This window comes from Ramlibacter agri (assembly GCF_012927085.1).
Taxonomy (GTDB): Bacteria; Pseudomonadota; Gammaproteobacteria; order Burkholderiales; family Burkholderiaceae_C; genus Ramlibacter; species Ramlibacter agri.
In genome coordinates this window covers 1,555,359-1,610,041 of record NZ_JABBFX010000001.1, presented here as the reverse complement: position 1 = coordinate 1,610,041, position 54,683 = coordinate 1,555,359, and the positions used below count along the sequence as shown (strand labels likewise).

The window sequence follows — 54,683 nt, the reverse complement described above, 5'->3', positions numbered from 1 at the left end:
CAAGGTCAGCAGGGCCGAGCCGCCGCCCGAGATGAGGCACAGCACCAGGTCATCGGGCGTCAGGCCTTGCGTCAAGGCGAGGATGCGCTGCGCGGCCTGCAGGCCCGCGGCGTCCGGCACCGGATGCGAGGCTTCGACCACCTCGATGCGCTGCGGCAGGCCTTGCGGGCGCGGCGGCGTGTGGTGGTAGCGCGTGACAACCAGGCCTGACAGCGGCGCGTCGGCGGGCCACAGCGCTTCGACCGCATGCGCCATCGCGCCGCCCGCCTTGCCGGCGCCGAGCACGAGGGTCCGGCCCTTGGGCGGCGGCGGCAGGAAGGCCGCCGTGTTGTGCAGGGGCAGCGCCCGATGCACTGCGGTGCGGTAGAGGTGTTCGAGGAAGGCGCGGGGCGCGGTGCGGGGATCGGGCGCGGTCATGGGGCAGGTCTCCTGCGCCGGATTGTGACGCGGTAACCACCCCGTAACCGTGCTCCCAGGTCAAGAGAGCTTTAAGCGCAGCTCAGTGCTGCAGGCCCGCCAGGTAGCGCACCGGCGCGGCCTGGTTGTGCGGCGCGAAGCTTTGCGGGAAAGCCTGGCGCTCGGTCAACCCCAGTTCGCCGGCCAGCAGCACGTCGCCATTGCGGACGGCTTGCAGCGTTTCGGCGCGGACCTGTTCGCGGCTCTTGCTGGCCACGACGGTGCGGGCCGGGTAGGCGAACGGGTTCACCTGGGCTTCGGTCAGGCCGCTGTCGCCGGCGGCCAGCATGTCGCCGGAGCGCTGGGCTTGCTGCAGCTGGGCCTGGACCTGGGCACGCGAGATGCCGGAGTTGACGTGGGCGGCGAACTGGCCGGACGGGTCCGGCGATTCGGCGTGGGCAGCGATGGCGCCCAGGGACAGCAGGCCGGCGAAGAAGAGGGAGGAGGTGCGGTTCATGGTGTTTGTCCTTTCGGTGTTGGTGCATCCAATGTAGGCACTGCACCCCGAAAGAAAAACGGCTCATCGGCCAACGCACCATTTCCGATTCCGTAATAAACCTGGGCTAAGAATCCGCGCCCCTAGTTCACCTTCGCACCGGACTCGAACCACTGCCCGATCAGGGCCCGCTCGGAGTCCGTGATCTGCGTGGCGTTGTTCAAGGGCATGGTCTTGGCCACCACAGCCTGCTGGTAGACGGCCTGCGCGTGCTGCTTGATGCCGTCGGCCGAATCCAGGCGCACGTTCTTCATCGCGGCCGGGCCCGAATGGCACATGTAGCAGCGCTGCTCCACCACCTTCTGCACGTGCGAGAAGTCCGCCTGCGCCAGCTCCGGCTTGGCGCCCAGCGCGGCGCTGTCCGGCGCCAGCCAGGCGATGGTGCCCGCGATCACGGCCACGCCCACCAGCGCGTAGCCGGCCGGGTGCGCGTTGCGACCCAGCTTGTAGCCATGGCGCATGACGAAGAACTGGCGGATGGCGGCGCCGGCGAACATCATCACGATCAGCACCAGCCAGTTCTGCTTGCTCGCATAGAGGAAGCCGTAGTGGTTGGACAGCATCGCGAACAGCACCGGCAGCGTGAAGTAGGTGTTGTGCACGCTGCGCTGCTTGCCGCGCCAGCCGTGGATGGGGTCCGGCTTCTGGCCGGCCTCGATGCTCTTGATCACCTTGCGCTGGCCCGGGATGATCCAGAAGAACACGTTGGCGCTCATGGAGGTGGCGATCATCGCGCCCACCAGCAGGAAGGCCGCGCGGCCCGCGAACCAGTGGCAGGCCAGCCAGGACGCGATACATACCAGCACCAGCACCAGCGCGCCGACGATGGCGTCGCCGTTCCTGCGCTGGCCGAAGACCTGGCAGATGCCGTCGTACAGCATCCAGAACACCACCAGGAAGGACAGCGCCACGGCGATGGCCGCGCCCGGCGCCCAGGGCATCAGCGACTTGTCGACCAGGAAGGTGCTCGCGTTCCACAGGTAGACCACCGTGAACAGCGCGAAGCCCGAAAGCCAGGTGCTGTAGGCCTCCCAGAAGAACCAGTGCAGGTGCGGCGGCAGCTTGGGCGGCGACACCGCGTACTTCACCGGGTGGTAGAAGCCGCCGCCGTGCACGGCCCAAAGTTCACCGGTGACGCCCTCTGATTTGAGCTTGTCGTCGGCCGGCGGCACGAGGCTGGAATCGAGGAAGACGAAATAGAAGGAGGAGCCGATCCAGGCGATGGCGGTGATGACGTGCAGCCACCGCAGCAGCAGGTTGGCCCAGTCGAGGAAGTAGCTTTCCATGGCGTTCTACCGACGAAGCCTGCTCACCACCGCGGGCGCTCTGAGCAGAGGAAGTCGCGCTTATCAGCGCCGCTGCGACTTGTGGACGGGAGTGTATACAGTTTCCCCGCCCTACGGAAGCGGGGTTTGCAAGAGCTGTGCCGCCACCGCCACCGCGATCACTTCCGGCTGCTTGCCGGTGACGCCTGGCACGCCGATCGGGCAGGTGACCTGCGCCAGCTCCTGCCGGTGGAAGCCGCGCTCCTCCAGCCGGTGCCGGAAGGTGGCCCACTTGGTCTTGCTGCCGATCAGGCCGATGTACGGCAGGTCGCCCTGCTCACGCAGCCGCTTCAGGCAGGCGGCGACGATGTCCAGGTCCTCGGCGTGGCTGAAGCTCATGATCAGGACCCGAGAGTGCGGCACGAGGCTCGCCACAGCCGCCTGCACCGGGTCGGAGTGTTCGCATTCGACGTTGGCCGGCACGTCGGGCGGGAAGATCTCGTCGCGGCTGTCGATCCAGGTGACGGCGAAGGGCAGCGGCGCCAGCACGTTCACCAGCGCCTTGCCCACGTGGCCGCCGCCGAACAACGCCAGCGGCGCCAGTTCCGCGCGCAGGCGCTGCGTAAGCGCGGGCGCGTCGGCGGAGCCGAGGCGGTCGAAGCGCAGGTGCACCACGCCGCCGCAGCACTGCCCCAGGCTGGGGCCCAGCGCGTAACGCAACACCGGCAACACCGGCTCGCCGCCCGTCCCCGACAGGCGACGGCGCGCTTCCGCGATCGCATCGAACTCCAGGTGGCCACCGCCGATCGTGCCGTGCACCGCGTGGGGAAAAACCAGCATCCAGGCGCCGGCCTCGCGCGGCACCGAGCCCTGGGCCTGGTCCACAGAGACGAGAATCGCGTCCTGCGACGCCAACCCCGCCGTGATTTGTTCGATGCGTGCCATTCTTTACAGTGCAAGCATTTGCAAGTACATCTGATCTTGCGCCGGCAAGGTCATCATTGCGCGGCGAAGAGGCGTTAACAAGCTGCGCTGGCAAGCTGTCGCCCGCGTTGCAGTTCGCGAGGACCCCAGATGAAGTATCGACCCACCCTGCGCTCCCTGGCTCCGGCCGCCCTGGGAGCCTCCGCCCTGCTGGCCGCCTGCCAGTCCAATGTTCCGCTGTCGCAGGAAGCGCCTGCGCCGGCCCAGGCCAGCGCCGCCGAAGCGCGAGCGCCCCAGGTCATCCTGGAGCCGCGGGGCGTCGTCAAGGCCTCCTACGCGGCCAACCCGCGCGCCTACCGCGCCGACGCCGCCCAGCACATCTACTCCCTCAACGAAACGCGCATCTGGAAGGGCCACATGCCGCCCCTGCTGTATGCCATCGGCACGCTGCAGGTGGAGTTGGACGGCCAGGGCCAGGTGCGCAACCTGCACTGGCTGCGCGCGCCGAAGCACGCGCCGGAAGTCATCCGCGAGATCGAACGCACCGTGCGCGCCGCCGCGCCCTTCCCCGCGCCCGCCCGCATGGGCAAGGTGGTCTACACGGACACCTGGCTGTGGGACAAGAGCGGAAGGTTCCAACTGGACACCCTGACGGAAGGCCAGGACTGAGTCACGAGCCGCGGTACGTGGAATAGCTCCACGGGCTCGCCAGCAGCGGCACGTGATAGTGCTGGCTGGTTTCCGCGATGCCGAAATCCAGGCTGACCCGGTCCAGGAAGGGCGGATCGGGCAGCTGCACCCCCCTCGCACGGAAGTAACCCGCCACGTCGAACGTCAGGCGGTACTTGCCCTTCTTCAGGCTCGCGTTGTCGTACAGCGGGCCGTCCGGGTTGCGCCCGTCGTCGTTCAGCACGAAGCGCTTCACCAGCTTCGCCTCGCCTCCCTCCACTGAATAGAGCTCGACCGCCATGCCGGCGGCCGGCGTGCCATGCATGGTGTCGAGGACGTGCGTGCTGAGGCCCATGGCGAGATTCTCCGGAAATTGTGGACCACAGTGTATACACTTTTCCGGCTTGCAGCTATCATGCGCCGCATGGAGCCTTCCACCACCCACGTCATCGTCGAGACGCTCACGCGGGCCATCGTCGAGCACCGGCTGCAGCCGGGCACGAAGCTGGCGGAACAGAAGCTGGCCGACCACTTCGGCGTCTCGCGCACCCTGGTGCGCCAAGCCCTGTTCCAGCTGGCGCAGAACCGGCTGGTCAAGATGGAGAAGGCGCGCGGCGCCTTCGTCGCCGCCCCCAGCGTGGAGGAAGCGCGCCAGGTGTTCCAGGTGCGCCGCATGCTGGAAGCGCAGATGGTGCGCGAGTTCGTGCGCAACGTGACGCCGGCGCGCGTGCGGGCGCTGCGCGAGCACATCGCCCAGGAGAAGGCGGCCGTCGAAGGCCCCGACGCCGAGAAGCGCAGCGAGCTGCTCGGCGACTTCCACGTGCGCATGGCGGAGCTGCTGGGCAACGAGGTGCTGGTCCGCATATTGCGTGACCTGGTCTCGCACAGCTCGCTGATCACCCTGATGTACCAGCGCGACGCCGCCGCCGCGCATTCGCAGGAAGAACACGTGGAGCTGGTGAAGGCCATCGCGGCGAAGGACGAGAAGCTCGCCGTCCGCCTGATGGAGGAACACCTGCTGCACACCGAGCAGAGCCTGGCTTTCCACAAGCCGGCCCCCAGCAACGACATCGCCCTGGCCCTCGCATGAACACTGCCGTCTACGACACCACCGCGGACTACCCGCGTGACCTCAAAGGCTACGGCCGCAAGCCGCCGCATGCGCGCTGGCCGGGCAACGCCCGCATCGCCGTGCAGTTCGTCCTGAACTACGAGGAAGGCGGCGAAAACTGCGTGCTGCATGGCGACGCCGGCTCCGAGCAGTTCCTGTCCGAGATGTTCAACCCGGCGGCCTTCCCGGACCGGCACATCTCGATGGAAGGCATCTACGAGTACGGCTCGCGCGCGGGCGTGTGGCGCATCCTCAGGGAATTCGAGAAGCACCAGCTGCCGCTCACCGTGTTCGGCGTCGGCATGGCGCTGCAGCGCTACCCCGAAGTCACGCAGGCCTTTGTCGAAGCCGGCCACGAGATCGCCTGCCACGGCTGGCGCTGGATCCACTACCAGAACCTGGACGAGGCGACCGAGCGCGAGCACATGCGCGTCGGCATGGAGATCATCGAGAAGCTTACCGGCCAGCGGCCCCTGGGCTGGTACACCGGCCGCGACAGCCCCAACACGCGCCGCCTCGTGGCCGACTACGGCGGCTTCGAATACGACAGCGACTACTACGGCGACGACCTGCCCTTCTGGATGAAGGTGAAGAAGAGCGACGGCCTCACCGTGCCGCAGCTGATCGTGCCCTACACGCTGGACTGCAACGACATGCGCTTCTCGCTACCCCAAGGCTACTCGCATGCGGATCCCTTCTTCCAGTACATGAAGGACAGCTTCGACGCGCTCTACGCCGAAGGCGACGAAGCGCCGAAGATGATGTCGATCGGCATGCACTGCCGCCTGCTCGGAAGGCCGGGCCGCATCGTCGCACTCCAGCGCTTCCTGGACCACATCGCGAAGCACGATCGCGTCTGGGTCTGCCGCCGCCTCGATATCGCCCGCCACTGGAAGCAGGCGCACCCTTACCAGGACAAGTGACATGGCCCTCACCCTCAACCAACTGAATGCGGCGAGCGAAGCCGAAGCGGCGCAGATGCTGGACGGCCTGTACGAGCACTCGCCGTGGATCGCGCAGGCAGCGCTGGCGCAACGGCCCTTCAAGTCGCTCGGCCACCTGAAGCAGGTGATGGCGACCATCGTCCGCGAAGCCGGCCTGGACCGGCAGCTCGCGCTGATCCGCGCCCACCCGGAACTGGCCGGCAAGGCCATGGTGAGCAAGACGCTCACCGCCGAATCGACCAACGAGCAAGGCAAGGCTGGACTCACCGACTGCACGCCGGAGGAATTCGCGCGCATCCAGAAGCTGAACGCCGACTACAACGCGAAGTTCGGCTTTCCCTTCATCCTGGCGGTGCGCGGGCCGCGCGGCGTGGGCTTGAACCGCCACCAGATCATCGAGACCTTCGCGCGCCGCCTCGGCAACCATCCGGACTTCGAGCGGGCCGAAGCGCTGCGCAACATCCACCGCATCGTGGAGATCCGGCTGAACGACAAGTTCGGCTTCGAGCCGGTGCTGGGCAACCGCGCCTGGGACTGGCAGGAGCAACTGGCGCGGCACAGCGACCCGGGCTATGCCGAAAAGGGCCAGCTGACCGTCACCTACCTCACCGACGCGCACCGCGCGGCGGCGAAGCAGATCGTGGCCGACATGCAGGAATGCGGCTTCGACGAGGTGAGCGTCGATGCGGTCGGCAACGTGGTCGGCGTCTATCGCGGCACCGCCGACAAGACGCTGTTGACCGGCTCCCACTTCGACACCGTGCGCAATGGCGGCAAGTACGACGGCCGCCTGGGCATCTTCACGCCCATGGCCTGCGTGCGCGAGCTCTCGCGAGCCGGCAAACGCCTGCCTTTCGGCATCGAGGTGGTGGGCTTTGCCGAGGAGGAAGGCCAGCGCTACAAGGCGACCTTCCTCGGTTCCGGCGCGCTCACCGGCCATTTCGATCCGGCCTGGCTGGACCAGAAGGATGCCGACGGCGTGACCATGCGCGAGGCGATGCGCAACGCCGGCCTGCCGGCCACGCTGGAAGCGATCAACGCGTTGAAGCGCGACGCTTCGAAGTACCTCGGCTTCATCGAAGTGCACATCGAGCAGGGCCCGGTGCTGAACGAGCTGGACCTGCCGCTGGGCATCGTCACCTCCATCAACGGCGGCCGCCGCTTCCAGTGCGAGGTGGTCGGCATGGCCAGCCATGCGGGCACGACGCCCATGGATCGCCGGCGCGATGCCGCGGTGGCCGTGGCGGAGCTCGCGCTGTATGTGGAGCAGCGCGCCAGCAAGGACGGCGATTCGGTCGGCACCATCGGCATGCTGCAGGTGCCCAACGGTTCCATCAACGTGGTGCCCGGCCGCTGCCTGTTCTCGCTGGACCTGCGCGCGCCCACCGACCCGCAGCGTGACCGGATGACCGACGACGTGCTGGCAAAGCTGAAGGAAATCTGCGAACGCCGCGGCCTGCACCACACGGTGGAAGAGACCATGCGCGCGGCCGCCGCGCCGAGCGCGCCGCAATGGCAGCAGCGCTGGGAACGCGCCGTGGACGCGCTGGGCGTGCCGCTGTATCGCATGCCCAGCGGCGCTGGCCATGACGCGATGAAGCTGCACGAAGTGATGCCGCAAGCCATGCTCTTCGTGCGCGGCGAGAACGCCGGCATCAGCCACAACCCGCTGGAGTCCAGCACCAGCGACGACATCGACCTGGGCGTGCGCGCCTTCCAGCAACTGCTGGACCACCTGGCCAAGGAACAACAATGACCGCTTACGAGAAGCTCGACGCCTGGGTCGACGCCCATTTCGACGAGGAAGTGCGCTTCCTGCAGGAACTGGTGCGCGTGCCCACCGACACGCCGCCTGGCAACAACGCGCCGCACGCCGAGCGCACCGCCGAACTGCTGCAGGGCTTCGGCTTCGAAGCCGAGAAGCACCCGGTGCCGGAAGCGGACGTGAAGGCCTATGGCCTGGAGTCCATCACCAACCTGATCGTGCGCCGGAAGTATGGCGACGGCCGCACCATCGCCTTGAACGCCCACGGCGACGTGGTGCCGCCCGGCGAAGGCTGGACCCACGATCCCTATGGCGGTGAGATCGAGGACGGCAAGATCTACGGCCGCGCCACGGCGGTGAGCAAGGGCGACTTCGCCAGCTTCACCTTCGCCGTGCGCGCGCTGGAGTCGCTGCAGGCGAAGCTGAAGGGCAATGTCGAACTGCACTTCACCTACGACGAGGAGTTCGGCGGCGAGATGGGCCCCGGCTGGCTGCTGAAGAACAAGCTGACGAAGCCCGACCTGATGATCGCGGCCGGCTTCAGCTACGAGGTGGTCACGGCCCACAACGGCTGCCTGCAGATGGAAGTGACGGTGCACGGCAAGATGGCGCACGCCGCCATCCCGGACACCGGCATCGATGCGCTGCAGGGCGCGGTGAAGATCCTGAGCGCCTTGTTCGCGCAGAACGCCGAGTACAAGAAGGTGACGTCCAAGGTAGCGGGCATCAAGCACCCGTACCTGAACATCGGCCGCATCGAAGGCGGGACCAACACCAACGTCGTGCCCGGCAAGGTGGTGTTCAAGCTGGACCGCCGGATGATCCCGGAAGAGAACCCGGCCGAGGTGGAAGCGAGCATCCGCAAGGTGATCGCCGATGCGGCCGAGGGCTTCGCGGGGACGGTGGAGATCCGCCGCATGCTGCTGGCGAATTCGCTGAAGCCGCTGGCAGGCAACCAGCCGCTGGTCAGCGCGATCCAGCAGCACGGCAAGCAGGTGTTCGGGCAGGAGATTCCGGCCATGGGCACGCCGCTCTACACCGACGTGCGGCTGTATGGCGAAGCGGGCATCCCGGGCGTGATCTATGGCTCCGGCCCGCGCACGGTGCTGGAGTCGCATGCGAAGCGCAATGACGAGCGGCTGGAGCTCGAAGACCTCCGCAAGGCGACGAAGGTGGTTGCGCGGACCTTGTACGACTTGCTGGCATAAGGGACGCGGTACCGCGTCGCGAGGTGCGCAGCAGAGCTGCGCGCCCTACAAGCTCACCAGAAGCGGCTCCCCACCAGGGAGCCGTTTTCCTTTCCGCCGGCCGGATTACCCACCCGCCAGTCAAAGCAGAAACAAGCACCACACCCCTCGCCGCGAGGGAAAGCCTGTATACGCATCATCCACTAGCGTGTATACAGTTTTGTGCACGACGGGCGGCGTCTCTGCCCGAAGACAGGAGCTCGCACATGGACCACACCGACTGGGCCGCCAAGGGCTACAGCCCCGGCCTCACCAACGAGGACCTCGCCCCCACCACGCCCGCCCAGCGCACCTGGGGCGCCTTCAGCATCTTCAACGTGTGGACTTCGGACGTCCACAGCCTCTGGGGCTACTACCTCGCGGCCAGCCTGTTCCTGCTGTGCGGCAGCTTCGTCAACTTCCTGCTCGCCATCGGCATCGGCTCGCTGGTCATCTTCTTCCTGATGCAGCTGGTGGGCCTGGCCGGCGTGCGCACCGGCGTGCCCTACCCCGTGCTGGCGCGCGCCTCCTTCGGCGTGTGGGGCGCCAACTTCCCGGCCATCATCCGCGCCATCGTCGCCTGCTTCTGGTACGGCGCGCAGACGGCCGCGGCCTCCGGCGCCATCGTGGCGCTGCTGACGCGCTCGCCGGACGTGATGGCCTTCCACAAGAACGTGCACTTCCTCGGCCACTCCGGGCTCGAGGTCATCTGCTACGTGGTGGTGTGGGCGCTGCAGCTGCTGATCATCCAGCGCGGCATGGAGACGGTGCGCCGCTTCCAGGACGCCGCCGGCCCCGGCGTCTGGTTCGCGATGCTGATCCTGGCCATCGGCCTGCTGGTCAAGGCCGGCGGTTTCGACATCGGCGGCATCCCGCAGGACGTGCTGCTCGCCAGCACCAAGGACGCGGGCGTCCCCGGCGTGCCCGGCTCCTTCGCTTCGCTGACGGCGGTGGCCGCGGTCTGGATCACCTACTTCGCCGCGCTGTACCTCAACTTCTGCGACTTCACCCGCTTCGCGAAGAGCGAGAAGGCAGTGCGCGTCGGCAACCTCTGGGGCCTGCCCGTCAACCTGCTGCTGTTCTCGCTGGTGGCCGGCGTCACGACCATCGCGGCCTACAAGGTCTACGGTGAAGTGCTGATCCACCCCGACCAGATCTCCGCCAAGTTCGACAGCTGGGCGCTGGCCGCCCTCGCCGCCCTCACCTTCTGCGTCGCCACGCTGGGCATCAACGTGGTGGCCAACTTCGTGTCCGCGGCCTTCGACATCTCCAACACCTTCCCCAAGCAGATCAGCTTCAAGCGCGGCGGCTGCATCGCGGCCCTGATCGCCCTGGTGCTGTACCCCTTCGCCCCCTGGGAAGGCAGCGCCGCCAGCTTCGTCGGCGCCATCGGCTCCACCATGGGCCCGCTGTTCGGGATCATCATGGTCGACTACTACCTGGTCGCCCGCGGCGCCATCCGCGTCGACGACCTCTATCGCGAGCACGGCCCTTACCGCTACCAGGGCGGCTGGCACGCCAAGGCGCTCGTCGCGGCCAGCATCGGCATCCTGTTCTCCACCTTGCTGCCCAACTTCACGCACCTGCTGCCCGAATGGTGGGGCGTGTACGGCTGGTTCTTCGGCGTGGCCATCGGCGGTGGCACCTACTACGGCCTGCGCATGCTGCCCGAAGCCGGGACCGAGATGGTGCATCGCGCCTGACATTCGACGATACGAGGAGAAGACATATGACGGTCCATGCCGTTGACGAAAGACTGCCGGCCGGCAAGCTGGCCGCGCTCGGCCTGCAGCACGTGCTGGTGATGTACGCCGGCGCCGTGGCCGTGCCCCTGATCATCGGCCGCGCGCTCAAGCTGCCGCCCGAGCAGGTGGCCATGCTGATCTCGGCGGACCTGTTCTGCTGCGGGCTGGCGACCCTGGTGCAGTCACTCGGTGCGACCCAGTGGTTCGGCGTGCGCCTGCCCGTGATGATGGGCGTCACCTTCGCGGCGGTCGCGCCGATGCTCGCCATCGCCAACGGCAACCCCGGCCTGGCCGGTGCGCAGCTGATCTTCGGCAGCATCATCGGCGCGGGCTTCCTCGCCATGCTGCTCGCGCCGCTGGTGAGCCGCATGCTGCGCTTCTTCCCGCCGGTGGTGACGGGCACGATCATCGCGGTGATCGGCATCAGCCTGATGCGCATCGGCATCAACTGGATCTTCGGCAACCCGGTGGGCCCGACCGCGCCCACTGTCGTCGACCCGGCCTACACGAAGTGGCTGGCCGCAGCCAGCGCGCCAGGCTCCGCGCTGCCGCCCCTGCCCAAGGGCATGGCGCTGGTGCCCACCATGCCCAACCCCAAGTACGCGGACCTCACGGGCGTGGGCATCGCGGCCCTGGTGCTGGTGACGATCCTGCTGGTGGCGAAATACGCCAAGGGCTTCGTCGCCAACATCTCGGTGCTGCTGGGCATCGTCGCCGGCGCGGTGGCCGCCAGTGCGATGGGCCTCATGACCTTCGAGAAGGTCGGCAAGGCCGCCTGGGTCGACGTAGTGCTGCCCTTCCAGTTCGGCATGCCCATCTTCGACCCGGTGCTGATCCTGACGATGACGCTGGTGATGCTGGTCGTGATGATCGAGTCCACCGGCATGTTCCTGGCGCTCGGCGAGATGGTGGACCGGCCCGTGGACCAGGCGGCGCTGACGCGAGGTCTCCGCACCGACGGCCTGGGCACGCTGCTGGGCGGCATCTTCAACACCTTCCCCTACACCAGCTTCTCGCAGAACGTGGGCCTGGTCGCCGTCACCGGCGTGCGCAGCCGCTTCGTCTGCGTGGCAGGCGGCGTGATGCTGCTGCTGCTGGGCCTGCTGCCCAAGATGGCGGCGCTGGTCGAATCGCTGCCTACGGTGGTGCTGGGCGGCGCGGGCCTGGTGATGTTCGGCATGGTGGCCGCCACCGGCATCCGCATCCTGGGCGGCGTGGACTTCAAGACGAACCGGCACAACGCGCTGGTCGTGGCCATCTCGATCGGCGTGGGCATGATCCCGCTGATCGCACCGAGCTTCAAGCAGTGGATGCCGCATGTGATCCACCCGCTGATCGAGTCGGGGATCCTGCTGGCCTCGATCTCCGCAGTCGGCCTGAACCTGTTCTTCAACGGCGCGAAGGAAGACCAGGAAGCGATCGTCCTCGCCGCGCGCCAGGCCGACGCGCACTGACTACGCGAGCGCCATCGCCTCGACTTCCAGCTTCACCCCGTGGTGCAACTCGCCGGTCGGCACGACACACCGTGCCGGCCGCGCCGCACCCGCCCACTCCGCGTAAATCGCGTTGAACCCCGGCCAGTTCGCGATGTCGTCCACATACACGCGCACCTGCACCAGCTTTTCGACATCGCTGCCGGCAGCCTGCAGCACGGCCCGGACGTTGGCCAGTACCTGCCTGGCCTGCTCCTCGAAGGACGACGCATCCCCCATGCGGCTGCCATCCGGCCGCACCGGCAACTGGCCGGCGACGAACACGAAGCCGTTGGCGACGGTGGCGTGGCTGTAGTGGCCGGCCGGCTTGGCCAGGCCCGGGGCGTTCACGTGGCGGGGAGCGTTCATGGGCGCACTGTAGCGCGCCATCGTGAAGCACGGCTAACGACTGCTTGAAGCGGCGGGGTCTTGGCTTTCCGGGGCAGCTGCCTACGATGGCGGCAAACCTCCAGGAGACCTCCCCCCATGCGTTCCCGCCTGCTGTTCCTCTCGCTTTCGCTGGCCGCCGTTTTCGCCCCGCTGCAGGCCGCCCGCGCGGCCTGGCCCGAGAAGCCGATCCGCGTGATCGTGCCCTCCGCGCCCGGCGGCGCCCCCGACGTGCTGATGCGCGCGCTGACGCAACAGATGTCCAAACAGATGGGCGTGCCCTTCGTCATCGACAACAAGCCGGGCGGCTCCTATGTGATCGGCACGATGGACGTGGTGCGCGCGCCCGCCGACGGCTACACGCTGGCCTACGGCAACGTCATCTCGCTGGCGACCAACAAGTCGCTGCTGGCCAACGTGCCCTACGACGCGGAGAAGGACCTCACGCTGATCGGCCAGGCCTGGCGCGTCAACAACTTCCTGGTCGTCAACAACAACTTGCCGGCGAAGACGCTGCCCGAGCTCGTGTCCTATGCGAAGCAGAACCCCGGCAAGCTGACTTTCGCCTCCGACGGCAACGGCACGACGGCGCACCTGGGCATGGAGCTGTTCAAGGCCATGACCGGCACCAACATCCTGCACGTGCCCTACAAGGCGGCCACCGCCGGCATCACCGACGTCATCGGCGGCGGCGTGAACATGATGATGGCCAACATCCCCGCCGTGGTTTCGCACGTGCAGGGCGGCAAGCTGCGGGCGCTGGGTATCAGCTCCCTGAAGCGCTCGCCCGACTACCCGCAGGTGCCGGCCATCGCCGAAACCGTGCCCGGCTTCGAGGTGGTGTCGTGGGGCGGCCTGGTGGGCCCGGCGAAGATGCCGCCCGAGATCGTCGAGCGCATCAACAGCGAACTGCACAAGGCCCTGGCCACACCCGCCGTGCAGCAGCAGTTCCGCACTCTCGGCGCCGACGCCGCGCCGAGCTCGCCGGAGGAGTTCCACCAGCTCGCGCGCACCGAAACCGAAAAGTGGGCGAAGGTGATCAAGCTCTCCGGCGCCAAGGTAGATTGAGAAACGCATGCAAGAACCCTTCGACCTCCTGATCCGCAACGCCGAGATCGTCGACGGCACCGGCGCGCCGCGCTATGCCGGCGACATCGGCATCCGCGGCGACCGCATCGCCCGCATCGGCGACCTCGCCGGCAGCAGCGGCCGCGCCGAAATCGACCTGGGCGGCCGCATAGCCGCCCCCGGCTTCATCGACTGCCACACCCACGACGACCGGCTGATGCTGTCGGCGCCGGACATGGCCCCCAAGGTGAGCCAGGGCATCACCACCGTCATCGGCGGCAACTGCGGCGTCTCGCTGGCGCCGATGCCGCGGCCGGTGCCGCAGCCCGTCACGCCGCCGCTGAACCTGCTGGACGTGGATGGCGGCTGGTTCCGCTTCGGCACTTTCGGCGCCTACCTGGACACGCTGCGCCGGCAGCCCGCGGCCACCAACTGCGCCATGCTGGTCGGCCACACGACCTTGCGCGTGGCCACCGTCGACGACCTGCAGAAACCCGCCACGCCCGCGCAAATCCAGCGCATGCGCGCGCTGGTGCAGGAGGCGATGGAAGCCGGCGCCATCGGCGTCTCCACCGGCCTCTTCTACGAGCCGGCCATCGCCGCGCCGACCGAGGAGGTCATCGAGACCTGCCGCCCGCTGAAGGACCACGACGGCGTCTACTGCACGCACATGCGCGACGAGGCCGACGGCATCATGGATTCGCTGGAGGAGACCTTCCGCATCGGCCGCGAAGTGGGCGTGCCGGTGGTGATCTCGCACCACAAGCTGGTGGGCCAGAAGAACTACGGCCGCTCCGAGCAGACGCTGGAGTTCATTCGTGAGCAGATGCGCAAGCAGCCGGTCTGCCTGGACTGCTATCCCTACACCGCCGGTTCGACCGTGCTGTCGGCCGACCGCGCCGCCACCTCGGCCCGCGTGCTGGTGAGCTGGTCGCAGGCGATGCCGCAGTTCAACGGCCGCGACCTGGCCGACATCGCGCGCGAGCTGGGTGTGTCGCAGGACGAAGCCATCCAGCGCCTGCTGCCGGCCGGCGCCATCTACTTCCGCATGGACGAAGGCGACGTGCAGCGCATCCTGCGCTTCGACGACACCATGATCGGCTCCGACGGCCTGCCGCACGACGCCTCGCCGCATCCGCGCCTGTGGGGCGCCTTCCCGCGCGTGCTGGGTCACTACAGCCGCGAGCTGCGCCTGTTCCCGCTGGAAACCGCGGTGCACAAGATGACCGGGCTGACCGCGAAGAACTTCGGCCTGGCGGACCGCGGCGTGCTGCAGGAAGGCGCGTATGCCGACCTCGCACTGTTCGACGCCCTCACCGTGGGCGAGGCCGCCAGCTACGCCAACCCGATCGCGCCGGCGCACGGCATCGACACCGTCGTCGTCAACGGCCGCATCGTGTGGCGCGAAGGCCGGACCACCGGCGCCAGGCCCGGGCAGGTGCTGTCGCGCCGCGGCGCAGGAGCCCGCGCATGAACCGCCCGCTCGCATCCCTGGAAACGCCCGCGTTGCTGCTCGACGAACAGCGCATGGACCGCAACATCGCGCGCATGCGCGAGCAGGCGCGGCGCCTGGGCGTGGCTTTCCGCCCGCACGTGAAAACCAACAAGTCCTGGGACGTGTCGCGCCGGCTGGTGGACGATCCCGAGGGCCCGATCACCGTGTCCACGCTGCGCGAGGCCGACTACTTCTTCGAGCACGGCGTGCGCGACATCCTTTACGCCGTGTGCATCGCGCCGAACAAGCTGGACCACGTGCTGGGCCTGCAGGCGCGCGGCGCCCGCATGTCCATCCTGGTGGACAGCGTGGAAGCCGCGCACATCGTGGCCGAGCGCCTGCGCGCGCACCCGCAGGGACGCGAGGTCGGCGTGCTGATCGAAGTGGATTCGGACGGGCACCGCTCGGGCGTGAAGCCCGAGGCGCCCGAGTTGCTGGCGGTCGCTTCCGCGCTGAAGGAAGGCGGCATCGAAGTGCGCGGCGTCATGACGCATGCCGGCAGCTCCTACGACTGCCGCACGCCGGAAGAACTGCGGGCGATGGCCGAACAGGAACGCGCGGCCATCGTGCTGGCGGCCGACCGCCTGCGCGCCGCCGGCCACGCCTGCCCCGTCGTCAGCGTCGGCTCCACGCCCACCGCACTGGCGGCCGAGAACCTGCGCGGCGTCACCGAACTGCGCGCGGGCGTCTTCGTGTTCTTCGACCTCGTGATGGCCGGCGTCGGTGTCTGCCAGGTCGACGACATCGCGCTGTCGGTGCTGGCCACGGTCATCGGGCACCAGCGCGAAAAGGGCTGGACCCTGCTCGACGCCGGCTGGATGGCGATGTCGCGCGACCGCGGCACCTCGGGCCAGCCGGTCGACCAGGGCTACGGCGTGGTCTGCGACACGCAGGGCCGGCCCATGGAGGACTACATCCTCGTGGGCGCCAACCAGGAGCACGGCATCATGGCGCGCCGCCCCGGCAGCGCAGGCAGCGACGACTTCCTGCCGGTCGGCACGCAGGTGCGCATCCTGCCGAACCACGCCTGCTCCACGGCGGCGCAGTACCCCGCCTACGAAGTGGTGGGAACGGACGGGAACGTGCGGGAAACCTGGCCGCGCTTCAGCGGCTGGTGAAGCGGCGGGCGCTACATTAGCGCCCATGCTGAACGATGCGACGGACCTGCGCTTCTTCGTCGCGGTCACCAAGGCCGGCTCGCTGGCCGAAGCGGCACGGCGCATGGACATCACGCCGTCCGCCGTGTCGCAGCACCTGCGCCAGCTGGAAAAGCGGCTGGGCCTGCACCTGGTCCACCGCAGCACGCGCCGCTTCAGCCTGACGGACGAAGGCGAGCTGTTCTACGCCGGCGCCGTCGACCTGCTGGCGCGCATGGACGACCTCACCGACAGCCTGCGCGCGCGCACCGGCGAAGTCGCAGGCAAGCTGGACATCTGCGGACCGCTGGGCTTCGGCCGCCGCTACCTCGCGCCCATCGTCGCCGATTTCCATGCGCGGCATCCGGGCCTGCAGGCCTCGCTGACGCTGACCGACCTGGTGCCGGCCTCCAACACGCAGCGCTTCGACCTGATCGTGCACATCGGCGAGCTCGCCGATTCCAGCCTGGTCGCCTACCCGGTCGCGCCCAACCAGCGCTTCCTGTGCGCCTCGCCAAAGTATCTTGCGCGCCACCCCGCGCCGCAGACGCCCGACGACCTGGCGCAGCACGCCTGCCTGGTGCTGCGCGAGAACCAGGAGGACGTGACGCTCTGGCGCCTGCGCCGCAAGCGCGAGGAAGTGTCGGTGCGGGTGCCCGCCACCTTGTGGAGCAACGACGGCGAGGTGGTGAAGGAATGGGCCCTGATGGGCAAGGGCATCCTGCTGCGCTCGGAATGGGACGTGGCGGAGCACCTGAAGTCGGGCCGCCTGGTGCGCGTGCTGCCTGACTGGGAGCCACCGGAAGCCGGCGTGGTGGCGCTGGTGGACCACCGCGCAAACATGTCGGCACGAGTGAAACTTTTTCTCGAGTTCCTGCAAGGCCGCTTTCGCCCTAAAGTCCCATGGCGCTGAGCGGCGATGCCGCGGAAGAATCGCGCCCACGGAGGATCAGGACACATGCGCGCTTGGAGGCTAGACCTGCCCGCGGACGAGTACGAATGGGAGCTCTACCGTCGCAAGGTGGGAGCCGACCTCGCCGCCCGCGAACTGAACGCGCGCCTGGCTGCGCTGCTGGAGCCAGTGCTGGACACTCTCGCCGACACCAGCCCCACCTGGCGCCGCGCCCAGGCCGCGCGCATCCGTGACGAGATGCACGGGCACATGCAGCGCTTCCAGCACCTGGGCGCCGCGGACGAGGAGCCGCGCAAGGTCCTCAACCGCGTGCTGCGGCGACACCTGCAGGTCAACGACGAGCGTCCTCAGTCCGAATAGACGCAACTGCACTGGTAGACGCGGCCGGGCTCGGCCCAGCGCCCGCCCGTGCCTTCATCCCGCGTGTCGTCCGGCCCTTCGCGCGGCCACGACAGCAGGTGGCAGCCTTCCGAGCTGTCGCAACCATTGTTGATGCAGGTGATCCAGACATCGCCCTTGCGCGGGTCCCACTCGCCCAGCGTCTGGCAATCGGGCGGCGCCGGCTTGGGCGGATGGCCCCAGATCCTGTCGATGACGCTGCGGACGATGCCGGCCGCCAGCGCCTCGGCAGCGGTGGCATAGATCCGGATCTCCGGACGGCGCCCCCGGGCCCGGACGATTTCCATCACACCCGAGCAGCGGATCCGGACCATGGAGGCCGGGCGGGGCCGGTGGGAACTGCGGTGCTTGCGCATGGCGTGCCCTCGAAGCGAACGGCCATGGTAGGCAAGCCTGCGGTTCAGCGAAACCGCAGCCGATGGGCGGCGGCGGGGTGGCTCAGCCCGCCGGGCGGAAAGCCTTCTGCCGCATCCAGCGCGTCGCCACCCACTTCTCGCCGGCCAGCACGGGCAGCGCTGCGTGCAGCGACAGCGGGTCCAGCTGGCCCGCGCTGTTGCAGTACTCGAAGTACAGCGCGCTGCCGAGGCGCGGCGTGATGCTGAGCCCGGATTCGGGGAACACCGTCTCGCCGCCGGCTTCCGGCTCGTTGAGGTACATCACCAGCGTGCTCACGCGCTGGCCGCTGCGCTCCAGCGAGGAGCGGCCGGCCGCGCTGGTGGGCAGCAGGAAGTCGAAGTGCGGCGAACTCTGCGCACCGGCCTGGTAGCGCAGCACCTGCAGGCCTTCGCCGTTTTCCACCGGCAGGCCCATCAGGCGCGCGATGCGGCGGTCGATGCGCGCGAGCAGTTCGTTTTCGAGCGGCCGGAAGAACATGCCTTCGCTGCTGCGCATGCCGTTCGCCACGTCCTGGCCGGAGGCCGTGTCCATGATCGTGGAAGCCCTCAGGCGCGGCTGCGCCAGCTCGCGCAGCACCACGCATTCCTCGGCACCCAGCACGCCATCCAGCACCGCGACCTGCGGCCGCTCCATGCGCAGCGCCACGCGCACGCGGCAGTCGCCGGCGTCGATGACGTTGCCGGCGGCCAGCCGCCAGGGCTCGCGGCGATAGCGCGCGGCCCGCGCCTGCTCCGGCGCGATGGCCTGGTCCGGCAGCGGCAAGCCCTGCGCGCGTGCCGCCCACAGCGTTTCCACCACCGTCACGGCGGACTGCGGGTCGAAGCCTTCCTGCGCCAGGTGGCGCGCCAGCGGGCCGGGCGGCACGCCGCGGTCCACGTTCTCCAGCACCCAGTCGCGCAATTGCGGGGTGAAGCCGATCGCCTGCATGGCTTACAGGTCCTTGGCTTCCCACCCTTGGGCGGTGAGCACCATCGGTTCCTTCAGCTGCAGCACGCCGGCGCCCTGCACCAGGCGGTCGACCACCGGGAACACGCGGCGCGTCTCCGAATCGCTCGCCCAAGGCGCCGGCGCGATGTCGTAGGTGTAGCTCACCACCATTTCCTGGGCGTTGCCTGGCGCCGCCTCCCAGTGCTCCACCTTCTTCAGCGTGAGCTTGGCGACGCACAGGTCGTGGGCGGCGAGCGCGTGCCCGGTGTCGCGCTTGTACGGCGCGCGCGCCAGGTAGTACTGGCGGCCGGTGTCGGTGAGCTCGTAGCGGCGCACCGGCTGGCCCTCGGCCACGGCATCGGCGGAACGCACCACGCCCAGCTTTTCCAGCACCGGCAGCTGCACGGTGTTGCGCGAGCCCTGCCGCGCCTCTTCGCGCGTCACGTCGATCGGCCAGCTGTTCTTGTTCACGCACAGGTCGCCGCGCGTGGCCAGGTACTCCTGCATCGCGTGCGTGAAGTTGGCTTCGTTCGGCGCATCCTTGTTGGCGCAGCCGGCCAGGGCGAGCAGCGCCAGCGCTGCGGTGAGAGAGATCGTCTTCATGCTTGTCAGTCCACGCAGGTGCCGGACTTCGCCGGCGTGGCAGGCGGCTGGTAGCCGTCGTCGAGGGTTTGGAGGAAGCAGACCAGGTCTGCGATGTCGCGTTCGCTCATGGGGTTGGCGCTGCCGGCGGCGCGCCCGTCCAGGGGCATCTGCGGGTCGATGTTGGCGCGGTAGGCCGCCGGCAGGTCGTTGAACTTCTGCACGGTGCCGCCCACGTACTGCGTGGTGACCAGGCCCCAGGTGGGGAAGTCCGCATCCGGCGTCGCCTTCGGCGTGCCGCCCACCGTGGGGTACCAGAGCTGCGGCATGGTGTCGCGCGTGTTGTAGAAGCGGACCACCTGCTCCAGCGAGTGCATCACGCCGTTGTGGAAGAAGCTGGTGCGCTTCGCCACGTTGCGCAGGGTCGGCGCCTTCACCATGCCGCAGAAGGCGTTGGCGGCGCCGGGCGCCGTCGGCAGGTGGTCGGTGCGGATCGGCCCGCAGACCCCCATGTCGAACCAGGCCGGGTCCTGGTTGGCCGGGATCGCCATGTTGCGCGGGACGCTGATCGCCTCGTAGGAGAAGTCGGTGAACAGCGCCGAACTGCCGTTGAGGCCGGCCCCCTGGTAATGGCAGGACGCGCAGTTGCCGCGGCCGGCATCGGTGAACACCTTCATGCCGCGCTGTTCCGCCGCCGTCAGCGTGCCGCCGATCTTGTTGCCCGCGTAGAGGTCGAACTTGCTGCTGTACGGATGGAAGCTGGGGTCTTCCAGCTGGAAGGCCTGCAGCGCCTGCGTGGCGAAAGCGAGCGCGCCGTCGTCATCCGCCAGCGCGTTCGCGCCGAAGGCCTGCTGGAACTGCGCCGCGTACGCCACCTTGCGCAGCTTCACGGCAAAGGCCGCGGCCGTGACGTTGGCCATCTCGTGGGCCGCGAGCAGCGGGAAGCGCGCCTGCTCCGCCAGCGTGGGCGCGCGGCCGTCCCAGTCGAAGCCGCCGCCGGGGCCGGGCACGCTGACGCCGTCCGGGTTGTCCAGCAGGTCGGCGTAAGGCGGCGTCACGTCCTTGTAGCGCAGCGAGGGCACGGCCCGCGTGCCCGGGGTATTCATGTTGGGTCCGCCCAGTTGCACCGACAGGTCGTTCGGCGGCCCGTAAGCGTGGTCGGGGTCGTGGCAGCTGGCGCAGGACATGGCCCCGGACGCCGACAGGCTGCGGTCGAAAAAGATCTTCTGGCCCACCTGGGCCTTCGCACTCAAGTTGACGGCGGCTGCCACCGGAGTGGCGGGCGCCGTCGTCGTGGCTGTGCCGCTGCGGCTGCCGCCGCCACAGGAGGCAAGCAGCAGCAGCGCGAGGGCGGCGATGGAAAGATGGATTCGCATGCGTTCAGGCCAAAGGGGCCGCCGCGGGAACGGCGGCCCCGGTTCTCTTTTCTCTAGAGCCTTACTTCAGCGCCCAGACGTTGACCTGCGAGGCATCGGGGCCCGTCTGCACCGACAGCGCGGCGTCGGCGGACTGCTTCTGCGTGTAGCTGGCAGGCGCCTTCCAGGCGTGGTTGATCGGGCGCACCGCGTCGAAGTGCGTGTCCGCGCTGCCGGCGTACTCGGGCAGGTTCAGGATGTTCGCGGCGATGAACGACTCGGTGTACTTCGAGCGGTTCATGTAGCTGGAATCGACCGCCGGGTCGGCCAGGCCGAACATGTCCTGCAGGGTGCGCACGAAGGCGAAGTGGCTGTAGGCGTCGTTGTCCGAGACGCCCTTGGGCGCGCCGGCCTGGTTGGTCAGGATGCCGAAGATGCTCTCGCCGTGGCCGCGGTTGCCCTTGGTGTAGTTCACCACCGTCGTGTCCTGCGAGAAGCTGCCGTCCGCGTTCTTCTTCAGCGGCAGGGCCACCGTGCTGTTGCCCGGGTTCCAGCCGCAGCAGGAGTTGAAGCCGCTGGTGGCGCTGCCTTCGTCGAACATCAGCACGATGGCCACGCGCTTCTGCGGGTTCTTCCACAGCGGCGAGTCCTCGATCTTCTTCACCAGCGCGCTGACGTAGTTGTCGCCGCGCGTGATGATGGCGCCACCGGTGGCGTTGGCCACGTTGTTGGCCACGCTGGAGCAGTCGCTGGCCACGGTGGTGCCGTCGGTGGCCTTCACGCTGATGCCGTGCATGTCGTCGCACTGGTCCGGGATCACGAAGTTCAGGTTGCCGACCTTGCCGCTGGCCAGGTCGGTGCCGAGCTGGTCATAGTCGTAGTTGGACGGGATCGCGTACTTCGTCGTGTTCTTCAGGTTGGCGTCCCACTGGCCGCCGCCCATCGTGCGGTTGCTGTACTTGAATTCAGGCGCGCTGCGCACGTTCTGGTAGGCCATGCCCGGGTGGTGCTTGGTCTTGTACAGGCCCGCGGGCAGCGCGAAGGTGGCGGTGGTGCTGCCGACCGAAGCCGTGTTGTTGTTCAGGGTGCCGGCCGCATAGACGTGGTCCGAGGCGGTGACGCCGGTGTCCGCCACGCTGTCGGTGCGGATGTCCTGACCGGGGTTCATCGACTCGTTGTAGGTGCGCCAGGTCATGCCCGCCGCGGTGATCGCGTTGAACAGGTTGGGCGAGTTCTTGATGTTGTGGTTGACGGCGGCAGCCTGCGTGCAGCTGGCGGCGAAGGGCGAGCTGGCCAGGCCAGGCTGCGTGTTGTCCGGCAGCGGCAGGTCTTCGGGAGCGTTGGCGCCGGTGGCGTCGCAGTTCCACTGGCTGTCGTCGGTGATGCCGAAGTCATCGGCGGCGCCCAGCGCCGTGTAGTTCGGCTCGCTGGGGTTGCCGGTGGCGTAGTAGCTGGTCAGCTGGTTGCCCGCGCGCAGCAGCGCGTTGATCTTGGGCGCCCAGGGCGAGTTGACGATCGAGGAGCTGGCCTTGTTCTCCAGCATCACGATGAAGATGTGGTCGTAGCGCGGCACGCCTTCGATCGCGAACGCGGCCTGCTGGCTCTGCGCGAAGGTGATCGCCGCGCGGCTGTCCTTGGCGCTCGCGTCCAGGCTGGTCTGCGTGACGCCGCCGGTGCCCACCAGGCGCGGGTCGCCGCCGGCCACGGCCAGCGCGTCGGGGAACTTGTCGCCGCGATCGAGCTTGGTGATGGCGTAGGTGAAGCGCTTGTCCAGCACGCTCGCTTCGGCCAGCAGCGCCGCCTTGTCGCTGCCGGTCACGGTGTTCACGTCGCCCAGCACGCTGGTGGCGCTGACGCCGATGCGGGCGGCGACGTTGGCCTTCTCGTCCGCGTACTTGCTGGCGTTGGCTTCCACCAGGCGCTGCACTTCGGAGGACAGCGGGCTGATGACGATGCCGCCGGCGTTTTCCTTCACCTGGTCCAGCGAGGCGCGCAGCACGTTGCGGCTCGCCACCTTGGCGCCGCTGGCGGTGTTGGTGGCGCTGGTGCCGATGTCGGCGATCAGTGCCGCGGGCGTCGTGGTGTTGGCCAGGATCAGCGAGAACGCGCCTTTCGCGTCCGTCGTCGCGGAGGTTTCGCCGCTGTCGCAGCGGCCGTTGTTGTTGGCGTCGACGCAGACCACGGCGCCCTGGTAGTAGCCAGCCGCGAAGTTCGGGTCGGTGGCGCTGCCGGGGATGAGGGCGGAGGCGGTCACCACGCCCTTGAGGGTGGTGCTTTCGGCGGCCGGCGGGGTGGTGGTGCTGCTGTCGCCGGAACCACCGCCGCAGGCGGCGAGGATGGAAGTGGCGGCGGCAATCGCGCTGAGCGTGAGCACGCGCGAGCGGGCAAGTTTCTGGGGAACCGGCATGGGCATCCTGTTGTTCGGGAGTGTTGGATGGGCAATGCCCGCAGACGAGTGCGAGCGCGCCGAAGTCTCGGCAGCAGCCATGACGGGTCCGTGACAGCATTTGGGAGACGCAGCGCGGCGCTCGGGATATGCCTGAGCGGAGCCTGACCATTCGACATCCGGCTGCGGACGTGCTATGCGCGCGGCCGCGCGTGCCTCGTGCTATGCGCGCGGCCGCGCGTGCCTCGGCCACTGCGCGCGATCGGGAAAGCCTCTGACGGTCCGCGCCAGCGCCCGCCCACAGGCGCATCGGCAAGCCGGTGGGACGCTTGGTTTCGCCATGGACAAACCAAACCCCCGCCGTCTCGCCCACCTGTTCGTGCAGGCGGGGAAATCCTGGTCCGACGATGACGCGCCCAGCATGGGCGCGGCGATCGCCTACTACACGGTGTTCTCGATGGCGCCGTTGCTGGTGATCGCGATCGCGGTCGCGGGGGCGGTGTTCGGCCACGACGCCGTCACCGGGCAGATCGTCACGCAAATGCGCGGGCTCGTCGGCGAGCAGGGCGCGACCTTCGTGCAGAGCATGGTGGCCGCATCGAGCGACACGCACCAGGGCCTGGTGGCGGGAATCATCAGCGTCGTCGTGCTGGCGATCGGCGCCACGTCCGTGTTCACGCAGCTGCAGATTTCGCTGGATCGCATCTGGCAAGTGCCCGAGTCGCAGAAGCCCAGCGGCATCTGGAACATCCTGCGCAGCCGGCTGCTGTCGTTCGGCGTGATCCTGGCATTGGTGTTCCTGCTGATGGTGTCGCTCGCGCTCAGCGCCGCGCTCGCAGCGGTAGGTTCGTGGACCGGCCAGCTGGTGCCCGGCGCCGAGGTGCTGGGGCAGGTCCTCAACGTCTGCGTGTCGCTGGGGGTGACGACCTTGCTGTTCGCCGTCATCTACAAGATGCTGCCCAGCGTGCGCATCGCCTGGCGCGACGTCTGGTTCGGCGCCTTCGCCACCGCCATCCTGTTCGAGATCGGCAAGTTCCTGATCGGCCTGTACCTCGGCAAGAGCAGCATGAGCCAGTCCTTCGCGGCCGCCGGCTCGCTCGTCGTGCTGATCGCGTGGGTGTACTACGCGGCGCAGATCTTCCTGCTGGGTGCGGAGTTCACCAAGCTGTACGCGCAGGAGCACGGGTCGCTGCAATCGGCCGGAGCTGGCGCGGTGAATGCGGCGCCGCCGGCGAAGGGCGCCGAAGATGCGGCGCATCCGGTGGCCACCTCACCCGCCATGGCGCGGCTGGAGGAAACCCGGCACCGCATCGAAGTCGAAGCGCCGCCGAAGATCGCGCACATGAAGCACGTGGCCAAGCTGGGTTCGGCCATCGGCGGGACCGCCGTGGCGCTGGGCGTGTTCGGGCTGCAGCTCTATCGCAGCAAGCGCGGCGGCAAGAAGCGCACGGTCGCCAGGAAGCGGCGTCCGCTCGCCGCGTAAGGCCCGACTACCAGCGCAGCACGCGCGGTCCCAGCCAGGCGCCCGCGGCCACCGGAATCGCCATCCCCAGCACGTACCAGATGGCCAGGAAGGGCGCGGCCAGCTCCGGACAATGCAGCGCGTACACGGCTGCGCCGCTGCCGGCGGCCAGCACGCCTGCCGCTGCCCCGGCCAGTGCCGGCCGGGTGGGGGCGAGGCCGCGCAGCGCCAGCAAGGAAGCGGCGAACACCGGCAGCGCGATCCACGAAATGCTCAGCGCGCAGGTCCGCCAGGTGCGGCCCCACAGCAGCTCCGGGCGCTCCGCGGCCGGTGCACCCAGCCAGGCGGCGAGACCGAGAATCCAAAGCAGCAGCAGCGGCAGCACGACGCCCCAGAATGCGCGCCGCACCGGCACGCCGGGACGCGCCAGTCGCTCGATGGCCACGAAGCCCGCCACTGCCACCAGGGCCGGCAGCAGCAGCTTCAGCAGCGCCATCGGCTGCTGCACCAGGCTCGCGGCCAGGCCCGGGCGCAAGCCATAGCCGGCCAGCATCAGCGCCAAGGACAGCGGCAGGCCAGCCAGCAGCGCCAGCGCCAGCGCGCGGCGCGCGGCGTGGCGCGGCACCGGCTGGGCCTGCGCGGCCAGCAGCGCGATGAGGTCTTCGGTCTTCATGTCGCAGGCCTCCCCAGCTTCGCGGCCAGCGCCTTCAGCCCGCGGTGGATGCCTACCTTCACCGCCGATTCGGACATCCCGGTCAGCTGCGCCGTCTCGGCCACCGAACGGCCTTCCAGCTTGACGTGCACGATGGGCAGGCGGTGCCGCTCCGGCAAGGTGGCCAGCAGGCCGGCGAGGTCGCGGCGCGCATCGCCTGCCTCCTCCACCGATTCGGCGAACACCGGCAGCTCGTCGTCCAGCGGCTCGTGCAGGTCCTCGCGCACGGACTTGGCGCGCAGCAGGTCGATCAGCTTGTAGCGCGCGATCGCATGCACCCATGCGGTCAGCGGCTGCTCCGGCTGGTAGGTGTGGCGCTGGTTGTGCATCGCGAGCAGGCACTCCTGGACGAGGTCTTCCACTTCATCGGGCCAGCCGAACAGGCGGCGGCCGAGGTACGCGCGCAAGTGCGCGCCCAGGCGGCGCAGGAAGGCGTGGTACGCCGCCGCATCGCCGGCCTGGCCGCGCACGAACAGCTCGTGCAATTCCGCCTCGACTTCGCTTGTCGCCATCCTTCTGCTTGGAGTGATTCGGACGGGAGCACCCGCCGGTTACAGCGGGACGAAAAAATTTGGTGGGGCCATTTTGGCGTGGCGCTGTAACCGGCGCCACCGGCATTGCGAATAAGGATGCGGTTGCATCGCAGCCATCCATCCAACCCGACCACAGGAGAGACCCTCATGACCACCCGCCGCATCGCCGCCTCCGCCCTTGCCCTGGGCGCCCTCGCCGCTGGCGTCGCCCTGGCGCAGACCCAGCCCATGGAAGGCGCCAAGCCCATGGCCGACGCGAAGCCCGCCGTCGAGAAGTGCTACGGCGTCTCCATGGCCGGCCAGAACGACTGCAGGGCCGGCGCCGGCACCACCTGCGCCGGCACGGCGAAGATGGACTACCAGGGCAATGCCTGGAAGAACGTGCCAGCCGGCACCTGCACCACCATGCGCACGCCCAAGGGCATGGGCTCGCTGTCGCCGCTGAAGTCCTGAGGCTTCGTCATGGCGCAAGCGCTGGCCGCCGGCCTGGGCCTGAAGCCCGGGCACTTCGCCGAGGCCTTGCAGGCCAACGCAGCCGGGCTCTGGTTCGAGGTCCATCCCGAGAACTACCTCGTGGACGGCGGCCCGCGCCTGGCGCTGCTGGAGGCGGTGCGCGAGCGGCATCCGCTGTCGCTGCACGGCGTGTCGCTGTCGCTGGCCGGCGAATGCGAGCTGGACGCCGCGCACCTGCGGCGGCTGGCCGCGCTGGCGCGGCGCCTCCAGCCGGCGCTGGTGTCGGAGCACCTGGCGTGGTCCCGGTTCGAAGGCGGCTGGCTGCCCGATCTGCTGCCTTTCCCGCGCACGACCGAAGCGCTGCAGCGCATCGCCTCGCGCGTCGCACGCACGCAGGAAGTGCTGGGGCGGACCATCGCCATCGAGAACCCCAGCCACTACCTCCGGCTTCCCGGGCACACGTGGGACGAGATCGATTTCCTGGCCGAACTGGCGCGGCGCACCGGCTGCACGCTGCTGCTGGACGTGAACAACGTGCATGTGTCGGCGCGCAATCTCGGCTTCGATGCCGGCGCATGGATCGACCGCTTTCCCGCGCCGCTCGTGAGCGAGCTGCACGTCGCCGGCCACACGCCCGATCCCGCGCTGGGCGAAGCGCTGCTGGTCGACTCGCACGACGCGCCGGTGGCGCCCGCCGTGTGGTCGCTGTACCGGCGCTTCATCGAGCGCGCCGGCCCGCGCCCCACCCTGCTGGAACGCGACGCCAACTTGCCGCCCTGGAGCGAGTTGCTGGCGGAGCGGAACATCGCCCAGGACATCCTGGAATGCGGAGTACCGGCATGAGCAGCTTCCAGCAGCAGTTCGCGCAGGCCTTGCTCGCCGGCACGGAGCTCGCAACGCAGCCGGGCTTCGCGGTGTATCGCAACACCGTGGCCCAGGGCTGCATCGATGCGCTCGAGGCGAACTTCCCCACCGTCCTGCGGCTGGTGGGCGGCGAGTGGTTCCGCTCGGCCGCCGGCGGCTTCGCGCGCTCGCATCCGCCGCAGGACGGCCGGCTGCTGCTCTATGGCGACGACGCTTTCCCCGCCTTCCTGCAGGCGCTGCCGACGACGGCGGACCTGCCCTGGCTGGCCGGCATCGCCCGGCTCGACGCCCTCTGGCGCGCCAGCCACGCCGCGGCCGATGCGCCCGTGCTCGATGCCGGCGAACTGGCCGGGCTGTCGCCCGAAGCCTTGGGCGCGCAGGTGCTTCAGCCCCACCCGGCCGCGCGCTGGCTCTGGTTCGACGAGCTGCCCGTCGCCGGCATCTGGTCGCGCAACCGCGATGGCAGCGACGCCGACTTCGCGTGGCAGGGCGATGGCGTGCTGCTCACGCGGCCGGAAGGCGACGTGCGCTGGCGCCCCCTTTCCCATGCGGGCTGCGCTTTCCTCGACGCCTGCGCCCATGGCTCCACGCTGGGCGACGCCGCGCAGCACTGCCTGGACCTCGACGCGCGCATCAACCTTGCAGCCCTGCTGCAGCAACTGCTGCAGGCGGGCGCCTTCACCCGGAGTTAGCCATGCAGAACCAGCTCGTTTCCACGCTGCCCGCCACCGCCCCGTCCCTGCTGCGCTCGCGCTGGGAGCGGATCAAGGCGGCGCTGTCACGGCACATCTCGCACGACTTGCTGGCGCTGGTCGCGCGCCTCGCGATCGCGGCCCTCTTCTTCCAGTCCGGCCGCACGAAGGTGGAAGGCTTCCTGCGCGTGACGCCCGGCGCCATCGAGCTGTTCCGCAGCGAGTACCGCCTGCCGCTGGTGCCGCCCGACATCGCGGCGCATGCGGCGGCCTACGCGGAACACCTGTTCCCGCTGCTGCTCGTGCTGGGGCTCGCCACCCGCTTCTCCGCGGCGGCGCTGCTGGGGATGACCGTCGTCATCGAAGTGTTCGTCTATCCCGATGCCTGGCCGACGCACCTGTCGTGGGCCGGCCTGCTGCTGTACCTGCTCGGGCGCGGCGGCGGGCGCCTGGCGCTGGATCGCTGGCTGCGCCTGGACTAAAGCTCAGCCCGCGCCTGCCGCAGCAGCACCCAGCCGCACGCGACCAGCGGAAGGGCGAGCGCCGCATAGCCCACGCGGTAGCTGCCCGCCAGCCCGGAGATCGCGCCGAACACCGGCGGCCCCAGCACCACGCCGAGGAAGGTGATGGCCAGCGTGCCGCCGGTGGCGATGCCCGCCTGCCCCGCCGGTGCCTGGCGCGCCACTTCGGCGAGATACACGCCGTTCCAGCCGATCGCAGAAGCGCCGAACACCACCAGCACTGCGACGACGAGGATGCCCGGCACCTGTGGCTGCAGCAGCGCCGTCGCCAGCGCCGACAACGCCATGATCGCGGCCAGCAATGCCAGCATGCGGCGCGCCCCCAGCCAGCGATCGGCCACCCAGCCCCACAGCACGCGACCGATGACGGCGCCCACCTGCGAAGCGGCCAGCACGAAGCCGGCCGCGACCAGGCCGTAGGCCAGGCTGTCGGTGAGGAAGGTGACGAGATAGGTCGTCAGCGACAGCTGCACGATCGAGAACACGAAGGAGCAGGCCGCCAGCAGCCGCAGCCGCGGATGCCCGAGCACCAGCTTCACCGGCTGCAGGAATTGACCGAGGCCGAGGCGGCGCGCCGGGTCGCGGTCGGCGTCGAACTCCTTGCGCAGGCTCTGCGCCAGCAACGCGCACAGCACGTTGGCGACGGCCACGGCCAGCAGCGCCTGCTGCCAGCCGGCCACCTGCTGCAGGCCCGGCACGATGGCGCCTGCCAGCGCGCCGCCCAGCGGCACGCCGGTCTGCTTGACGGAGAACACCAGCGACATGCGATGCGCGGGCGTCGTGCGAGCCAGCAGGTGCGAGCTGGCCGGCGTCACCGGCCCATAGCCGAGGCCGACCAGCAGCGCGCCGACGGCGATCGCCGGCACGCTGGGCACCGCGCACAGCGCGAGCCCCAGGGCGCACACCAGCAAGCCGACCTGGCTGACGCGGATGCTGCCGTAGCGCGCCACCGCCGGCCCGGAGGCCAGGCTCGCGGCCATGGCGCCGGCGTAGGCGAAAGCGATGTAGAGGCCGACGTAGGCCGCGGAGATGCCGACCGCGTCCGCGACCCGCGGCGCCATCGCTGGCAGCGTGAGCAGGCCCATGGCCACCATGGCCTGGATCGCGAGCGTGATGGCCAGGGGGAGCCAACTGCTTTTCATCGGCTCCAGTGTCGCACGGGGCGCTCACCCACCCAGGCTCACGCCGATCAAGCGCCCCAACCCGAAGGTCACTGCGGCCGCACCGAGACCGATCACCGCCTGCCGCAGCCCCGAGAACAGCCAGCCCCGCCCCGTGAAGATGCTGGTGCCCGCGCCGATGACGAACAGGCCCGCGATCGAGAACGCCAGTGACAGCCACAAGGCCCGCGTGCCGTCGGCGATCACCAGTCCCAGCACCGGGCACAGCGAACCGGCGGTGAACAGCAGGAAGGAACTCGCCGCAGCGGCCCAGGGTGAGCCACCCAGTTCCTGCGGGTCGACGCCCAGCTCCTCGCGCGCCAGCGTGTCGAGCGCCGTGTCGCGGTTCGCCATCAGCTTGTCGGCCAGGGCCTGCGCCTGCGCTTCGGGCAAGCCCTTGGACTGGTAGATCAGCGCGAGCTCCTCCTTTTCCTCCTCGGGCGCCTGGTCCAGTTCCTCCGCCTCGGCCGCGATCTGCGACTGCTGCATCTCGCGCGAGGTCGTCACCGACAGCCATTCGCCCATCGCCATGGAACACGCGCCCGCCAGCATGCCGGCGAGGCCGGTGACGAGGAGGACATGCGTATCCGGGTTCGCGCCCGCGACGCCGGCGACGAGACTGAGGTTGGACACGAGGCCGTCGTTGGCGCCCAGCACCGCGGCGCGCAAGGTGTTGCCGCCGCTGCGATGCCGGCCTTCCAGCCGTTCGAGCACGGAGCCCGGCAAGCCGCCAGGCAGGCGCGCGGTCAGCGCCTGCAGGATGCGCGCATGCGAACGCTCCGCCTGCGGCAGCCGCGCGGCGATCGCTTCCGGCTGCCGGTCGTACTGCGCGCTGTCCACCTGCTCCAGCGAGTTGACCACCGGCAGCACGGCGTCGGGCCCGAAGTGCCGCGCCACGAAGGCGAGCATGCGCGTGCGCCAGCTCGCGCTCGCTGCGCCCGGCTGCTGCCCGGCCTGCTCGATGCGGCGGCGCCAGAGCTCCGCATGGGCGTCTTCCACCGAAGCGAGGCGGCGGTACACCTCCGCGACGTGCGGGTCCTGCTCCACCTGCGCGAGCGTGCGATACAGCGACGCGCCGTCCACCTCACCCTGCAGGTTCCTGCGATAGCGCGCGAGATCGGATCCGTCGGCCATGGCTGCCCCGTCGATGACGATGCCGCCATGCTACGGCTTCAGTCGTTGAAGCGGATGCCGGCCGTCACGGCCTGCGGCGCACCGGGTTCGGCAATCGTCGTGCAGTTGCTCGCCTGCAGTTGGTTCGCGAACACGCCGCGCACGAAGCGCAGTTCGTCGTCGAAGGCGGCGTTGACGCCGCCGTTGTGCGTGATGCCGGCGTAGGTCTTCCACACCAGCGGATTGCCGGCCTTGCAGAGTGCGGCGACGGCGGCGTACTGGCGCCGCGGCGGGATCGTGCGGTCGGCCAGGCCGGTGCCCAGGAACAGCGGCGCCGGCAGGCGCACCAGGCTCATCTGGCTGGTCTTGGTCAGCAAGGCATCGAAGGCCGCCGGATCGCGCGTGAACGCGTTGCCGGCGTTCAGGCCATGCTGCTGCTCGTAGCCGCGCATCTCGTCGACACAGGTCTCGCGTGCCATCTGCAGCATGGGCAGCGCCTGCGGCGTCACCAGCGACTCCGCGCTCGGGCCGCCATCCGGAATGGACCCGCCCACCAGCCGCAGCATCGGGAAGCGCACCGGCCCGTTGGGGCTGGGCGCCGCTTCCGGCGCCTGGTACGGGCCATCGGGGAAAGAAGGCAGCACGCCGGTGGCGATGGTCGCGCGCAGGCGCAGTTCGGGCGCATAGCTCGCCGCGATGCGGCTGGCGCCGATCGACGAACCGGAGCCTTGCGACTGGCCGGTGATGACCAGCTCGTTGGCGATGCGGCCCGGATAGGCTGCGAGCGCTGCGCGGGCACCATCCAGGAGCGAGCGCCCTTCCGCTTCCCAGAAACCATAGGGATGCGGACCTGGGCCGCCGAGCCCCTGGTAGTCGGTGGCAACGACGGCGAAGCCCTGTTCCAGCCAGCGATTGAGATAGCTCGCGTCGCGCGGCCGGTGCCCCGTCCACGAGGGCGCGCAGGCATCGGCCACGCCCAGCGTGCCGTGCGCCCAGGCCACCAGCGGCCAGCCGCCGCGCGGCGGCTCGCCCCGGGGCAGGTACAGCGTGCCGCTCACCGGCAGCACGCCGGACTGCCAGCGCGCGTCGGTGGAGGTGTAGAGGATGCGCTGCTGCACGCTGGCCGCGGTGAACTCCGGTTGCGGCGGCTGCGGCTCGCTGCGCAGCATCACACCCGGCTGCGCCGGCAGCGCGCCGCTCCAGGCGTAGAAGGGCGAGAGCACATGGTCGCCCGCGGCCAAGCCGGTGGGCAGCACGCCATGCGTCGGTGCGCTGGCGCAGGCGGCCAGCAAGGCGGCCATGGCCGTGGCGACGAGAAGTTTCTTCATGCTCATGCTCCGTACTGCGCGCGGCGCGCAATGAAATCCAGCACCAGCCGGTTCACTTCTTCCGGCTTCTCGAAGTAGGCCGAGTGGCCCGCGTCCTGGACGACGGCCAGCTCGCTGCCGCCCACCAGCTCCTGCACCTCGCGCATCACGCTCACCGGCACGATGGGGTCTTCGCTGCCAACGAGCAGCAGCGTGGGGCAGGCCACCTCCTGCAGCGCGCTCATCGGGATCAGCTTGCCGGGCGCGAGCAGCGCAGCGAGCGCACCGCCCCACTCCGCGGACGGAATGGAGTGCGCGCTGGGATTGAAGTGGTTGATCTGCGCGTAGAGCGCCGCCTTCTCCGGCTGGTGTTCCAGGAACCAGCGGCCCAGCGAACGCTGTTCGACGCTGACGGCCTTCTGCGCGATCTGCCGCTTGGCGATCGTGTCCAGCAGCACCGGATGGTCGATGGCCAGCGAGGTATCGCAGGCCGCGAAGGCCGCCACGCGCTGCGGGTGGTCCAGCGACAGCTTCAGCCCGATGAAGCCACCCAGCGACTGGCCGACGATGGACGTGCGCTGGATCTCCTCGCGATCGAGCACGGCGATCGCATCCGCGACGAACAGGTCCAGGTCGAACTCCTGCACCGGCGCCACCGAGCGGCCGAAGCAGCGGATGTCCATCGTGATGCAGGTGTGCCGCGCGCTGAAGGCAGGCAGCTGCTGCCACCAGGTGGCGGCGTTGGAGCCGGCGCCATGCAGGAACAGGACGGCCGGGCCCTGGCCCTGGCGCTCGTAATAGACGCGGCGGCCGCGCGATTCGATGAAGGGCATGCTCAATTCGCCTTGATGTTCAGGCTGCGGACCAACTGGCCCCAGCGCTCGGTGTCGCCGCGCACCAGCTGCGTGTATTGCTCGGGGCTGGAGGTCTGCACGTCCATGCCCTGGAACTCCAGCTGCTTCACCAGCGCCGGATCCTTCACCGCCGCCTGCAGCGCCGCGTTCAGCTTGTGCACGATGGGCGCCGGCGTGCCCTTGGGCGCCGACAGGCCGACCCAGGAAGCGATGGTGAGCTGCTTGTAGCCCAGCTCGGCGAAGGTGGGCGCGCCGGGCATCGCGGGGCTGCGCTGCGGGCTGGACACGGCCAGCACCTTCAGCTTGCCGCTCTGGATGCTCGCGAAAGCCGCATTGGGCGGGATTACGATCACCGACACCACGCCGGCCAGCACATCCTGCAGCGCCGGCCCGCCGCCCTTGTACGGCACGTGCGTCAGCTGGATGCCGGCGGCGCGCTGCAGCTGCTCCATCACCAGGTGGCCGGTGCTGCCGGCGCCGGAGCTGGCGTAGTTGATCCTGCCCGGCTCGCGCCTGGCCTGCTGCACCAGGTCCTGGAACGAAGCGATGCCGGCATCGCTGCGCACCACCAGCCACTGCGGGCCGCCGCCGATCTCGCCGATGTGCGCGAAGTCCTTGACGATGTCGAAAGGCAGGTTCTCGTACATGGACTGCGCGATGGTGTTCAGCATGCCCGTCATCGTCAGCGTGTAGCCGTCGGGCGCGGCGGCGGCGCCGGCTTGCGTGCCGACGATGTTGCCGGCGCTCGGGCGGTTGTCGACGAGCACCGGGGTCTTCAGGCTCTGCGCCATCTGTTGGGCCACCGGCCGGATCACCTGGTCGTAGGGCCCGCCCGCGGGCGCGGGGACGATGATGCGGATCGGGTGGCTGGGCCAGTCGGCCGGCTGGGCGTGGGCCGCGGACACGGCCAGGCAGGCGGTCGCCAGGGCGGCGATCCATCGCGTGAGTCTCACGTTGTCTCCTTGTGCAGCGCGCATCTTCGGGCGCGCTGCCATCGCTGCCAAATTAATTCGAGGGGGGAGCCATTAGACTTCCCGATACCTTGCCGCACTCCGCCAGCGCCCTCCTGAACCGCCTGCTCGCACGCGGCAAGTTCCGCCACGTGCAGGTCCTGCTGCAGCTGGCCGAACTCGGAAGCGTGCAGCGCACCGCCGACGCCATCGGCATGACGCAGTCCTCCGTCACGCAGACGCTCGCCTACCTCGAGAACCTGCTGGAAGTGCGCCTGTTCGAGCGCCACGCGCGCGGCGTGCGGCCGACGCCTGCCTGCACCGACCTGCTGCCGGTGGCGCGCCAGCTGATGCTGGGCGTGGCCGACAGCGCGCAGATCGTCGCCGCGCGCCAGCAGCAGGGCGAAGGCGTCGTGCGCATGATCGCTTCGGCCTCGGCCACCAACGGCGTGCTGGTCGACGCGCTGCCGGAGTTCGCGCAGCGCCATCCCGGCATCCAGGTGCACCTGGGCGAAGCCGAGGGCGAGGACCAGCTGCTCGCCATCGCGCGCGGCGAGGTCGACCTGGTGGCCTGCCGCCGCCCGCCGGTGATGCCCGAAGGCTGGGAGTTCCATCCTTTGCGCGAAGACCGCTTCATCATCGTGTGCCAGGCGGATCATCCGCTGGCGCGCCGGCGCGCGCTCAAGTGGGCCGACGTGGCGCAAGCCACCTGGCTGGTGCTGCCGGCGGGCGTCGCCGCGCGGCACCGCTTCGACGAACTGGCCCGCAACTTCCCGCAGGCGCCGCGCAGCTACCCGGTGGTGACGCGCTCGCTGACGATGCTGTGGCGCCTGCTGCGCCACCAGCAACTGCTGGCCCTGGTGCCGTTGAACCTGGCGCGGCCGCTGCTGGACGAAGGCGAGCTGGCGGAACTGCGCGTCGGGCCTGCGGTGCACATCGAGCCGATCGGCATCCTGCAGCCGAAGGCCGGCATGGGGCAGGCGGCCAGCCGGCTGGGCGAGTTCCTGCGCCAGGCGGGGCCGCGCGCGGCCTGAGGCTTCAAGCCGCTTCCGGCTCCAGCACCGCTTCGATTTCCGCCAGCGCATCCTCCACCGCGGCAAGCAGCGTGGGCAAGTCCGCGGCCTGCCGGCGCCGCAGCGCGTCCTCGAGCGCCGCCGCCGCGGCCGTCACGCGTTCGGCGCCCAGCATCGCCGCTGCGCCCTTGAACGAATGCACTTCCTGGGTCGCGGCCGTGGGATCGCCCCGCTCCAAGGCGGCGGCCAGCTGCGCCAGCTCCGGCTTCGAGGCCAGCAGCGCGCGCAGCAAGCCGACGTAGCGCTCCTCGCGATGGCTGAATTCCTGGACCCGCCGCGCGTCCATCCCCGCCAGCGCGCCGACGGCGGCCAGTTGCGAGCCCGCGGCGCGCAGCCACTTCTCCACGGTTTCCTGCAACTGCGCCGGGCGCACCGGCTTGCCGAGGAAGTCGGACATGCCGGCCTCCATGCACTGGCGCCGCGTTTCTTCGAAAACGCTCGCGGTCAGGGCGATGATGGGCCGCGCCTGCCAGCCGGGCAGCGCGCGGATAGCCCGCGTCGCCTGCAGGCCGTCCATGCGTGGCAGCTGCATGTCCATCAGCACCAGGTCGAAAGCCTGGCGCGATGCGTGGGCCACGGCTTCCACGCCGTCGGCCGCGCGCTCCACCTGCAGGCCGGCGCCGGCCAGCAGTTCGGCCACGACTTCCGCGCTGATGTCGTTGTCCTCCACCAGCAGCACCGACCGGCCCCGGTACGCTTCGAGCAAGAGCGCGTCCGCGTCGGGCGCCGCGCCGGGGACGGGGTCCGCCTCCTCCGGCGCGAGCTGCACCGCCGCCGTGAACCAGAAGGTGCTCCCCGCGCCCGGCGTGCTGCTCACGCCGACCGCGCCGCCCATCGCCTGCGCCAGGCCGCGCGTGATGGCGAGCCCGAGGCCGGTACCGCCGGAAGCGCGCGCAGCTTCCGCGTCCAGCTGCTCGAAGGGATCGAAGATCGTGCCCAGCTTTTCCGCGGCAATGCCGATGCCGGTGTCGATGACTTCGAAGCGCAGCAGCAGGCCGTCATCGGGGGCTTCGCCATCGATGAAGGCACGCAGCACGACGCGGCCGCCTTCGGGCGTGAACTTGACGGCATTGCCCGCGTAGTTGATCAGCGCCTGCCGCAAGCGCCCGAGGTCGCCGCGCAGCCGCACCGGCGGGCCCTGCGGATCGAGCTCGAACGCGATGCGCCGGTCCTGCGCCTGCGGGCGCAGCAGCCCCGCCACTTCCGCCAGCAGCTCCGCCAGCGTGAAGTCCCGGCTTTCCAGCTGCAGCCGCCCGGCTTCGATGCGGGCGAGATCCAGCATGTCGCCGAGCAGGCCCAGCAGGTGCTCGCCCTGGTCCTCGATCTGCTGCAGGCGCCGCGCCTGTTCGGCCGTGACGCCGCTGCGCCGCACGATGTGCGTCAGCGCCAGCACGGCATGCAGCGGCGTGCGGACCTCGTGGCTCATGTTGGCGAGGAACTCGCTCTTCGCGCGCGTCGCGGCCAGCGCGGCGTCCTCCGCCTGCTGGGCCTGGCGGGCGCGCCGGTACGCCGACCAGGTGTAGAAGCAGCTGGCGGCCGTGAAGATCGCCAGCAGGCCCAGGGTTGTCGCAACTTCGCCACGCCAGGCGCCCAGCATGTCGCCCGTCCTCTGGCTCACGAACACGTACAGCGGATAGCGCGAGACCTTCTGGTAAGCCAGGGCCCGCTCCTTGCCGTCGGCTGCCGCCCGGGCGCGATAGGCGCCGCCCACGGCGTTGCTGGCCAGCGCTGCCCGGGCTGCGGCGGAAGTGCCGCGCTCGCCGATGCCGGAGAGATCGGCGGACTTGCCGTCATATCGGGCGTACAAGGTGAGGTCTTCGCCGCGGATCGTCACCTGGCCCAGCTGGCCCAGTTCGAGCGGCGCGAAGCGCGCCGGGAAATAGGTGGCCGCGTCCAGCGCGCCGAGGACGGCGCCGGCGAAGGAGCCGTCCGGGCGGTTGATGCGCCGGGCGAGCAACACCGTCCACACGCCATCCATCCGGCTGACGAGCGGCTCGGAGGTCACCAGCCCCGCCGCCGGGTCCTGCCGCAGCCGGGCGAAATAGGCGCGGTCGGCCACCTGCAGCGGCCGCGCCGGGTCCAGGCCCGGCCCCCAGCGGACCGTGCCGGCTTCGTCGGTGATCCAGACCCCCGCTACATCGTGCAGGGCGCCCTTCTGCCGCTCGAGATAGGCGTTGGTCGCGTCGTCGCCCAGGCCGCCGCCGGCCTGGACCGGCTGCAGTTCCAGCGCGATCGATTTCAGGCCGACGTCGATGGCGTCCAGGCTGCCCGCCACGCTGGCAGCCAGGGCCTGGGCCAGGTTGCGGCGGGCGACGTCCGTCTCCGCCTCGTGGCGGTGGCGGCTCTGGACCAGCGAAAGCGCGGCCAGCCCATAGACGAAAAGATGGATGACGAGCAGGCCGGCGGCCAGGCGGGTTCGAACTTGGCTGGGTGGGAAACGCATCATGACTGTCCAGCTGAATGTTAAACTTTGGACATACCCCAGCAGCGGCACCGCCGGTCATGGAAGACCCCAAGCCCAGTTCCCCAGCCGAACAACCCATCGCCACCGTGATCGTGGTGGACGACCAGGCCATTGTCCGCGCCGGCCTGGCCACCCTCCTCGAGGGCACCCGCTGGATCCGCGTGATCGGCGAGGCCGCCAATGGGCGCGAGCTGCTGACGATGCTGCAGACCGTGCGGCCGGACGCGGTGCTCACCGACCTGGGCATGCCGGACGTCGACGGCTTTGCCGTCGCCCGCCTGGTACGAGACCTCTACCCGGGCATGCCGGTCATCGCCGTTTCCATGCACGACTCCGCGCCATCGGTGCGGCGGGCTCTCCAGCACGGCGCCACCGCCTTCGTCAGCAAGGCCGCGGCGTTGAGCGAGCTGGAAGATGCCTTGCGCAAGGCGCTGGCCGGCGTGGAAGTGGCGCCGCCGCCCGCGTCGGACGACAGGAGCGACGGCGAGGCGCTCTCCCCGCGCCAGCTGGAGGTGCTGGCGCTGATGGCGAAGAGTCGCAGCTCCAAGGAAATCGCCAGCACGCTGGGCATCAGCCTCAGCACGGTGGAAGTACACCGGTCCAACATCTGGCGCCGGCTGGGCTTCCGCGACATGGCCAGCCTGACGCTGTATGCGGTCCGCCACGGGCTGGTGAGCCCGGAGACCTGAAGGCGCCTTACGCGCCCTGCGTGTTGACGTACAGCGCGTAGACCGAGTGGCTGGCGGCCATGAACAGCCGGTTGCGGTGCCGGCCGCCGAAGCAGACGTTGGCGCAGCGTTCCGGCAGGTGGATGTGGGCGATGGCCTTGCCGTCCGGCGCGTACACGCGCACGCCGTCCAGCCCGTCCGGGTTCGCATCGAGCGCGCCATTGCTGCCGAGGCCGCACCACAGGTTGCCCTCGACGTCGACGCGGAAGCCGTCGAAGGCGCCCGGCCCCTGCGCATCGGCCGCGAGCCGCTTGTTCGACAGCTTGCCGTCGGCCGCGTGGTCGTACGCCCAGATCTTGCGCGTCGGCGAGGCGCGGCTTTCCACCACGTACAGCACCGATTCGTCGGGCGAGAAGGCCAGGCCGTTGGGCCCCGCGAGGTCGGTGATCACCTGCTGCAGCTGGCCGTCCGGCGCGATGCGGTAGACGGCATGCGGCAGCTCCTGCTGCGCCGGCTCGCCTTCCCAGTAGCCGCCGATGCCGAACGTGGGATCGGTGAACCAGACGCTGCCATCGTGCGCGCAGACGATGTCGTTGGGCGAGTTCAGGCGCTTGCCGTCCCAGTTGTCGGCCAGCACGGTGATGCTGCCGTCGTACTCGGTGCGCGTCACGCGGCGCGTGAGGTGCTCGCAGGTAATCAGCCGGCCCTGGCGGTCGCGGAAGTTGCCGTTGGCGTTGTTGGACGGATTGCGGAAGTCGCTGACCGCGCCCGAGGCTTCGTCCCAGCGGATGATGCGGTTGTTCGGGATGTCGGAGACCAGCAGGTAGCGGCCGTCGCCGAACCACACCGGGCCCTCGGCCCAGCGCAGCCCGGTGGCGATGCGCTCGACGCCGGCGCTGAACAGGCGCAGCTTGAGGAAGCGCTCGTCGAGCACCTCGATGCGCGGGTCGGGATAGCGCACGCTGGCGGCGAACTCGCTCATTCGAAAGGTCCTTGGTGCACGAAGCCGCCGGCCTGGAAGATCGCGGCAGGGTCGTTCAGGTCGATCTTGGGCTGCGCCGCTTCGCGCGAAGCGCGGAAAGGCTCGGAGCTGTCCTGCGGGCGGTAGCCCAGGTGGCGCGCCGAGGTGTTGTCCCACCAGTTCGTCGTGTTGTCGGACACGCCGTAGATGACGCTGTGGCCGGCCACGGGTGCCGTCAGGCTGGCGACCACCAGGCGCTCGAGGTCGTCGTAGCTGAGGAAGGTGGCCAGCATGCGGCGGTCCCGCGGCTCGGGGAAGGAAGAGCCGATGCGCAGGCACACCGTCTCGATGCCATAGCGGTCGTAATAGAAGCGCGACAGGTTCTCGCCGAAGGCCTTGGAGAGGCCGTAGTAGCCATCGGGGCGCATCGGCATCGAGGGATCGATCACCTCGTCCTGCCGGTAGTAGCCGGTGACGTGGTTGGAGCTGGCGAAGGCGATGCGCTTGACGCCGTGCTTGCGCGCCGCCTCGTACAGGTTGTACGTGCCCACGATGTTGGCCTGCAGGATGGCGTCGAAGGGCTGCTCGGTGGAGATGCCGCCCAGGTGCACGACGGAATCCATGCCTTCCAGCAGCTGGTGCACGGCGGCGCGGTCCTCGAGCCTGGCCTGCACGACTTCTTCGCCGGCTTGCGCGGCGTCCATGGCCGCCACGTCGCTCAGGCGCAGCAGGGTGCAGCGCGGGCGCAGCCGCGTACGCAGCTGCTTGCCCAGGCCGCCGGCGGCGCCGGTGAGGAGCACGCGGCCCAGGGACAGGGTTTCTTGCGACTTCATGCTTTCCTTTCGTCGGGCGGCTGCTACATTAGGGCGCGCCCGGTTGTCATCTGTTATCAGTCGTCGTACAAGTATTCCTGTACCGACCGCCCCGGCCGGAGAGGGTTAACCCGAATGTCCGACATTGCCGTCCGCCGCCGCCCCCGCAGCCTCGCCCATGACGTGGTGGATTCCTTGTCCGGCCGCATCCGCGACGGCTCCCTCACCCCCGGGGAAAAGTTGCCCACCGAGGCCGCCATCATGGAGGAATTCGGCGTCAGCCGCACCGTCGTGCGCGAAGCCATCTCGCGCCTGCAGGCCGCCGGCCTGGTGGAGACGCGGCACGGCGTCGGCACCTTCGTGGTGGGCCTGGGCGAAGGCTCGGCCTTCCGCATCACGCCGGAGCAGCTGGGCACCCTGCAGGACGTGATCGCGGTGCTGGAACTGCGCATCGGCGTGGAGACCGAAAGCGCCGCGCTGGCCGCCATGCGCCGGACGCCGGAGAACCTGGAGACGCTGCGCAATGCGCTGAAGTCCTTCATCAGCGCGGTGGAAGAAGGGCGCGACGCCGTCGGCCCGGACTACCAGTTCCACCTGGAGATCGCGCGCTCCACCCAGAACGCCCATTTCGTCGACCTGATGGCGACCCTGGGCGGCATGATGATTCCGCGCGCGCGGCTGGAACCGCCCGGGCCGCTGACCCCGGAGCGGCAGGCCTACCTGCGCCGCGTGAACGGCGAGCACGAGAGCATCGTCGAGGCGATCAGCCGGCAGGACCCGGACGGCGCGCGGGCGGCGATGCGGACGCACCTGGCGAACAGCCGGGAGCGGAGACGGAAGCTGGCCGAAGGGCGCTGACCCACCCTCGTCATCCCCGCGCAGGCGGGAATGACGAAAGGATGTTGACGCCATTGGATTCCAAGTTGTACGATGTCATATCTCTTCAAACAAGGATTCGCCTCCATGTCGCCCAACGAACTCAAGAAGGCCCTGTCCACCGGCCTGCTGTCTTTCCCGCTCACCGACTTCGACCGCGAGCTGCGCTTCGACCCCAAGGGTTATGCCAACCGCCTCGAGTGGCTGATGCCCTATGGCGCGACGGTGCTGTTCGCCGCCGGTGGCACGGGTGAATTCTTCTCGCTGGAGCCGCAGGAATACGCCCAGGTCATCAAGACCGCGGCCGAGACCTGCAAGGGCCGCGTGCCCATCGTCGGCGGCGCCGGCGGCGGCACCACCCTCGCCATCAAGTACGCCCAGGAAGCCGAGCGCAACGGCGCCGAAGGCATCCTGCTGCTGCCGCACTACCTGACCGAAGCGACCCAGGACGGCCTGGTCGCGCACGTCGAGGCCGTCTGCAAGAGCGTGAAGATCGGCGTGATCGTCTACAACCGCGCCGCCACCAGGTTGACGCCCGCCACGCTGCTGAAGCTGGCCGAGCGCTGCCCCAACCTGATCGGCTTCAAGGACGGCCTGGGCGACATCGAGCGCATCGTGGCGATCCGCCAGCAGCTGGGCGACCGCTTCGTCTACATCGGCGGCATGCCCACCCACGAGGTCTACGCCAACGCGTACAAGGCCCTGGGCGTGCCCACCTATTCGTCGGCGGTGTTCAACTTCATTCCGAAGACGGCGATCGAGTTCTACAACGCCTACTGGAACAACGACCAGAAGACCGTCAGCCGCCTGCTGGACGACTTCTTCCTGCCTTACCTCGCCATCCGCAACAAGGGCGAAGGCTATGCCGTGTCCATCGTGAAGGCCGGCGCCACCATCGTCGGCCACAGCGCCGGCCCGGTGCGCCCGCCGCTGTCCGACCTGAAGCCGAACGAAGTCGAAGAACTGGCGGCCCTGATCCGCAAGCTGGGCCCGCAGTAAACCCGAGCACCGCAAAGGAGACACCATGAAGTTGAAGAAGACCCTGCTGGGCCTGTGCCTGGCCGCCGCCGCGACGCTGAGCGCCGCGGCCGGCTACCCGGAGAAGACCGTCACGATCGTCGTGCCCTTCCCGCCGGGAGGTTCGACCGACGCCATCGCGCGCGTCGTGGCGCAGAAGGCGCAGGAGAAGCTCGGCCAGAGCTTCATCATCGACAACCGCGCGGGCGCCACCGGCACCATCGGCGCGGCCTTCGTGAAGCGCGCGCCGGCCGACGGCTACACGCTGCTCGTGTCCTCGCTGGGCCCGTTCGTGATCGCCCCGCACCTGTACAAGGGCGTGCAGTACGACGCGCTGAAGGACTTCGAGCCGATCACGATCCTGGTGCAGGCGCCCAACGTGCTGGTCGTGCCGAACAACTCGCCCGACCACACGGTCGCCGAACTGTTGGCCGACCTGAAGAAGAACCCGGGCAAGGTGAGCTTCGCCTCCTCCGGCGTCGGCTCGTCGGACCACCTGTCCGCCGAACTGCTGTGGCAGCAGACCGGCACGCAGGGCCTGCATGTGCCGTACAAGGGCGGCGGCCCCGCCATCAGCGACCTGCTGGGTGGCCAGGTGAACGCGGCCTTCGTCAACATCAACAGCATCATCGGCCACATCAAGGCGGGCAAGGTGCGCGCGCTGGGCATCTCTTCGGACAAGCGCTCGCCGCTGCTGCCCGACGTGCCGACGCTGCAGGAGCAAGGCGTGAAGGGCGCGGAAGTGCAGTCGTGGCAAGCCATGGTGGCGCCCAAAGGCACGCCGCACGACGTGATCGTGAAGCTGCATGACGTCGCGGTCGCCGCCATGAACGACCCGGCCATCAAGCCCAAGCTGCTGGAGCAGGGCTTCGAGATCGTCGGCGACACGCCGGAGCAGTTCGCCAAGTACCAGGCGTCCGAGTACGCCCGCTGGAAAAAGCTGATCGAAACGCGGAAGATCACCGCGGAATAAGGCCCACCCCCGAAGCGGCCTTCGGCCGCCTCCCCCTCAAGGGGGCGCCACCTGCGGCCCGGCAAAGCCGGTTCCGCGGTGGCACTGGGGAAGTCACGCAGAAAGAACCGTCAATGAGTGCCCCCTTTGTCAAGAGCATGCGTGTCGTCCCGGTCGCCGGCCGGGACGGGATGCTGCTGAACCTTTCGGGGGCGCATGCCCCCTTCTTCACCCGCAACATCGTCCTCGTCACCGACAGCGACGGCCATACCGGCCTCGGCGAAGTGCCGGGCGGCGAGAAGATCCGCCAGACGCTGGAGGACGCGCGTCCGCTGGTGGAAGGCCAGAGCATCGGCAACCTGCAAGCCATCCTGAACAAGATGCGCGCGCAGTTCGCCGACCGCGACTCGGGCGGCCGGGGCCTCCAGACTTTCGACCTGCGCACGACCATCCACGCCGTGACGGCGGTGGAGTCGGCGCTGCTGGACCTGCAAGGCCAGCACATGGGCGTGCCGGTCGCCGCGCTGCTGGGCGAAGGCCAGCAACGCGATGCCGTGCAGATGCTGGGCTACCTCTTCTACGTGGGCGACCGCAGGAAGACCACCCTGCCCTATGCCAGCGAGCCGGACGCCCAGGACGACTGGTTCCGCCTGCGCCATGAAGAAGCGCTGACGCCGGAAGCGGTGGTGCGCCTGGCCGAAGCCGCGCAGAAGCGCTACGGCTTCCAGGATTTCAAGCTGAAGGGCGGCGTGCTGAGCGGCGACGCGGAAGTCGAAGCCGTGACGGCGCTGCACGAGCGCTTCCCGCAGGCGCGCGTGACGCTCGATCCCAACGGCGGCTGGCTGCTGAAGGACGCGATCCGCCTGGGCCAGAAGATGCGCGGCGTCGTGGCCTATGCCGAAGACCCGTGCGGCGCCGAGGAAGGCTTTTCCGGCCGCGAAGTGATGGCGGAGTTCCGCCGCGCCACCGGCCTGCCGACCGCGACCAACATGGTGGCGACCGACTGGCGCCAGATGGCGCATTCGCTCGCGCTGCAGTCGGTGGACATCCCGCTGGCCGACCCGCACTTCTGGACCATGGCCGGCTCGGTGCGCGTGGCGCAGACCTGCCGCGACTGGGGCCTGACCTGGGGCTCGCACTCCAACAACCATTTCGACATCTCGCTGGCGATGTTCACGCACGTCGGCGCAGCCGCGCCCGGCAAGGTGACGGCCATCGACACGCACTGGATCTGGCAGGACGGCCAGCGCCTGACGAAGGATCCGCTGCAGATCCGCGAAGGCTACGTGCACGTCCCGAAGAAGCCCGGCCTCGGCATCGAGATCGACGAAGCGGAACTCGCGAAAGCCAACGCGCTGTACATGCAGCACGGGCTGGGCGCGCGCGACGACGCGATCGCGATGCAGTTCCTGGTGCCGAACTGGAAGTTCGATCCGAAGAAACCTTGCCTCGTTCGATAAGAGGAGCATCCATCATGTTCAAGAACCTGATCAACGGCGAGTGGGTCGAAGGCGCCCGCGTGAGCCGCAACATCAACCCCTCCGACACGCGCGACGTCGTCGGCGAATTCGCGCAGGCCGACGTGGCCCAGGCGAAGGAAGCCATCGCCGCCGCCGCCAAGGCAGCCACCGGCTGGGGCCTGTCGACGCCGCAGCAACGCTTCGACATCCTCGACGCCGCCGGCGCCGAGATCCTGGCGCGCCGCAACGAGCTGGGCGACCTGCTCGCCCGCGAAGAAGGCAAGACGCTGCCGGAAGCCATCGGCGAAGTCGCGCGCGCCGGCAACATCTTCAAGTTCTTCGCCGGCGAAGCGCTGCGCGTCGGCGGCGAGGTGGTGCCCTCCGTGCGCCCGGGCGTCGGCGTGGAAGTCACGCGCGAAGCGGTCGGCGTCGTCGGCCTCATCACGCCCTGGAACTTCCCGATCGCGATTCCCGCGTGGAAGGTCGCGCCCGCGCTGGCCTTCGGCAACGCCGTGGTGCTGAAGCCCGCGGACCTGGTGCCGGGCAGCGCCTGGGCCATCGCCGACATCCTGCACCGCGCGGGCCTGCCGGCCGGCGTGTTCAACCTGGTCATGGGCCGCGGCTCCGAAGTGGGCCAGGTGTTGCTGGAAGACAAGCGCGTCAACGCCATCAGCTTCACGGGCTCGGTCGCCACCGGCCAGCGCATCGCCGCGGCCTGCGTCGGCCGCATGGCCAAGTTCCAGCTGGAAATGGGCGGCAAGAACCCGATGGTGGTGCTGGACGACGCCGACCTCGACGTCGCCGTCGCCGCCGCGCTGAACAGCGGCTTCTTCTCCACCGGCCAGCGCTGCACGGCGTCCTCGCGCCTGATCGTCACCGAAGGCATCCACGACAAGTTCGTCGCTGCGCTGGCGGAGAAGATGAAGACGCTGAAGGTCGACGATGCCCGCAAGAAGGGCACCGACATCGGCCCGGTGGTCGACGACAAGCAGCTGGCGCAAGACCTGGAATACGTGCAGATCGCCCAGGGCGAAGGCGCCAAGCTGGTCGCCGGCGGCGAGGCCATGGGCAAGAACGCCGACGGCGCGCCCGGCTACTACATGCGCCCGGCGCTCTTCACCGAGACGACCCAGGACATGCGGATCAACCGCGAGGAAGTGTTCGGCCCGGTGGTGAGCGTCATCCGCGCCAAGAACTACGACGAAGCGCTGGCCCTGTCCAACGACACCGAGTTCGGCCTGTCGGCCGGCATCGCCACCACGTCCCTGAAGCACGCGACGCACTTCAAGCGCCACTCGCAGGCCGGCATGGTGATGGTGAACCTGCCGACGGCGGGCGTGGACTACCACGTGCCCTTCGGCGGCCGCAAGGGCAGCAGCTACGGCCCGCGCGAACAGGGCCGCTATGCCGCGGAGTTTTACACCACGGTGAAGACGGCGTATACCCAGGCCTGAAGCGACGGGGTAGATCCCCGAAGGAGAAGCTGCGATGCGTGAAAACCGCCTGCGCGCCTTGTGGAAGTCCGGTGCCGCCGCCGTCAACGGCTGGCTCGCCATCCCCAACAGCTTCTCCGCTGAAGTCATGGCGCAGCAGGGCTGGGACACGCTGACCATCGACCTGCAGCACGGCGTGGTGGACTACACCTCCCTCGTGCCCATGCTGCAGGCCATCTCCACCACGGCCACGGTGCCGATGGTGCGGGTGCCCTGGCTGGAACCGGGCATCCTGATGAAGGTGCTGGACGCCGGCGCCTACGGCGTCATCTGCCCGATGGTCAACACGCGCGAGGACGCGCAGAAGCTGGTGGCCTGGACGCACTATGCGCCGCGCGGCACGCGCAGCTTCGGCCCGGTGCGCGCGCTGCTGTACGGCGGCGCCGACTACCCGGAACATGCGAACGACACCATCGTCGCTTTCGCCATGATCGAGACGGCGCAAGCCCTCGACAACCTCGACGATATCCTGTCGGTGGAAGGCCTGGACGCCATCTACATCGGCCCCACGGACCTGTCGATCTCGCTTGGCTGCAAGCCGCAGATGGACGAACCCGAACCGAAGGCTGCACAAGCCATCGACCACATCCTCGCGCGCGCCAAGGCGCACGGCATTCCGGCCGGCATCCACAACGCCGGCACGCAGGCGGCGCTGGGGCGCATCGCCAAGGGCTTCCAGTTCGTCACCGTCAGTTCCGACGCGCGCCTCATCACCGCCGGCGCGCAGCAGGTGCTGGCCGCCATGCGCGCAGGCAAGGACACGAGCCGGGGCAGCGGTCCCGGCACCTACTGAAAGGACACACTTCATGAAGATCGGATTCATCGGCCTGGGCATCATGGGCGCGCCCATGGCCCGGCACCTTGCCGACGCCGGCCACCAGCTCTACGTGCACACCCGCAGCAAGGTGCCGGACACGATCGCCGAGACCAGCGCCGTGCGCTGCGCCAATGCGGCCGAAGTGGCGAAGCAGTCCGAGGTGCTCATCACGATGCTGCCCGACACGCCGGACGTGGAGAAGGTGCTGTTCGGCGAGAACGGCGTCGCCGCAGGCCTGGAAGGCGCCGGCGCGGGCAAGGTGGTGATCGACATGAGCTCGATCTCGCCGACTGCGACCAAGGCCTTTGCCGGGAAGATCAACGCGCTGGGCGCCGACTACATCGACGCGCCGGTGTCGGGCGGCGAGGTCGGCGCCAAGGCAGCCTCGCTGACCATCATGTGCGGCGGCGACCCCGCGGTGTTCGAGCGCATCAAGCCGCTGCTGGAGAAGATGGGCAAGAACATCACCCTGGTGGGCGGCAACGGCGACGGCCAGACCACCAAGGTGGCCAACCAGATCATCGTGGCGCTGAACATTGCGGCTGTCGGCGAGGCGCTGCTCTTCGCCAGCAAAGCCGGCGCCGATCCCGCCAAGGTCCGCCAGGCGCTGATGGGCGGCTTCGCGTCCAGCCGCATCCTGGAAGTGCATGGCGAGCGGATGATCAAGCGGACGTTCAATCCGGGCTTCCGGATCGAACTGCACCAGAAGGACCTGGGCCTGGCGCTGCAAGGCGCGCGCGAACTGGGCGTGGCCCTGCCCCAAACCGCCGGCGCCGCCCAACTGATGCAAGTCTGCGCCGCCAACGGCCTCGCCGGCCTGGACCACTCGGCGCTGGTGCGCGCGCTGGAGATCATGGCGGCGCACGAAGTGGCGAAAGGCTGAAAGACGGACTTCTGAACTTCCGGACAGCCGGACTTCCGGACGCAAAGGGCGCAAAAACACGCAAAGGACGCGAAAGAACATCCAATTTCTTTTTTGCGTCCTTCGCGTAACTTTTGCGCCCTTTGCGTTCGGAAGTCCGGAAGTTCGGATGTTCAAAACACCCGATGCCCCGTGATGATCGACGGCAGCCAGGTGGAGAAGCCCGGCACGTAGGTCACCAGGTTGATCGCGATGAAGATGGCCAGGTAGTACGGCCACGCGGTCTTCGTCGCTTCGCCGATCGAGATCTTGCCGATCGCGCAGCCCACGAACTGCACGCTGCCCACCGGCGGGTGCACCAGGCCCAGCGCGCAATTGAGCAGCAGCATCATGCCGAACTGCACCGGCCCCACGCCCATCTGCATCGCCAGCGGCAGGAACAGCGGCGTGGTGATCAGGATGTGCGCCGCCATGTCCAGGAAGATGCCCAGGATCACCTGGATGATGTTGATGTACAGCAGCATCAGCCAGGGATTCTGCGTGGCCGTCAGCAGCGCATGCTCGATGGTCTCCGGGATCTCCAGGTAGGCCATCTGGTAGCGCAGCATGTTGGACACGCCGATCAGCAGCAGGATCACGCCGGTGGTCTTCGACGCCTTCGCCAGCGACTTCAGCAGGCGCTCGCGCGTCATCGTGCGGTAGATGAACACGGTGAGCAACAGCGAATAGGTCACCGCGATGGCCGCCGCCTCCGTCGCCGTGGCCACGCCCTTCATCACGCAGAACAGGATGATCGCGATGACGAACAGGCCGGGCACCGACGCCACGAAAGTGCGCAGCACCGTGCCCCAGCCGGGGAAGGGGTGCACCATGGAGCGGCCGTCCTCGCTGCGCGGGTAGCCGAACTTGCGGGCCTGCCAGTAGGCGGCGACCAGCATGCACACCATGATCCAGAAGCACGGGACCAGGCCGGCGAACATCAGGTCGCCGATCGACACGCCGCGCACCGCGTGGCCGGCGATCATGCCCGCCGCGCCCTGCGCCGCGAAGGCGTAGATGATCATGTTGTGCGAGGTCGGCATCAGCGCGCCGGACAGCGAGGCGTGCGTGGTGACGTTCACCGCGTAGGCGGCGCTGTAGCCCTCGCGCTTCATGATCGGGATCATCACCCCGCCCATGGCGGAGGTGTCGGCCACCGGCGAGCCGGAGACGCCGCCGAACAGCGTGGAGGCCACGACGTTCGCCAGGCCCAGGCCGCCCTTCCAGTGGCCCACCAGGCTGCGGGCGAAGGCGACGATCTTGTCGGCGATGCCGCCGTGCAGCATCAGCTCGCCCGAGAAGATGAAGAACGGGATGGCCAGGAACGAGAAGACGTTCATGCCGGAGACCATCATCTGGATGGCGGTCTCGAAAGGCAGGCCCTCGACGGCGAAGGTGGCGAGGCAGCTGAGGCCGATGGCGAAGGCCACCGGCACGCCCAGCACCAGCAGCAGGACGAAGGAGACGCAGAGGACGGTCAGTGCCATGAGGCTTCCACCTTGCGGCCCTGGAACAGGGCAATGAGCAGCTCGATGCAGAACAGCACGATCAGGACGCCGGCGATGATCACCGGGAGGTAACGCAGCGCCTCGGGCAGGCCCAGCGTGGGGATGGTGGTGCCGCGGGTGGACAGGGCCATTTCGATGCCGCCCAGGATCAGCGACACGGCGAAGGCGCCGCTCAGCACCTCGACGGCCACCTTGCACCAGAACTGCACCTTCGGCGGCAGCGTGCGGACCAGCGAATCGAGGCCGATGTGGCCGGACTCGCGCACGCCCGTGGAGGCGCCGAACATGGCCACCGAGATCACGAGCAGCAGCGCCACCTGTTCGACATAGGGCGGCGCGTCGTTGAAGCCATAGCGCATCACGACGCCATAGACCACCACGACCAGCAGCGAAGCCAGGCAGATGGAGGCGATGTAGAGGGCCCAGCGCGAAAGGCGGGCGTTGAGGGCGGTCAGCCAGGGCACGTTGGGCTCCGGGGGCAGCCGGGCACGCCCGCGCCCGGCCAGCCCTCAGGGGCTGCCGGCCGCGAGCGGCACTCGGGCATTACTTGGCGTTGACGATGTCCTGCACCAGCGCCTTGAGTTCCGGCGTCGGCGTGAACTTGTCCCACACCGGCTTCTCGACGGCGACGAAGGAAGCGCGGTCGATCTGGGCGGCCGGCACGATGGTGGCGCCGCCCTTGACGACGGCCGCGCGGGCTTCCTTCTCCTGCGCGTCCCACAGCTTCACGTAGAAGGGCACGGATTCCTTGGCGGCCTTGCGGATGGCGGCCTGTTCTTCCTTGCTCAGCGTGTCCCAGATCTTCTTGGAGAACACCAGCACTTCCGGCGACATGGAGTGCATGGTCTCGGAGTAGATCGGGGCCGACTCGAAGTGCTTGGCCTCGTCGTACGACGGGTAGTTGTTCTCGGCGGCGTCGATCAGGCCGGTCTTCAGGCCCGTGTACACCTCGTTGTAAGGCATCGGCGTGGGCGAGGCGCCCATCGCGCCGACCATGCTCACGAACATGTCGGAGGGCTGCACGCGCACCTTCATGCCCTTGACGTCGGCCAGGGTCTTGATCGGCTTCTTCGCGTACATGGAGCGCGCGCCGCTCTCGTAGATGGCCAGGCCGATGAAGCCGGCCTTCTCGAAGCCGGCCAGGATCTTGTCGCCCTGCGGGCCGTACATGGTCTTGCGGAAGTGGTCCATGTCGCGGAACAGGAAGGGCAGCGCCGGCAGCACCGACTCGGGCACGATGCCGTTGAAGGCCGCGAAGTTGACGCGCACCATGTCCAGCGCGCCGATCTTCACCTGCTCGATGGTGTCCTTCTCGGAGCCCAGGGCGCTGTCGCCGAAGACCTTGACGTTGTCCTTGCCGCCGGTGGACTTGGACAGCTGGTCACCCATGAAGATGACGGCCTTGTTGGTCGGGAAGTCCTTGTTGTGGACGTCGGCGGACCGGAAAGTGCGGGCCTCGGCGGACAGCGTGGCGCAGGCCAGCGTGGCGACGGCGAGGGCGGCGGTGAGTTTCTTCAGCGAGAGCTTCATGATGTCCCCTTGAGCAAGTGGTCAGATGTCAGACAACCAGCGGCATCATGGTCTATGTCTGGCAAAGCCACGATCCGGGGAAACCCGCGGATACCGGTGTCAGGGCACCCGCGTGGCCTCGAAGATGCGCCGCTTGGCCGCCAGGATGTGGGTGCGCACCGCCTCGGCCGCGTCACCCGGCGAGCGCCGGACGATCGCGTCGATGACGGCCTGGTGCTCCTGGCGCGTGACGTACACGCGCTCCTGGCCGCGGCCGTCGCGGGTGCCGTAGGCCAGCTCCATGAACTGCCGGATCGGCGCCACGCTGGTCTCGATGGTCGCCACGAAGAAGGCGTTGTGCGAGCAGCGGGCCATGGCCAGGTGGAACTGCACGTCCTCCTCGACCGCGGGCGAGCCGCTCTCCTCGCGGGCGTTGAGCGCGTCGAAGGCCGCCTGCAGCGCCTGCAGGTCCTCCGCCGTACGGAACTGCGCCGCTTCGGCCGCCGCCCCCGACTCCACGCAGGAGCGGAAGGTGTAATAGCTCTCCACATCGGCCAGGTTGCGGATCGGCGTGAAGCTCGCCGGCGGCGCGGCCGGCATGCGCACGACGTAAGTACCGGCTCCGCGTTTGGAGTCGATGACGCCGTCCGAGCGCAGGCGCGACAGCGCCTCGCGGATGGTCGGCCGCGACACGCCGTAGCGGGCACCGAGCTCACTTTCGGTCGGCAGCTTGCCCTGCGCGCCGAAATCGCCGCGCAGGATAGCCTCCACCACCCCGGCGTAGATCTGCGAGGACAGCGAGCCGGAAGCTTCGGCCGGATCCCCAGCGATCGGGTCGCGTTTGCTTGACATATCGCTTCAATATACCAACAATGTCAGGCATTCTCAATCCGGCCCCGCCGCCCCGCGCGGGCGCGCCCCTGCCATGACCCCGACCGACAGCCGACCTCCCCTGCACATCCTGATGCACCCCGCTGACAACGTTGCCATCGTGGCGAACAACGGCGGCTTGCCGGCCGGCGCCACCCTGTCCAACGGCCTGGCGCTGCGCGACGCCGTGCCGCAAGGCCACAAGGTGGCGCTGGTGGACATCCCCGAAGGCCAGGCGGTGCGCCGCTACGACGTCCCCATCGGCTACGCGCTGAAGGACATCCCCGCCGGCAGCTGGGTGCACGAGCGCCTGCTGCGCATGCCCGACGCCCGCACCCTGGACGACCTGCCCATGGCCACGCGCGGCAGCGCGCCCGGCGAGGCGCTGGAGGGCTACACCTTCGAGGGCTACCGCAACCTCGACGGCTCGGTCGGTACGCGCAACATCCTGGCCATCACCCAGACCGTGCAATGCGTGGCCGGCGTCACCCGCTTCGCCATCGAGCGCATCAAGTCGCAGCTGCTGCCCAAGTACCCCAACGTCGACGACGTGGTGGCGCTGGAGCACGGTTACGGCTGCGGCGTGGCCATCGACGCGCCCGACGCGGTCATCCCGATCCGCACGCTGCGCAACATCAGCCTCAACCCCAACTTCGGCGGCGAGGTGATGCTGGTCAGCCTGGGCTGCGAGAAGCTGCAGCCGGAGCGCCTGCTGCCCCCGGGCACGATCCCGCTGGTGGACGAGCGCAACGTCGCCGACGTCGGTACCAGCGCCGACACCGCGCTGGACGTCGTGTGCCTGCAGGACGACGAGCACGTCGGCTTCATGTCGATGGTCGAAGCCATCATGCGCCAGGCCGAGGAACACCTGGAGCGCCTGAACGCGCGCCGCCGCGAGACGGTGCCCGCCAGCGAGCTGGTGGTGGGCGTGCAGTGCGGCGGCAGCGACGCCTTCTCCGGTGTCACGGCCAATCCTGCGGTGGGCTTCTGCAGCGACCTGCTGGTGCGCGCGGGCGCGACGGTGATGTTCTCCGAGACCACCGAAGTGCGCGACGGCGTGGCGCAGCTCACCGCGCGGGCGACGACGCCCGAGGTGGCGCAGGCCATCGTGCGCGAGATGGCCTGGTACGACGCCTACCTGCAGCGCGGCAGCGTCGACCGCAGCGCCAACACCTCGCCCGGCAACAAGAAGGGCGGCCTGTCCAACATCGTCGAGAAGGCGATGGGCTCCATCGTCAAGTCCGGCTCGGCGCCGATTGCCGGCGTGCTGGCGCCTGGCGACAAGCTGAAGCAGCGCGGCCTGGTCTACGCCGCCACGCCCGCCAGCGACTTCATCTGCGGCACCCTGCAATTGGCCGCCGGCATGAACCTGCACGTGTTCACCACCGGCCGCGGCACGCCTTACGGCCTGGCCGAAGTGCCGGTGATCAAGGTGGCCACGCGCAGCGACCTGGCGCGGCGCTGGCACGACCTGATGGACGTGAATGCCGGGACCATTGCCGATGGCCAGAAAAGCATCGAGGAGGTAGGCTGGGAGCTGTTCCGCCTGATGCTCGACGTGGCGAGCGGCCGCAAGAAGACCTGGGCGGAGCAGTGGAAGCTGCACAACCAGCTGGTGCTGTTCAACCCGGCGCCGGTGACCTGAACCCTGAGGAGACTGCATGGCCCGCCTGTCCGCGAACGAGATCGAACGTTACGAACAGGAGGGCTGGGTCAAGCCGTCCTTCCGCCTGCCGCAGCCGCAGGTGGACGCGATGCGCGAGGCGCTCGACGAGCTGATCCGCCGCAACCCCGGCGTGCGGCCCGAGAAGCTCGTCTCGGCCCACGTCGAGGGCGACAACGGCGAGGGCGTGCGCGGGGTGTCGTCCTTCCTCGAGCTCGCGCGCGATCCGGAGATCGTGGAACTGGTCTCCGGCGTGGTCGGCGAAGACGTCATCCTCTGGGGCTGCCACGTGTTCTGCAAGCCGCCGGTGGAAGGCTTCGAAACGCCGTGGCACCAGGACGGCCACTACTGGCCGATCCGGCCGCTGGCGAATTGCACCGCGTGGGTGGCACTGGAGCCTTCGACCACGGCCAACGGCTGCCTGCGCGTGATCCCGGGCTCGCACCGCGGCCATGTGCTGCACGAGCACCTGCACGAAGACCGCAACGACCTGACGCTGAACCAGCGCATGGCCGCTGGCAGCTTCGACGAGGCGAGCGCGGTGGACGTGGAGCTGCGAGCAGGCGAAATGTCGCTGCACGACGTCTACATGATCCACGGCGCGCGGCCGAACACCTCGACGCAGCGGCGCACGGGCGTGGCGCTGCGCTACATGCCCGCGACCTCGCTGTTCGACCGCGGCATCCGGCCGCACGACGGCATGACCGGCGTGCCGGTGAATTTCGGGCAGCGGCCCTTGTGGCTGCTGCGAGGCCAGGATCGGGCCGGCAACGATTTCGTCACCGGGCACCGTTGATCAATCGGTCAAACCGAGGAACGCATCGAGGATGTGGAAATGGTCGTCATGGAACTGGTCTTCCATGGACGGCAGGTCCGCGATCTTCACCCAGCGCGCCTCCGCCGCGTCGTCGCTGCCGGCGATTTCCGGCGCCAGCCGCTCGCCCAGGTCGAAGTAGTGCGCGTGCGTGATCACGCGCCCGCGCTGGCTGCGGTCCGGGTGGTCGAACACGCGCGCGGCTTTCAACGCGTGCTCCATCTCTGACGGCAACAGGCGAAAACCGGTCTCCTCTTCCAGCTCGCGCACGGCGGACTGGTACACCGTCTCGCGCTGTTCCAGAAAGCCGCCCGGCAAAGCCAGCAGGCCCTTGCCCGGCGCGCGGCCGCGGCGGATCAACAGCACGCGGTCACCGATGCGCACCACGGCATCCACCGTCACGAACACCGGCGGATACGGCGCGCTGGCCCACTTGTCATGCTCCTCGGCCAGCTCCTGCCACTCGCTGCGCAGGCGCTCGTAGAAGGGCAGCTGCGCCCACGAACGCACAAAGTCCAGCGTGCTGGGCGGAACCTGCGAAGCGATCGCGGCCAGCGCCGCCTCCAGCGAGCCGCCCGTGTAGAGCGCGGCGCGCAGCGCCTTGCCGTGGATCTCGCCCAGCCGGCCCACATCGTGCAGCGCCCAGCCGGGGAAATCGTCCAGGTACTCGCTGCTCGCGTCCTTGCGGTGCCCGACCAGGACGATGCGCGCCTGGCCCGTGCGCTGCGCCACCGCGGCCTGCACGTTCGCCACCCAGCGCGCCTGGTCCCAGGCATCGCGCACCGGGATGAATTCCACACGCGCGCGTTCGTCCTCGGTGAGCGCCAGCTTCACCATGTCCGCGCACTCCTGCCAGGTGAAGGGGTTGCGCGGCGAGCGCGCCTGGTACGCGGAGCCGACGACGACCGCGCAGCGCGGCGCCAGCTTCAGGGCTGCGCGAACGAGCGCCAGCTGCGCGTCGTGCAACAGCTGGAAGCGGCCGATGCAGACGGCCCACGCAGAGGCCGCGCTGCTCATGGCGGCGACATCAGCATCGCCATGGTCCGCTGGCCCACGCGCCGCTGCGGCGGCAGGCCGCGCTTCTCGA

The 54,683-nt window shown here is 69.2% G+C and carries 55 protein-coding genes (2 of these 55 cut by a window edge); 28 read left to right on the top strand and 27 right to left on the bottom strand.

Annotation, left to right across the window (positions count from 1 at the left end):
* The 4 genes from HHL11_RS07785 to xdhC form a co-directional block, all read right to left on the bottom strand.
* A protein-coding gene (locus HHL11_RS07785) for a glycerate kinase type-2 family protein (RefSeq protein WP_169417839.1) crosses the window boundary here: on the bottom strand, positions 1–417 show its beginning. 900 nt of this gene lie to the left of the window's left edge; only the first 417 of its 1,317 coding nucleotides appear in the window; it begins with the start codon at positions 415–417; the stop codon falls past the left edge of the window.
* A gap of 82 nt (positions 418–499) precedes the next feature.
* Positions 500–913: a DUF4148 domain-containing protein gene (locus HHL11_RS07780; RefSeq protein ID WP_169417838.1), complete on the bottom strand. Its 414-nt coding sequence runs from the start codon at positions 911–913 to the stop codon at positions 500–502.
* A 122-nt stretch (positions 914–1,035) separates the two neighbouring features.
* A complete protein-coding gene (locus HHL11_RS07775; protein WP_169417837.1) occupies positions 1,036–2,238 on the bottom strand; it encodes a urate hydroxylase PuuD in 1,203 nt (400 codons plus the stop codon).
* Positions 2,239–2,349: 111 nt separating this feature from the next.
* Positions 2,350–3,162 (bottom strand): xanthine dehydrogenase accessory protein XdhC, encoded by an 813-nt coding sequence (xdhC, locus tag HHL11_RS07770; RefSeq protein WP_169417836.1) that lies wholly within the window; start codon positions 3,160–3,162, stop codon positions 2,350–2,352.
* Between the two features lie 129 nt (positions 3,163–3,291).
* Here xdhC and HHL11_RS07765 point away from each other — a divergent pair, with 129 nt between their 5' ends.
* Positions 3,292–3,810: a hypothetical protein gene (locus HHL11_RS07765; RefSeq protein WP_169417835.1), complete on the top strand. Its 519-nt coding sequence runs from the start codon at positions 3,292–3,294 to the stop codon at positions 3,808–3,810.
* 1 nt (position 3,811) lies between these two features.
* Here the strand turns inward: HHL11_RS07765 and uraH are convergent, their stop codons facing one another.
* Positions 3,812–4,165 carry a hydroxyisourate hydrolase gene (gene uraH / locus HHL11_RS07760; RefSeq protein WP_169417834.1) on the bottom strand — a complete coding sequence of 118 codons (354 nt, stop codon included), beginning with the start codon at positions 4,163–4,165 and terminating at the stop codon, positions 3,812–3,814.
* A 60-nt stretch (positions 4,166–4,225) separates the two neighbouring features.
* On the opposite strand from uraH, the gene HHL11_RS07755 reads away from it, so the two are divergent.
* From HHL11_RS07755 to HHL11_RS07730, 6 genes are all read left to right on the top strand, one after another.
* Positions 4,226–4,900: a GntR family transcriptional regulator gene (locus tag HHL11_RS07755; protein ID WP_169417833.1), complete on the top strand. Its 675-nt coding sequence runs from the start codon at positions 4,226–4,228 to the stop codon at positions 4,898–4,900.
* On the top strand, positions 4,897–5,844 hold the full coding sequence (gene puuE / locus HHL11_RS07750; RefSeq protein WP_169417832.1) for an allantoinase PuuE: 948 nt from the start codon (positions 4,897–4,899) through the stop codon (positions 5,842–5,844). Before HHL11_RS07755 ends, puuE begins: the two co-directional genes overlap by 4 nt.
* A gap of 1 nt (position 5,845) precedes the next feature.
* Positions 5,846–7,621 (top strand): 2-oxo-4-hydroxy-4-carboxy-5-ureidoimidazoline decarboxylase, encoded by a 1,776-nt coding sequence (gene uraD, locus HHL11_RS07745; RefSeq protein ID WP_169417831.1) that lies wholly within the window; start codon positions 5,846–5,848, stop codon positions 7,619–7,621.
* Positions 7,618–8,838, top strand: coding sequence for a M20 family metallopeptidase (locus HHL11_RS07740; protein WP_169417830.1), 1,221 nt, complete (start codon positions 7,618–7,620; stop codon positions 8,836–8,838). The genes uraD and HHL11_RS07740 overlap by 4 nt, the downstream gene beginning before the upstream one ends.
* Positions 8,839–9,083: 245 nt before the next feature.
* The gene (locus HHL11_RS07735; RefSeq protein ID WP_169417829.1) at positions 9,084–10,559 is read left to right on the top strand and encodes an NCS1 family nucleobase:cation symporter-1; all 1,476 of its coding nucleotides are present in this window, start codon (positions 9,084–9,086) and stop codon (positions 10,557–10,559) included.
* Positions 10,560–10,585: 26 nt separating this feature from the next.
* Entirely contained in the window at positions 10,586–12,055 is a 1,470-nt protein-coding gene (locus HHL11_RS07730; protein WP_169417828.1) for a nucleobase:cation symporter-2 family protein, read from the top strand.
* Here HHL11_RS07730 and HHL11_RS07725 read toward each other — a convergent pair whose 3' ends face one another.
* Positions 12,056–12,442, bottom strand: coding sequence for a RidA family protein (locus HHL11_RS07725; protein WP_169417827.1), 387 nt, complete (start codon positions 12,440–12,442; stop codon positions 12,056–12,058).
* Positions 12,443–12,559: 117 nt separating this feature from the next.
* Here HHL11_RS07725 and HHL11_RS07720 point away from each other — a divergent pair, with 117 nt between their 5' ends.
* Genes HHL11_RS07720 through HHL11_RS07700 form a run of 5 tightly spaced genes read left to right on the top strand, consistent with a single transcriptional unit; the run spans position 12,560 to position 17,432 of the window.
* The gene (locus HHL11_RS07720) at positions 12,560–13,528 is read left to right on the top strand and encodes a Bug family tripartite tricarboxylate transporter substrate binding protein (RefSeq protein WP_169417826.1); all 969 of its coding nucleotides are present in this window, start codon (positions 12,560–12,562) and stop codon (positions 13,526–13,528) included.
* A gap of 7 nt (positions 13,529–13,535) precedes the next feature.
* Positions 13,536–15,002, top strand: coding sequence for an N-acyl-D-amino-acid deacylase family protein (locus HHL11_RS07715; RefSeq protein ID WP_169417825.1), 1,467 nt, complete (start codon positions 13,536–13,538; stop codon positions 15,000–15,002).
* Positions 14,999–16,141: a DSD1 family PLP-dependent enzyme gene (locus HHL11_RS07710; protein ID WP_169417824.1), complete on the top strand. Its 1,143-nt coding sequence runs from the start codon at positions 14,999–15,001 to the stop codon at positions 16,139–16,141. Before HHL11_RS07715 ends, HHL11_RS07710 begins: the two co-directional genes overlap by 4 nt.
* Before the next feature lie 25 nt (positions 16,142–16,166).
* Complete coding sequence (locus tag HHL11_RS07705; protein ID WP_205964226.1) at positions 16,167–17,072, top strand: LysR family transcriptional regulator; 906 nt, start codon at positions 16,167–16,169, stop codon at positions 17,070–17,072.
* Between the two features lie 45 nt (positions 17,073–17,117).
* Positions 17,118–17,432: a hypothetical protein gene (locus tag HHL11_RS07700; RefSeq protein ID WP_169417823.1), complete on the top strand. Its 315-nt coding sequence runs from the start codon at positions 17,118–17,120 to the stop codon at positions 17,430–17,432.
* On the opposite strand, the gene HHL11_RS07695 is transcribed toward HHL11_RS07700, so the two are convergent.
* From HHL11_RS07695 to HHL11_RS07675, 5 genes are all read right to left on the bottom strand, one after another.
* On the bottom strand, positions 17,420–17,758 hold the full coding sequence (locus HHL11_RS07695; protein ID WP_169417822.1) for a hypothetical protein: 339 nt from the start codon (positions 17,756–17,758) through the stop codon (positions 17,420–17,422). The genes HHL11_RS07700 and HHL11_RS07695 overlap by 13 nt on opposite strands.
* Positions 17,759–17,909: 151 nt before the next feature.
* Positions 17,910–18,794: a 2OG-Fe(II) oxygenase gene (locus HHL11_RS07690; protein ID WP_169417821.1), complete on the bottom strand. Its 885-nt coding sequence runs from the start codon at positions 18,792–18,794 to the stop codon at positions 17,910–17,912.
* A 3-nt stretch (positions 18,795–18,797) separates the two neighbouring features.
* Positions 18,798–19,397, bottom strand: a complete 600-nt coding sequence (locus tag HHL11_RS07685) for a hypothetical protein (protein WP_169417820.1) — start codon at positions 19,395–19,397, stop codon at positions 18,798–18,800.
* A gap of 5 nt (positions 19,398–19,402) precedes the next feature.
* Positions 19,403–20,752, bottom strand: coding sequence for a cytochrome-c peroxidase (locus tag HHL11_RS07680; protein WP_169417819.1), 1,350 nt, complete (start codon positions 20,750–20,752; stop codon positions 19,403–19,405).
* 61 nt (positions 20,753–20,813) lie between these two features.
* Complete coding sequence (locus HHL11_RS07675) at positions 20,814–23,138, bottom strand: alkaline phosphatase family protein (protein WP_169417818.1); 2,325 nt, start codon at positions 23,136–23,138, stop codon at positions 20,814–20,816.
* A 319-nt stretch (positions 23,139–23,457) separates the two neighbouring features.
* Between HHL11_RS07675 and HHL11_RS07670 the strand changes: the two genes are divergently transcribed.
* Positions 23,458–24,600, top strand: coding sequence for a YihY/virulence factor BrkB family protein (locus HHL11_RS07670; protein ID WP_240980026.1), 1,143 nt, complete (start codon positions 23,458–23,460; stop codon positions 24,598–24,600).
* Between the two features lie 7 nt (positions 24,601–24,607).
* Here the strand turns inward: HHL11_RS07670 and HHL11_RS07665 are convergent, their stop codons facing one another.
* Positions 24,608–25,252, bottom strand: coding sequence for an NrsF family protein (locus tag HHL11_RS07665; RefSeq protein ID WP_169417817.1), 645 nt, complete (start codon positions 25,250–25,252; stop codon positions 24,608–24,610).
* Positions 25,249–25,803 carry a sigma-70 family RNA polymerase sigma factor gene (locus HHL11_RS07660; protein ID WP_169417816.1) on the bottom strand — a complete coding sequence of 185 codons (555 nt, stop codon included), beginning with the start codon at positions 25,801–25,803 and terminating at the stop codon, positions 25,249–25,251. Before HHL11_RS07660 ends, HHL11_RS07665 begins: the two co-directional genes overlap by 4 nt.
* Positions 25,804–25,971: 168 nt before the next feature.
* On the opposite strand from HHL11_RS07660, the gene HHL11_RS07655 reads away from it, so the two are divergent.
* The 4 genes from HHL11_RS07655 to HHL11_RS07640 are packed head-to-tail and all read left to right on the top strand — an operon-like array spanning position 25,972 to position 28,315.
* On the top strand, positions 25,972–26,277 hold the full coding sequence (locus tag HHL11_RS07655; protein WP_169417815.1) for a BufA1 family periplasmic bufferin-type metallophore: 306 nt from the start codon (positions 25,972–25,974) through the stop codon (positions 26,275–26,277).
* Positions 26,278–26,286: 9 nt separating this feature from the next.
* Positions 26,287–27,120 (top strand): MNIO family bufferin maturase, encoded by an 834-nt coding sequence (gene bufB / locus HHL11_RS07650; protein WP_169417814.1) that lies wholly within the window; start codon positions 26,287–26,289, stop codon positions 27,118–27,120.
* Positions 27,117–27,833, top strand: a complete 717-nt coding sequence (locus HHL11_RS07645) for an HvfC/BufC N-terminal domain-containing protein (RefSeq protein ID WP_169417813.1) — start codon at positions 27,117–27,119, stop codon at positions 27,831–27,833. Before bufB ends, HHL11_RS07645 begins: the two co-directional genes overlap by 4 nt.
* A 2-nt stretch (positions 27,834–27,835) precedes the next feature.
* A complete protein-coding gene (locus tag HHL11_RS07640; protein WP_169417812.1) occupies positions 27,836–28,315 on the top strand; it encodes a DoxX family protein in 480 nt (159 codons plus the stop codon).
* On the opposite strand, the gene HHL11_RS07635 is transcribed toward HHL11_RS07640, so the two are convergent.
* The 5 genes from HHL11_RS07635 to HHL11_RS07615 are packed head-to-tail and all read right to left on the bottom strand — an operon-like array spanning position 28,312 to position 33,741.
* Positions 28,312–29,496: an MFS transporter gene (locus HHL11_RS07635; RefSeq protein ID WP_169417811.1), complete on the bottom strand. Its 1,185-nt coding sequence runs from the start codon at positions 29,494–29,496 to the stop codon at positions 28,312–28,314. The genes HHL11_RS07640 and HHL11_RS07635 overlap by 4 nt on opposite strands.
* Before the next feature lie 24 nt (positions 29,497–29,520).
* Positions 29,521–30,648, bottom strand: a complete 1,128-nt coding sequence (locus HHL11_RS07630; RefSeq protein ID WP_169417810.1) for a VIT1/CCC1 transporter family protein — start codon at positions 30,646–30,648, stop codon at positions 29,521–29,523.
* 38 nt (positions 30,649–30,686) lie between these two features.
* Positions 30,687–31,955 (bottom strand): alpha/beta hydrolase, encoded by a 1,269-nt coding sequence (locus HHL11_RS07625; protein WP_205964225.1) that lies wholly within the window; start codon positions 31,953–31,955, stop codon positions 30,687–30,689.
* Between the two features lie 2 nt (positions 31,956–31,957).
* Complete coding sequence (locus HHL11_RS07620; RefSeq protein WP_169417808.1) at positions 31,958–32,767, bottom strand: alpha/beta fold hydrolase; 810 nt, start codon at positions 32,765–32,767, stop codon at positions 31,958–31,960.
* A 2-nt stretch (positions 32,768–32,769) separates the two neighbouring features.
* Complete coding sequence (locus HHL11_RS07615) at positions 32,770–33,741, bottom strand: tripartite tricarboxylate transporter substrate-binding protein (protein ID WP_169417807.1); 972 nt, start codon at positions 33,739–33,741, stop codon at positions 32,770–32,772.
* Positions 33,742–33,830: 89 nt separating this feature from the next.
* Here HHL11_RS07615 and HHL11_RS07610 point away from each other — a divergent pair, with 89 nt between their 5' ends.
* A complete protein-coding gene (locus HHL11_RS07610) occupies positions 33,831–34,772 on the top strand; it encodes a LysR family transcriptional regulator (RefSeq protein ID WP_169417806.1) in 942 nt (313 codons plus the stop codon).
* A 4-nt stretch (positions 34,773–34,776) separates the two neighbouring features.
* Here the strand turns inward: HHL11_RS07610 and HHL11_RS07605 are convergent, their stop codons facing one another.
* Entirely contained in the window at positions 34,777–37,257 is a 2,481-nt protein-coding gene (locus HHL11_RS07605; RefSeq protein WP_169417805.1) for a hybrid sensor histidine kinase/response regulator, read from the bottom strand.
* A 56-nt stretch (positions 37,258–37,313) separates the two neighbouring features.
* On the opposite strand from HHL11_RS07605, the gene HHL11_RS07600 reads away from it, so the two are divergent.
* Positions 37,314–37,964, top strand: coding sequence for a response regulator transcription factor (locus HHL11_RS07600; protein ID WP_169417804.1), 651 nt, complete (start codon positions 37,314–37,316; stop codon positions 37,962–37,964).
* A gap of 7 nt (positions 37,965–37,971) precedes the next feature.
* Here the strand turns inward: HHL11_RS07600 and HHL11_RS07595 are convergent, their stop codons facing one another.
* Both HHL11_RS07595 and HHL11_RS07590 read right to left on the bottom strand, forming a co-directional pair.
* Positions 37,972–38,925 carry an SMP-30/gluconolactonase/LRE family protein gene (locus HHL11_RS07595; RefSeq protein WP_169417803.1) on the bottom strand — a complete coding sequence of 318 codons (954 nt, stop codon included), beginning with the start codon at positions 38,923–38,925 and terminating at the stop codon, positions 37,972–37,974.
* Positions 38,922–39,737, bottom strand: a complete 816-nt coding sequence (locus HHL11_RS07590) for an NAD-dependent epimerase/dehydratase family protein (RefSeq protein WP_169417802.1) — start codon at positions 39,735–39,737, stop codon at positions 38,922–38,924. The genes HHL11_RS07595 and HHL11_RS07590 overlap by 4 nt, the downstream gene beginning before the upstream one ends.
* 114 nt (positions 39,738–39,851) lie before the next feature.
* On the opposite strand from HHL11_RS07590, the gene HHL11_RS07585 reads away from it, so the two are divergent.
* From HHL11_RS07585 to HHL11_RS07555, 7 genes are all read left to right on the top strand, one after another.
* A complete protein-coding gene (locus HHL11_RS07585) occupies positions 39,852–40,574 on the top strand; it encodes a FadR/GntR family transcriptional regulator (RefSeq protein WP_169417801.1) in 723 nt (240 codons plus the stop codon).
* Between the two features lie 105 nt (positions 40,575–40,679).
* On the top strand, positions 40,680–41,591 hold the full coding sequence (gene kdgD / locus HHL11_RS07580; protein ID WP_169417800.1) for a 5-dehydro-4-deoxyglucarate dehydratase: 912 nt from the start codon (positions 40,680–40,682) through the stop codon (positions 41,589–41,591).
* Between the two features lie 31 nt (positions 41,592–41,622).
* Positions 41,623–42,582 carry a Bug family tripartite tricarboxylate transporter substrate binding protein gene (locus HHL11_RS07575; protein WP_169419951.1) on the top strand — a complete coding sequence of 320 codons (960 nt, stop codon included), beginning with the start codon at positions 41,623–41,625 and terminating at the stop codon, positions 42,580–42,582.
* A gap of 113 nt (positions 42,583–42,695) precedes the next feature.
* Complete coding sequence (gudD, locus tag HHL11_RS07570; protein WP_169417799.1) at positions 42,696–44,021, top strand: glucarate dehydratase; 1,326 nt, start codon at positions 42,696–42,698, stop codon at positions 44,019–44,021.
* Between the two features lie 14 nt (positions 44,022–44,035).
* A complete protein-coding gene (locus HHL11_RS07565) occupies positions 44,036–45,475 on the top strand; it encodes an aldehyde dehydrogenase family protein (protein ID WP_169417798.1) in 1,440 nt (479 codons plus the stop codon).
* A 34-nt stretch (positions 45,476–45,509) separates the two neighbouring features.
* Positions 45,510–46,307: an HpcH/HpaI aldolase family protein gene (locus HHL11_RS07560; RefSeq protein WP_169417797.1), complete on the top strand. Its 798-nt coding sequence runs from the start codon at positions 45,510–45,512 to the stop codon at positions 46,305–46,307.
* A gap of 13 nt (positions 46,308–46,320) precedes the next feature.
* Positions 46,321–47,214, top strand: coding sequence for a 2-hydroxy-3-oxopropionate reductase (locus HHL11_RS07555; protein ID WP_169417796.1), 894 nt, complete (start codon positions 46,321–46,323; stop codon positions 47,212–47,214).
* Between the two features lie 152 nt (positions 47,215–47,366).
* Here HHL11_RS07555 and HHL11_RS07550 read toward each other — a convergent pair whose 3' ends face one another.
* From HHL11_RS07550 to HHL11_RS07535, 4 genes are all read right to left on the bottom strand, one after another.
* A complete protein-coding gene (locus HHL11_RS07550; protein ID WP_169417795.1) occupies positions 47,367–48,719 on the bottom strand; it encodes a TRAP transporter large permease in 1,353 nt (450 codons plus the stop codon).
* A complete protein-coding gene (locus tag HHL11_RS07545) occupies positions 48,710–49,204 on the bottom strand; it encodes a TRAP transporter small permease subunit (RefSeq protein ID WP_169417794.1) in 495 nt (164 codons plus the stop codon). Before HHL11_RS07545 ends, HHL11_RS07550 begins: the two co-directional genes overlap by 10 nt.
* Before the next feature lie 79 nt (positions 49,205–49,283).
* Positions 49,284–50,270, bottom strand: a complete 987-nt coding sequence (locus tag HHL11_RS07540) for a TRAP transporter substrate-binding protein (protein WP_169417793.1) — start codon at positions 50,268–50,270, stop codon at positions 49,284–49,286.
* A gap of 99 nt (positions 50,271–50,369) precedes the next feature.
* Complete coding sequence (locus HHL11_RS07535) at positions 50,370–51,101, bottom strand: FadR/GntR family transcriptional regulator (protein ID WP_169417792.1); 732 nt, start codon at positions 51,099–51,101, stop codon at positions 50,370–50,372.
* 73 nt (positions 51,102–51,174) lie between these two features.
* Here HHL11_RS07535 and garD point away from each other — a divergent pair, with 73 nt between their 5' ends.
* Both garD and HHL11_RS07525 read left to right on the top strand, forming a co-directional pair.
* Positions 51,175–52,764: a galactarate dehydratase gene (gene garD / locus HHL11_RS07530; protein WP_169417791.1), complete on the top strand. Its 1,590-nt coding sequence runs from the start codon at positions 51,175–51,177 to the stop codon at positions 52,762–52,764.
* Positions 52,765–52,780: 16 nt separating this feature from the next.
* Entirely contained in the window at positions 52,781–53,578 is a 798-nt protein-coding gene (locus HHL11_RS07525; RefSeq protein WP_169417790.1) for a phytanoyl-CoA dioxygenase family protein, read from the top strand.
* Here the strand turns inward: HHL11_RS07525 and HHL11_RS07520 are convergent, their stop codons facing one another.
* Positions 53,579–54,613, bottom strand: a complete 1,035-nt coding sequence (locus tag HHL11_RS07520; protein ID WP_169417789.1) for a bifunctional nicotinamide-nucleotide adenylyltransferase/Nudix hydroxylase — start codon at positions 54,611–54,613, stop codon at positions 53,579–53,581.
* Positions 54,610–54,683: the end of a lytic murein transglycosylase gene (locus HHL11_RS07515; RefSeq protein ID WP_169417788.1), read on the bottom strand. 1,213 nt of this gene lie beyond the right edge of the window; 74 of the gene's 1,287 nt are visible here — the last part of the coding sequence; its start codon lies beyond the right edge, outside the window; its stop codon occupies positions 54,610–54,612. The genes HHL11_RS07520 and HHL11_RS07515 overlap by 4 nt, the downstream gene beginning before the upstream one ends.

Excerpts from the sequence above, each read along its gene's own strand:
- xdhC (WP_169417836.1), bottom strand. The coding sequence starts at position 3,162 with ATGGCACGCATCGAACAAATCACGGCGGGGTTGGCGTCGCAGGACGCG.
- uraD (WP_169417831.1), top strand. The coding sequence starts at position 5,846 with ATGGCCCTCACCCTCAACCAACTGAATGCGGCGAGCGAAGCCGAAGCG.
- HHL11_RS07520 (WP_169417789.1), bottom strand. The coding sequence starts at position 54,613 with ATGAGCAGCGCGGCCTCTGCGTGGGCCGTCTGCATCGGCCGCTTCCAG.
- HHL11_RS07740 (WP_169417830.1), top strand. The coding sequence starts at position 7,618 with ATGACCGCTTACGAGAAGCTCGACGCCTGGGTCGACGCCCATTTCGAC.
- HHL11_RS07540 (WP_169417793.1), bottom strand. The coding sequence starts at position 50,270 with ATGAAGCTCTCGCTGAAGAAACTCACCGCCGCCCTCGCCGTCGCCACG.
- HHL11_RS07675 (WP_169417818.1), bottom strand. The coding sequence starts at position 23,138 with ATGCCGGTTCCCCAGAAACTTGCCCGCTCGCGCGTGCTCACGCTCAGC.
- HHL11_RS07705 (WP_205964226.1), top strand. The coding sequence starts at position 16,167 with ATGCTGAACGATGCGACGGACCTGCGCTTCTTCGTCGCGGTCACCAAG.
- puuE (WP_169417832.1), top strand. The coding sequence starts at position 4,897 with ATGAACACTGCCGTCTACGACACCACCGCGGACTACCCGCGTGACCTC.
- HHL11_RS07535 (WP_169417792.1), bottom strand. The coding sequence starts at position 51,101 with ATGTCAAGCAAACGCGACCCGATCGCTGGGGATCCGGCCGAAGCTTCC.
- HHL11_RS07565 (WP_169417798.1), top strand. The coding sequence starts at position 44,036 with ATGTTCAAGAACCTGATCAACGGCGAGTGGGTCGAAGGCGCCCGCGTG.
- HHL11_RS07775 (WP_169417837.1), bottom strand. The coding sequence starts at position 2,238 with ATGGAAAGCTACTTCCTCGACTGGGCCAACCTGCTGCTGCGGTGGCTG.
- HHL11_RS07660 (WP_169417816.1), bottom strand. The coding sequence starts at position 25,803 with ATGGCGACAAGCGAAGTCGAGGCGGAATTGCACGAGCTGTTCGTGCGC.
- HHL11_RS07765 (WP_169417835.1), top strand. The coding sequence starts at position 3,292 with ATGAAGTATCGACCCACCCTGCGCTCCCTGGCTCCGGCCGCCCTGGGA.
- HHL11_RS07725 (WP_169417827.1), bottom strand. The coding sequence starts at position 12,442 with ATGAACGCTCCCCGCCACGTGAACGCCCCGGGCCTGGCCAAGCCGGCC.
- HHL11_RS07595 (WP_169417803.1), bottom strand. The coding sequence starts at position 38,925 with ATGAGCGAGTTCGCCGCCAGCGTGCGCTATCCCGACCCGCGCATCGAG.
- HHL11_RS07755 (WP_169417833.1), top strand. The coding sequence starts at position 4,226 with ATGCGCCGCATGGAGCCTTCCACCACCCACGTCATCGTCGAGACGCTC.
- HHL11_RS07555 (WP_169417796.1), top strand. The coding sequence starts at position 46,321 with ATGAAGATCGGATTCATCGGCCTGGGCATCATGGGCGCGCCCATGGCC.
- HHL11_RS07525 (WP_169417790.1), top strand. The coding sequence starts at position 52,781 with ATGGCCCGCCTGTCCGCGAACGAGATCGAACGTTACGAACAGGAGGGC.
- HHL11_RS07620 (WP_169417808.1), bottom strand. The coding sequence starts at position 32,767 with ATGCCCTTCATCGAATCGCGCGGCCGCCGCGTCTATTACGAGCGCCAG.
- HHL11_RS07780 (WP_169417838.1), bottom strand. The coding sequence starts at position 913 with ATGAACCGCACCTCCTCCCTCTTCTTCGCCGGCCTGCTGTCCCTGGGC.
- HHL11_RS07590 (WP_169417802.1), bottom strand. The coding sequence starts at position 39,737 with ATGAAGTCGCAAGAAACCCTGTCCCTGGGCCGCGTGCTCCTCACCGGC.
- HHL11_RS07605 (WP_169417805.1), bottom strand. The coding sequence starts at position 37,257 with ATGATGCGTTTCCCACCCAGCCAAGTTCGAACCCGCCTGGCCGCCGGC.
- HHL11_RS07600 (WP_169417804.1), top strand. The coding sequence starts at position 37,314 with ATGGAAGACCCCAAGCCCAGTTCCCCAGCCGAACAACCCATCGCCACC.
- HHL11_RS07585 (WP_169417801.1), top strand. The coding sequence starts at position 39,852 with ATGTCCGACATTGCCGTCCGCCGCCGCCCCCGCAGCCTCGCCCATGAC.
- HHL11_RS07695 (WP_169417822.1), bottom strand. The coding sequence starts at position 17,758 with ATGGAAATCGTCCGGGCCCGGGGGCGCCGTCCGGAGATCCGGATCTAT.
- HHL11_RS07720 (WP_169417826.1), top strand. The coding sequence starts at position 12,560 with ATGCGTTCCCGCCTGCTGTTCCTCTCGCTTTCGCTGGCCGCCGTTTTC.
- kdgD (WP_169417800.1), top strand. The coding sequence starts at position 40,680 with ATGTCGCCCAACGAACTCAAGAAGGCCCTGTCCACCGGCCTGCTGTCT.
- gudD (WP_169417799.1), top strand. The coding sequence starts at position 42,696 with ATGAGTGCCCCCTTTGTCAAGAGCATGCGTGTCGTCCCGGTCGCCGGC.
- HHL11_RS07680 (WP_169417819.1), bottom strand. The coding sequence starts at position 20,752 with ATGCGAATCCATCTTTCCATCGCCGCCCTCGCGCTGCTGCTGCTTGCC.
- HHL11_RS07685 (WP_169417820.1), bottom strand. The coding sequence starts at position 19,397 with ATGAAGACGATCTCTCTCACCGCAGCGCTGGCGCTGCTCGCCCTGGCC.
- HHL11_RS07715 (WP_169417825.1), top strand. The coding sequence starts at position 13,536 with ATGCAAGAACCCTTCGACCTCCTGATCCGCAACGCCGAGATCGTCGAC.
- HHL11_RS07690 (WP_169417821.1), bottom strand. The coding sequence starts at position 18,794 with ATGCAGGCGATCGGCTTCACCCCGCAATTGCGCGACTGGGTGCTGGAG.
- HHL11_RS07625 (WP_205964225.1), bottom strand. The coding sequence starts at position 31,955 with ATGAAGAAACTTCTCGTCGCCACGGCCATGGCCGCCTTGCTGGCCGCC.
- HHL11_RS07670 (WP_240980026.1), top strand. The coding sequence starts at position 23,458 with ATGGACAAACCAAACCCCCGCCGTCTCGCCCACCTGTTCGTGCAGGCG.
- HHL11_RS07735 (WP_169417829.1), top strand. The coding sequence starts at position 9,084 with ATGGACCACACCGACTGGGCCGCCAAGGGCTACAGCCCCGGCCTCACC.
- HHL11_RS07655 (WP_169417815.1), top strand. The coding sequence starts at position 25,972 with ATGACCACCCGCCGCATCGCCGCCTCCGCCCTTGCCCTGGGCGCCCTC.
- HHL11_RS07560 (WP_169417797.1), top strand. The coding sequence starts at position 45,510 with ATGCGTGAAAACCGCCTGCGCGCCTTGTGGAAGTCCGGTGCCGCCGCC.
- HHL11_RS07665 (WP_169417817.1), bottom strand. The coding sequence starts at position 25,252 with ATGAAGACCGAAGACCTCATCGCGCTGCTGGCCGCGCAGGCCCAGCCG.
- HHL11_RS07630 (WP_169417810.1), bottom strand. The coding sequence starts at position 30,648 with ATGGCCGACGGATCCGATCTCGCGCGCTATCGCAGGAACCTGCAGGGT.
- HHL11_RS07635 (WP_169417811.1), bottom strand. The coding sequence starts at position 29,496 with ATGAAAAGCAGTTGGCTCCCCCTGGCCATCACGCTCGCGATCCAGGCC.
- HHL11_RS07640 (WP_169417812.1), top strand. The coding sequence starts at position 27,836 with ATGCAGAACCAGCTCGTTTCCACGCTGCCCGCCACCGCCCCGTCCCTG.
- garD (WP_169417791.1), top strand. The coding sequence starts at position 51,175 with ATGACCCCGACCGACAGCCGACCTCCCCTGCACATCCTGATGCACCCC.
- HHL11_RS07700 (WP_169417823.1), top strand. The coding sequence starts at position 17,118 with ATGCGCGCTTGGAGGCTAGACCTGCCCGCGGACGAGTACGAATGGGAG.
- HHL11_RS07710 (WP_169417824.1), top strand. The coding sequence starts at position 14,999 with ATGAACCGCCCGCTCGCATCCCTGGAAACGCCCGCGTTGCTGCTCGAC.
- uraH (WP_169417834.1), bottom strand. The coding sequence starts at position 4,165 with ATGGGCCTCAGCACGCACGTCCTCGACACCATGCATGGCACGCCGGCC.
- HHL11_RS07730 (WP_169417828.1), top strand. The coding sequence starts at position 10,586 with ATGACGGTCCATGCCGTTGACGAAAGACTGCCGGCCGGCAAGCTGGCC.
- HHL11_RS07550 (WP_169417795.1), bottom strand. The coding sequence starts at position 48,719 with ATGGCACTGACCGTCCTCTGCGTCTCCTTCGTCCTGCTGCTGGTGCTG.
- bufB (WP_169417814.1), top strand. The coding sequence starts at position 26,287 with ATGGCGCAAGCGCTGGCCGCCGGCCTGGGCCTGAAGCCCGGGCACTTC.
- HHL11_RS07645 (WP_169417813.1), top strand. The coding sequence starts at position 27,117 with ATGAGCAGCTTCCAGCAGCAGTTCGCGCAGGCCTTGCTCGCCGGCACG.